The sequence below is a fragment of the Devosia sp. 1566 genome, from assembly GCF_004005995.1.
In the GTDB taxonomy this organism is placed as follows: Bacteria; Pseudomonadota; Alphaproteobacteria; order Rhizobiales; family Devosiaceae; genus Devosia.
Map to the genome: position 1 here is coordinate 3,737,016 of NZ_CP034767.1, position 57,671 is coordinate 3,794,686.

Below are 57,671 nucleotides of genomic sequence, written 5' to 3' on the forward strand. Positions count from 1 at the left end.
CGGATTTCTTCCCGACCGCTCAGAACTTTCGCCATTGCTGGGCTCCTTTCAACTGTGTGTGCACAATTGCCGGACGCCCCCTTGGTTCCCGCTCCTTTCGCAGGCAATTCCCAAGCGTCGTGCCGCCTGCTATGGGGAGCCATCCCCAGCGAGGTAAGCCATGACCCCAACCAATAACCGCCTGCTGCTTGGCAAGATCGGGGCCGCACACGGCATCAAGGGCGAGGTGCGCATCGCCACCTTTACCGCCGAACCCCAGTCCATTGCCCAGTATGGCGCCCTCGAAACCGATCGCCCCGGCCTCACCATCACCATCGAGGCCCTGCGCCTGCAGAACAATGTTGCCATCGCGCGCCTCAAGGGCATTGCCGACCGCAATGCCGCCGAGGCGCTCAATGGCGTGTCGCTGTTTATCGACCGGGCTCGCCTGCCCGAGCACGATGATGAGGACGAGTTCTACCACGCCGACCTGCTGGGCCTGGAAGCGCGGCTAGAAAATGGCACCGTGCTCGGCACCGTCGTGGCGCTGCCCAATTTTGGCGCCGGCGATCTGATCGAAATCCGCGATCCCGTTTCCGGCGACACTTTTCTTTACCCCTTCACCAAGGCCGTCGTGCCCGATGTCCGACTGGGCGACGGCTATCTGACCATCGTGGTTCCCCTCGATGCACCCGAGGGCGAGGAAGAGCCCGATTGAGCTTTTCCGCTGATATCATCACCCTGTTTCCGGACCTGTTTCCCGGACCCCTGGGTGCTTCGGTGCTGGGGCGGGGCCTGGGGGAAGGCTTGTGGTCGCTGCGCACGACGCAATTGCGCGATTTCGCCACCGACCGGCACCGCACCGTGGACGACACTCCGGCGGGGGGCGGCGCCGGCATGGTGCTCAAACCCGACATCGTGGCGCGCGCCATTGATGCCGTGGCGCCCTCTGGGGATCCGCGCCCGCGTATCCTGATGAGCCCGCGCGGCGCGCCGCTGACGCAAAAGCGGGCGCGCGAACTGGCGCTGGGCCCGGGCGCCGTGATCCTTTGCGGTCGCTTCGAGGGGATCGACCAACGCGTGATCGAGCATCGTCAGCTCGAGGAAATCTCCATCGGCGATTATGTTCTCGCGGGCGGGGAAGTTGCGGCCATGGTGCTGCTCGAAGCCGTGGTGCGCCTGATCCCAGGCGTGCTCGGCGGGGCGGACAGCCATGCCGAGGAAAGCTTTGAAAACGGGCTCCTCGAATATCCCCAATATACCCGCCCGCAGAGCTGGGAAGGATCCGAAATCCCATCCGTTCTGCTGTCGGGCGACCACAAGCGCATTCGCGAATGGCGGCACGCGCAAAGCCTGGAGCTGACCCGGGCGCGACGCCCGGACCTGCTGGATTGAACGGGGTGCCGGATGTGCCCGGGATGGCTGGACTTTGCGGCAAAAATCCCCTATAGCGCCGCCACGACTGGACGGTGGGCTATCGGACCCGCTGCCGACGACAACAAGAAGACCAAACTCTCCGTTGTAACCAAGACCGGGCATCGATCCGCAAGGCTCGAACAACTGCCCCAGTGAAAAGATCAGGACGGATCATGAATATCATCCAGCAGCTCAATGCTGAGCATGTTGAGCAGCTCGCCGCCAAGCGCACTCTTCCCGAATTCACCCATGGCGATACCGTCAAGGTGTGGGTCAAGATCCGCGAAGGCGAAAAAGAGCGTCTGCAGGCCTACGAAGGCGTGGTTATCGCCCTCAACGGTGGCGGCCTGACCGCCAGCTTCACCGTGCGCAAGATTTCCTATGGTGAAGGCGTGGAACGCGTGTTCCCGCTTTATTCGCCCAATATCGCTTCGGTTGAAGTGCTCAAGCGCGGCAAGGTGCGTCGCGCCAAGCTTTATTACCTGCGCGATCGTCGCGGCAAGTCGGCCCGTATTTTCGAATCGACCAACGCCCGCACCAAGAAGATCGAGGCTGAAGAGCGTACGGCGGCCCAGGCTGCTCGCGATGCGCGTGACGCCGAAAAGGTCGCCGCTGCCGAGGCTTTTGCCGCCGAGCAGGCTGCCAAGGACGCGGAAGCTGCAGCCGCTGCTGCTGCTGCCGAGCAGGAAGCCGCTGCTGCCGGGACCAAGAGCGAATAAGCTCACGACCTCCTCCCCATTTCTGCAAAGGCCCGGCCACCAGCCGGGCCTTTGTGTTGCCGGGTGCGCCTCCCATCCCCCGCCCCCTTGCCGCTTGGGCGGCGAACGGCTAGCAACAAACCCATGTACGATTTTGCCGCCGACATTGCCGATTGTGCGCTTGCCGTGGAAACCGCGCTGGATCGGGCGCTCGGTGCGACCCGCCTTTCGGGCCCCGGCCCGGCTCCCGAGCGCTTGATCGCTGCCATGCGCCACGGCAGCCTCGCCGGCGGCAAGCGGCTGCGGCCCCTGCTCGTGCGCCAGGCCTCGGCGGTGTTCAATGTGCCACCTGCCCAATCGCTGATGGCGGGCCTCGCGGTGGAACTGGTGCATTGCTATTCCCTGGTGCATGACGATCTTCCAGCCATGGATGACGATGATCTGCGCCGCGGCCGCCCCACCGTGCACAAGGCCTATGACGACGCCACCGCGATCCTTGCGGGAGATGCGCTCCTCACCCATGCTTTTGGGCTCCTTTCCAGCCCCGAATGCCATCCCGATCCTGCGGTGCGCATTGCCCTGGTTGGGGAGCTCGTTGCCGGGAGCGGCGCTGGGGGCATGGTTGGGGGGCAAATGCGCGACATTGCCGGCGAAGACGCCGATCTCTCGCCGGCCGAAATTGCCACCATGCAGGCGATGAAAACCGGCGCCCTGATCCGCGCCAGCGTGCGGATCGGAGCCCTGCTCGGCACGACCGATGGCCGCGCCCTTTCGGCCCTCACCGCTTATGCCGAAGCGGCCGGTCGCGCCTTCCAGCTCGCCGACGATATTCTCGATGTCACTGCCTCGCCCGAAACCATGGGCAAGGCCACCGGCAAGGATGCCGAGGCGGGCAAGCAGACCCTCGTGGCCTCGCTTGGCCTTGATGGGGCTCGCACGGCCCTGTCGCGCACCGTCAACGAGGCTTTGCTGGCCCTGCGTACCTTCGGCCCCAAGGCCGACGGCTTGCGCGCCACGGCCCGCTATTTCGCCAGCCGGGAGCATTAGCGGGTGCACGAACTGCTTGCCGTCTGCTGCGGAACGCCCCAGCCGATCCCGGGCAAGAAGGCCAAGACCGGCATCTTCAAGACCGCGGTGGAGGGCCCGGTTGCCATCGACACGCTTGGCCTTGCCGGCGATGCGGTGATGGACCGCAAGCACCATGGCGGCGTCGATCAGGCGGTGTACCTCTACTTCGCCGATGATTACCGCTGGTGGGCCGGCCAGTTGGGCAGCACGCCCCTGCCCGGTACCTTCGGCGAAAACCTGCTGCTCGAGGGCTTCGATGGGCGCGCCATCGCCGTTGGCGATCGCTTCGGCATCGGGGCGGTGGAGCTCGAAGTCACCTCCCACCGCACGCCCTGCCTGACCTTCAGCGCCCGCATGGGCGATCCGCGCTGGGCCAAGCGCTTTCACCGCGCCAACCGCCCCGGCGCTTATTGCCGCGTGCTGGCGACTGGCGAAGTCGCCGCGGGAATGGCGGTTACCTACACCCCCTTTGCCGGGACCCGCATCACCGTCGCCGAACTGATGGCGCTGGACGGGGTGCGCGATCCCGATCCATCCATCCTGCGCCGCGCGCTTGAAGCGCCCCTGCACCACAAGCTGCGCGACGATTTCGCCTCGCGGCTCGCCCGCCTGTTCTGAGGATTTTCATGACCCTGCAATCTGTCCGCGCCGACCTGGCGCTGCGTGCCCCCGACCTGCCCATCATCGAAACCGCGGAGGCGACCTCGACAGTCGATCTGGCGGCGGCGGTGCATGGCTGCGCGCCCGGACAGATCGCCAAGACGCTGTGCATCCGGGTCAAGGGGGAAGTGCTGCTACTCGTGACGCGTGGCGATGCGCGGCTCGACAACACCAAGGCCAAAACAGCGCTCGGCGGCCGCCCCCGCATGCTGGGAGCCGAGGAGGTGGAGCAGCTCACGAGCCACAAGGTGGGCGGCGTTTGCCCCTTCGGCCTGCCCCAGCCGCTGCCGATTTTCCTCGATCAATCGCTCAAGATCTATAACGCAGTCATCCCGGCCGGCGGGGACACCCATTCCTCGGTGCGCCTGAGCCTCGAGCGGCTGGCCGAACTCTGCGGCAACCAATGGGTGGATGCCTGCCTTGTCCCCGAGGCGGTCACGCCCTAGTCCAGCACCCCCAGCGCCTTGAGCACCAGCAGGGCCACGATCAAGGCACCGATATAGATCCAGCGCCGCTTGTTGCCATAAAGCAGCTGCAGGGCGCTGCGGCGCCCTTGCCGCTCCTCAGACTCTTCAGTCATTCCGCCGCCGTTTGCTGGCCGGCACCGAATTTGCGCTCGATATAATCGGCCACCATCACCTTGAACTGGTCGGCCACATCGGCCCCGCGCAGCGTCGCAACCTTCTGGCCATCGACGAAGACGGGCGCCGCAGGGGTTTCCCCGGTGCCGGGCAGGGAAATGCCGATATTGGCGTGCTTGGATTCACCCGGGCCATTGACGATGCAGCCCATCACCGCGACCGAAAGGGTTTCAACGCCGGGATAGCGCTCCTTCCACTCCGGCATGGAGGCGGACAGGTGATCCTGGATGTCCTTGGCCAGCGTTTGGAACGTGGTGGAGGTGGTGCGCCCGCAGCCCGGGCACGCAGCCACCACCGGCAGAAACTGGCGGAAGCCCATGGTCTGCAGCAGCTCCTGGGCTACCTTGACCTCGGTGGTGCGGTCCCCACCCGGCTCGGGGGTCAGCGAAATGCGGATCGTGTCGCCAATCCCCTGCTGCAGCAAAATGCCAAGCGCGGCCGAGGAGGCCACAATGCCCTTGGAGCCCATGCCCGCTTCGGTCAGCCCGAGATGGAGCGCATAATCGCAGCGCGCCGCCAGATCCTGGTAGACGGCGATCAGGTGCTGCACATCGCTGACCTTGGTGGAGAGGATGATCTTGTCGCGCCCGAGCCCAATTTCCTCGGCCCGGCGCGCCGACAGCAGGGCCGACTGGATGATCGCCTCGCGCTGCACGGCGGCGGCCGAGATGGGGGCCGCGGACACCGCGTTTTCGTCCATCAGCCGGGTGAGCAGCTCTTCATCGAGCGAGCCCCAATTGACCCCGATGCGCACCGGCTTGTTGTAGCGGATGGCGAGTTCGATCAGCGTCGAGAACTGCGTGTCGCGCTTGGCCTTGAAGCCCACATTCCCCGGATTGATGCGGTATTTCGCCAGCGCCTCGGCGCAGGCCGGGTGATCCGTCAGCAGCTTGTGGCCGATATAATGGAAGTCACCCACCAGCGGCACGTCATAGCCCATGAAGGCCAGCCGGTCGCGGATATGGGGTACGGCAGCCGCCGACTCGTCGCGGTCCACGGTGATCCGCACGATCTCCGAGCCCGCTCGCGCCAGCTGCATCACCTGCCGCACGGTCGCATCGATGTCGGCGGTATCGGTATTGGTCATGGATTGCACCACGACCGGTGCGCCCCCGCCGACCAGGACCCCGCCAACATTGACTCCAACCGATTGCCTGCGCAGTGCCGGGCCCGACATGAAACACCTCTTTGCTGAGCCACAAATAAGGCGAGCAGCCTACAAGCGCAATCCGACGCTTACGTGAACGGGGAGGTCTTGAACTAAAGCGAGCCAGGGCCATTTAAGAGCTATGATGAAAAACCTCTTCTCGCCCCTCAATTTGCTCGGTCGCTTCACCGTGGGCCGGTTCTTTATCTTCCGCAAGGAACTGCTGCTGCTTTGGCGCGGCTTCCGGCACGCGGAAACGCCGCTGGCGCTCAAATTCGCCATGCTGCTGGTGCCGCTGTACCTGATCAGTCCGGTCGACCTGATCCCCGACGTGCTGCCCTTCCTTGGCATCGTCGATGACATGGTCATCGTGCCCCTGCTGGTAAGCTGGATCGTCGGTATGCTGCCGCTCGAAGTGCGCGGCGAAAAGGCCCGGGCCGGTGCCCGCGCCGCTCGTCCTACTCAGGGCAATGTCATCGACGGCAAGGCCCGCCGGCTTTGACCCACTGGCCCGGTTCAAGCCGGGACAGCGGCAGAAGTAGCTCCATCGAGCCGCGGGATCGCTTCCGCGGCTACTCCATGCGCACCAGCAGGTCCTTGGCGTCGATCTGATCTCCCGGCTTGACCAGCACTTCGGCGACGACGCCATCGGCTTCGGCATGAATGGCGGTTTCCATCTTCATGGCTTCGATGGAACACAGCACATCCCCGGCAAACACCGTTTGCCCTTCCTTGGCCGCCAGGGTCGAGATCACCCCCGGCATGGGCGCACCGACCTGCTTGCTATCCCCCAGCGCCGCCTTGGCGCGCAGCTTGACCTCGCCGGCCTTGAGGCGATCGGGCACGGTGATGGTGCGCGGCTGACCATTGAGGTCAAAGAACACCCGCACTTCGCCCTTCTCGTTGGTTTCCGCGCGGCCGAGATAGTTGACCACCAGCGTCTTTCCCTTTTCGATGTCGACGAGCAGTTCCTGGCCCTCAACCAGCCCATAGAAGTACACCGGGGTGGGCAGCACTGCGGTGGGACCGTAGCGGTCCTGGGTCTTGGCGAAGTCGGCAAAGACTTTCGGATACATCAGCGCTGACGCCAGGCGATAATCATCGACCTCGTGCCCCACTTCCTCGGCAATGCGGGTCCGCTCGGCTTCCAAGTCCACCGGCGGCAAATAGGAGCCCGGCCGTTCGGTCAGCGGCTCGCGGCCCTTCAGCACCTTTTTCTGCAAGGCAGGCGGAAAGCCGCCGGGCGGCTGGCCGAGATCGCCGGCAAAGAACCCCACCACCGAATCGGGGAAGGCGATGTCGCGCCTGGGGTCTTCCACCTCGGCGCGCGTGAGGCCGGCCGAGACCATGGCAAGAGCCATGTCGCCCACGACCTTGGAGCTGGGCGTGACCTTGACGATATCGCCGAACATCTGGTTGACGTCGGCATAGGTCTGGGCGACCTCGTGCCAGCGGGTTTCGAGGCCAAGTGAGCGGGCCTGTTCCTTGAGATTGGTGAACTGCCCGCCCGGCATTTCATGCAGATAGACTTCCGAAGCCCCCGCGCGCAGATCGCTTTCAAAGGCACGATACTGCGTGCGCACGGCTTCCCAGTAAAACGAGATCTGCCGGATGGCCTTGGCGTCGAGCTCGCTGTCGCGCTCGCCGTCCGCCAGCGCTGCCGCGAGCGAGCCGAGTGTGGGCTGCGAGGTCGTGCCACTCAGGGCATCCATCGCCGCATCCACCGCATCAACGCCTGCTTCCACCGCCGCCAGCACCGTCGCGGCGGCTGCACCGGAGGTGTCGTGGGTGTGGAGGTGAATGGGCAGACCCACTTCGTCCTTCAGAGTTGCCACAAGCTTGCGCGCCGCGGCGGGCTTGAGCACGCCAGCCATGTCCTTGATGCCCAGAACATGGCTGCCGGCCGCTTCCAATTCCTTGGCCAGCGCCACATAGTATTTGAGGTCATATTTGGACCGGTCGGGGTCCAGCATGTCCCCGGTATAGCAGAGCACGCCTTCGCAGACCTTGTCGGCCTCGAGCACCGCGTCCATGGCGACGCGCATATTGTCGACCCAGTTGAGGCAATCAAAGACGCGGAACACATCCACGCCCCCCCTGGCGGCCTGCTGCACAAAGAAGCGCACCACATTGTCGGGGTAGTTGGTGTAGCCGACGCCATTGGAGCCGCGCAGCAGCATCTGCGTCAGGATATTGGGGGCGCCGTCGCGCACTTGCGCCAGCCGCTCCCAGGGATCTTCATTGAGGAAGCGCATGGCGACGTCAAATGTGGCGCCACCCCAGCATTCCAGCGAAAACAGGTTCGGCAAGCCATGGGCATAGGCCTGCGCCACTCGCGTGATGTCAAAGCTGCGCATCCGCGTGGCGAGCAGGCTTTGATGCGCATCGCGCATCGTGGTGTCGGTGAAGAGGACGCGTTTCTGCGCCTTCATCCACTCGGCCAGACCCTTTGGCCCTTGGCGCTCCAGCACCTGGCGGCTGCCTTCGGCTGCGGCGGGCGGGAACTGGGGCACCACGGGGGCGGCTGCCTCGGCCGGGGGGCGCGGGCGGTCGCGCACTTCGGGATGCCCGTTGATCGTCACATCGGCGATGTAGCTGAGCAGCTTGGTCGCCCGGTCCTTGCGGCGGGCAATGTCGAACAGCGCCGGCGTCGTGTCGATGAAGCGCGTCGTATAGCGGTTCTCGACGAAATCTGGGTGGGTGATGATGTTTTCGAGGAACGCCAGGTTAGTGGACACGCCCCGAATGCGGAACTCGCGCAAGGCGCGATGCATGCGGGCAATGGCTTCCTCGGGCGTCGGGGCCCAGCAGGTGACCTTCTCCAGCAGCGGGTCGTAATAGCGGGTGATCACCGCCCCCGCATAAGCCGTGCCGCCATCGAGGCGCACGCCAAAGCCGGTGGCGCCGCGATAAGCGGTAATGCGGCCATAATCGGGAATGAAGTTTTGCTCGGGATCTTCCGTCGTCACCCGGCACTGGATGGCATTGCCATGCAGCTTGATATCGGCCTGGAGCGGCACACCGGACTCCGGAGTGCCAATCACCGCGCCATCGAGCAGCTTGATTTGCGCCTTGACGATGTCGATCCCCGTCACTTCCTCAGTGACCGTATGCTCCACCTGGATGCGCGGATTGACCTCGATGAAATAAAATTCGTTCGTGTCGGCGTCCATCAGAAATTCGACCGTCCCCGCGCCGCGGTAACGGGCGGCATTACCGAGCCGCAGCGCTGCGTCGGTCAGCTTGGTGCGCACTTCTTCCGACAGGTATGGGGCGGGCGCGCGCTCCACCACTTTCTGGTTGCGCCGCTGCACCGAGCAATCGCGCTCGAAAAGGTGCACCAGATTGCCGTGATCATCCCCCACGAGTTGCACCTCGACATGGCGGGCCCGTTCGACGAGCTTTTCGAGATACATCTCGTCCTTGCCAAAGGCCGCCTTGGCTTCGCGCTTGCCTTCCGAGACCTCGGCCAGCAGCGTTGATTCATCCATGATCCGGCGCATGCCGCGCCCGCCCCCGCCCCAGCTGGCTTTCAGCATCAGCGGATAGCCGATCTCGGCCGCCATGGCCTTGACCGCATCGAGATCGTCGGGCAGCGCATCCGTGGCGGGCACCACCGGCACGCCGGCGGCGATCGCCATGTTGCGGGCGGCAACCTTGTTGCCGAGATCACGCATGGTTTGCGCCTTGGGGCCGATGAAAACGATCCCGGCCGCCTCGCAGGCATCGGCGAATTCCGGGCTTTCCGAGAGGAGCCCATAGCCGGGGTGGATGGCATCGGCGCCCGACAGGCGCGCCACCCGGATATATTCGTCGATCTGCAGATAGGCCTCGACGGGCCCCTTGCCCACCCCGATCAGATAGGCCTCGTCGGCCTTGAAGCGATGCAGCGCCAGTTTGTCTTCTTCGGCAAACACCGCAACGGTCTTGAGCCCGAGTTCATTGGCGGCCCGGAACACGCGAATGGCGATCTCGCTGCGATTGGCAACAAGGATTTTCTTGATTGGCATCGATTTAAATTCCCGGCCAGAGGGGATTGGGGCGCAACAACGCGGCTTGGAAATGCAAAGGGGCCCCGGTTGAACCGGGACCCAATGCGCAATCACTTGCTGTTCAGATGTCCGGCGAGGTGGGACATGTCATAGCCCGCTTCCCCGGCCTGGCGGATGATCTCGCCCGCATCCTGTTGACCGGCTTGGGACAGCGCCCACAGCGTCGTCGAACGCGTGCCCGAGCGGCAAAAGGCGAAAACGGGACCGGGGCTGGCGGCAATCGCGGCCTGGGTCTGTTCCACCATGTCGGGCGACACGCCTTCGCGCCCGAGGGGAATGGCGTGATAGACGAGGCCGGCAGCCTCGGCGGCGGCGGCGATGGCGGCGCCTTCCGGCTGGTCGGGCGATTCCCCATCCGGGCGGTTATTGATGATGGTGGTGAACCCCGCGGCCTTGAGCGCTGCTACATCTTCGGGATTGATCTGGCCCGATACGGTAATGCGATCGTTGATCCGCTTCAAATCCAAGGCTCTGCTCCTGCTAGCGCCCGACTAGGGGCATGGGCGGACTATATCCACCCCGGCAAGCCATGCAACCAAGACGGAAGGATAAGGGCCATGCACCGAGCTAGGGGGTAGCTGAGCCCAGCGCCACGACGCGGGCGGGCCAGCGCTAGGACTCCGTCGAGCCCAGCGCTAGGGCGCGGGCGGCGTGCCAACCCAATCGCGCCACAGCTCGCCTCGCTCGGCCACAAACCGATCGGCCACCGCTTCCACCGTGGCGCCGGGTTCGTTGATCTGGGCGAGGAGAGTGTTCATCTCCGACACCGGCATGCTGGCCCGACTGAAATAGGCGGCAATCTGGGGTGCTTCGGTGAACACCCATTCGGCCAGAGCTCCCACCACGACGTCAGGCACGAAGGCCGACGGCTTGGGTTCGGGGCACTGGAGTCGCGCCAGGCATTGCGCCGCCGCCTCGTCATAGGCGCCCATGTCGAGCCCGGCGAAGTCAAACTGCGCCAAAACGGCATTGGGCTGCCAATAATAGAATACGAAGGGCTCCTTGGCGCTCACCGCCGAGGCGATCAGGGTATCCATTTCGAACCGGTTGGCCGGCTCGACCACTTCGAGCAGGTCCTCGAGGCCCAGCGCCCGGATCAAATTGCGGTTGATCAGGGCACAGGCCCAGTCGGCTGGACAGGAGATAAACTTGACCGGACCATCGCCCCCCAAGGCAGGCAGCGCTTCGGCGAGGCCCGCCGCACTTTCCAGCTCAGGACGGCTCGCAGCCACGTAATCTGGGATGAACCAACCCTCGAATGCTTCCTCCCCATAGGTGTCGCCGGCGGCGCGCAGCTTTTGCGCCTCTAATCCGGTGTTCCACACTTCGGCGATGCGCGTGACCCACATCTCGGGCGCAATGGCCGGCTGCCCGGTTGAACCCATGGACGAGCCCACATTGGCCATGTCGCCGGGCAGCACCTGAGTTTGGCAGCCAAAGGCGTCGCGCAACACCCGCGCATGGATTTCGGCCAGCAGCGCCGCCGAAGGCCAGCTCATGCGGGCAATGGTCATGGGCTGGCTGCCGCAGGTTGATGGCGCTGGTGCCTGGGCGGATGCGGTCCCGCCTGGGGTCTCAAGCGTTGTGACCTGCGCCAATGCGGGATCGGTGCCCAACACCACCGTCGCTGCCAGGAGCGCACTCGTCCACCACTGTTTCATGCTGCTCTTTCTCCTGCGGCGCCCGCTTTTCTATGCGCAAGGGCCGCGCGTTAAGCAACACTTCGCAGGGGCTTGCCGCTTCACCAATTGCGGATGACTCGGGGCGGGCAGATGTGCAACAGTCGCGCCCGAGGGGCATGCTTTGTGCCCCCGATTGTCGTTGTTCCACCACAAAAAGCCGCCACCAAGGCTGCTGGGCGGCGCAACCCAAGCAGAGGGATCACAATGCAGAATTTCAAGAAGACCCTGACCCTGGCCGTGGCCGCTTCGACGCTCCTCGTTGCAGCGCCCGCCATTGCTCAGGAAACCGGCGCCAAGATCGGTTTCGTCGGCGGGTTCACGGGACCCATCGAAAGCCTGACCCCGCCAATTTTTGCCGGCGCCGAACTCGTGGTCAAGCAGGTCAACGAACAAGGCGGCATCCTGGACGGTGAACTGTCCCTCGTTTCGGCGGACGGCGCTTGCGACGCCACGGCTGCTGCCGGCGCGGCCGACCGCCTGATCAACACGGAAAACGTCGTTGGTGTCGTGGGCGCGTTGTGCACCGGCGAAACCATCGGCGCCTTCAATGGCTCGGGCCTGTCGGGCAATGTCGTGTTTATCTCGCCCGCGTCTTCCGCGCCGGCGCTGACCACGCTCGAGGACAACGACCTCGTGTTCCGCACCACCCCGTCGGACGCCATGCAGGGCGTCAAGATGGCCGACCTGCTGATCAGCAAGGGCATCAACGACATCGCCATCACCTATGTGAACAACGACTACGGCAAGGGCCTGGCCGACGCGCTTGCAGCCGCCTATACCGCCGCCGGCGGCACCGTTGCCGCCAACCTCGCCCATGAAGAAGGCAAGGCCGATTACCGCGCCGAGCTGGGCAATCTCGTCGCCTCGCAGAACCTGGTCGTGTTGGCCTATGCCAATGCCTCGGGCAACACCATCCTGCGCCAGGCCGTGGAATCGGGCAACTTCACCCTCTTCGTGGGCGGCGACGGCATGGTTGGCGACGACCTGCTGACCGGCATAGATGCCGGCTCGGTCGAGGGCATGATCGCCACCCGCGCCGGTGCTCCGGCTGGCGAAGCCACCACGACCTATGTGGACCTGGCGACCGCGGCGGGCCTCGAAGCCAACGCCACCTATGCTCCCCAGGCCTATGATGCCGCCTTCCTTTTGGCGCTCGCCATCGAAAAGAACGGCTCCACCGACCGCGAAGGCCTTGTTGGCGCGCTGCGCGAGGTGGCCTCGGCTCCCGGCGAGAAGATCCTCCCCGGCGAATGGGAAAAGGCCAAGGCGCTGATCGCTGAAGGCAAGGACATCGATTACGAGGGCGCCGGCGGCGCGCTCGACTTTGATGAAGCTGGCGACGTGGACGGCATCATCGTGGAACTGGCCGTGGAAAACGGCGCTTTCGTTGAAAAGGGCGAGATCGAGTAAGCTCGCTTTCACCAATCCTCAAGGAGGCCCGGGATCGCATCCCGGGCCTTTTTTGTTGGGGTGAGCAGGCGACGCGCCGCCGATCCCCGCTCCTGAAGCTTTGTTCGGGAACTTGCCCGCGGGCCGCGGTTTCCTGTTGGCGAGACTGGCGCGCCCTTGCCGCCCGACCACGGAGCCCCATCATGCAGATCAGCAGTGAAGCCGATATTCCCAGCCAAACCGGCAAGGTCGCCCTTGTCACCGGCGCCACGGGCGGTCTGGGGCTCGAAACCGCACGCATGCTGGCCGGTGCCGGCGCGACGGTGATCATCGCGGGCCGCAACGGCGAAAAAGGCGCCGCGGCCATCCGCACCATCGCCGCCACCTCACCCCGCGGCAAACTCGATTTCGAGCAGCTGGACCTGGCGGACCTTGCCAGCGTTGCCGCCTGCGCGGCACGGGTGCTAGCCCAATATGCCCGGCTCGATATTCTCATCAACAATGCCGGGGTGATGATGCCGCCCGAGCGGCAGACCACGGTGGACGGATTCGAACTGCAGTTCGGCACCAATCACCTCGGCCATTTCGCGCTGACCGGTCACCTGCTGCCGCTGTTGCTGAAAACCGATGGTGCGCGGGTGGTGGCAGTGTCCAGCAATGCCGCCCGGCACGCCAAGATGAACTTCGATGACCTGCAAAGCGACCAGAACTACCAGCCCATGGCTGCTTACGGGCAATCCAAGTTGGCCAACCTCCTGTGGGCGCGCCATCTGCAAAAGCTGAGCGATAGCGAGAGCTGGAACTTGCACGTTACGGTGGCCCATCCTGGCTTTGCCAATACCGGCCTCTTCGCCAATGTCACCGGCAAGCGCGGCATCGGCCGGGTCACGGGCCTTTTTACTGGCATCTTGAGCCAATCGGCAGCCGCCGGTGCGCTCCCCAGCGTGGCCGCCGCGGTGGAAGACGATCTACCGCGCTTGGCCTTTGTGGGCCCGGCGGGGCTGGGCGGCTGGCGCGGCAAGCCTGCGCTGGTGCAATGGCCCAAGCTTGCTGAAGACGAAGACGCGGCCGAGCGCCTATGGGCTGAATCGCAGAATGCCACCAATGTGGTCTATGGCTCGGGCACGCTCTAGGCGCCAGCGCCGCTAGCTGTTGAGCAGCAACAGCAGCAGCCCAACGACCAGCACCGCCATGCCCAGGAGGTCGCGCCGCTCGGGCACGGCCCGGCTGGTGACCCAGGCAAAAGCCTGCGCAAACAGGATCTCGACCAGCGCCAGGGTGCGCACATTGGCGGCGCTCGTGAGCGCAAAGCCGATAAACCAGAATTGGGAAGCGGCGGCACCGGCAAAACCGGCCGGCAGCGACTGGCGCCAGGCACCCGCGACCTTGCGCAGGGTAGCGCGATCCAACAGCAGCATCCAGCCCACCAGCAGCGCCGATTGCAGCCCTAGGCCCAGCACCAGCACGACGCTCGAGCGCAGCACCGGCGAGCCTGATGGCAGCTCGAGGATCGCGGCGCGGAACCCTACGGCGGAAAGCGCAAAGAACGCAGCGGCCAAAATCCCGGTCAGCACCGATTTGGGTCCCGCCGCTTGCGCCCCACCCAGCCGCGACAACAGCAGCACGCCGAGGGTCGCAACGACAATCCCAAGTAGTGCTAGGGGCGGCAGCACTTCGCCCAAGAGCAGCAGGCCCGCCAGCGCCACCAGCACTGGCTCGGTCTTGATGATGGCGGTGGTAACGGCAAAGGAGCGACTTTTCATCGTCCACAGCATCAGCGCCGTGGCCAGAATCTGCGACAGCCCCGCGCCCAGGGCAAACAGCACGGCCCAGCCGCCGATGGTCGGCAGCGGCTCGCCTGTCCCCAGCGCCACGAGCAGCAGGAACAGGATGGCAAAGGGCAGGCCATAAAGGAAGCGCACATAGGTGGCTCCCATCGTGCCCAGCGTGCCGGTCAGGCCCCGCTGCACGCCATTGCGCACGGTCTGCAGGGCCGCAGCCGTCAGCGTCGCTGCAATCCAGAACACGCCGCTTCTCCCCTCGTCGCCGCCCGCCTAGGCGTCGCGGCGCACGGTTTCGGGGATCAGGCCCTTGGGCGCAAAGCGCAGGGCAACGGTGATCACGAGGCCAAGCACGAAGACGCGCATCTGCGCTGAACGCGACTCGATATCGGGAATGGCGCCCCAGCCGACCGAGCTCGACCAATAGCTGACAATGTCGAACACGGCGCGCGCCAGGGGTTCGCTCACCACCCAGATCAGCCAGATCAGCACGGCGCCAAACAGCGCCCCCCAGTTGTTGCCGGCGCCACCCACGATCACCATCACCCAGATGAGGAAGGTGTGGTTGATGGGCTGGTAGGAGGAGGGATCAAAGATCTGCACGAAGGAAACGAGCATGGCCCCGCCAATGCCCATCAGCACCGAGCCCAGGATGAAGATCTCGAGCTGCCGCCCGGTGACATCCTTGCCCATGGAGGCGGCGGCAATATAGTTGTCGCGGATGGCGCGCATCATCCGGCCCCAGGGCCCGGCATAGGCGCGCGACACCAGCCACATGACGACTGCGAGCACAAGGATCGCCAGCAGCAGGAAGCCGCCGCGCGCCAGCAGCAGCGCCGACGTGCCGTCCCAGCCCTCAGCCTGGTAATATTGCGGCAGCGGCACCGGCCATGGAATGGGCGAGACGGTCAGGGTGCCGCGCGTCAGCCAGTCCATGTTCTTGATCAGCGCGCGGATGATCTCGGAAATGCCGATGGTGGCGATGGCCAGGTAATCCGAGCGCAGGCCAAGGCAGATTTTGCCGATGACAAAGGCCACGCCCGCCGCCAGCACGCCACCAAAGGCCCAGCCGAGCACGGGATGGAGCCCCAGCCCGCCGACAAAGCCATTGCCGGTCGCCTCGATATAGGCGGCGGCCGGATCGATCTGGCTGCGGTAAACGCAATAGGCCACAAACCAGGCCAGAACGATCAGCACCGTCTTGGCGCGACCGCGCACGCCCAGATGATGGGACTGCTGCGCCCCGATCACCAGCAGCGCGCCCGCGGCAAAGGCGAGGAGCGCGCGCCCCAGCAGCATCGGCCCTTCGGAGGCCCAGAACGCCGGGTCATGGGGATAGGAGATAAAGGTGACGGCCGCGCCCCCCAGCATCAAAAAGCCCATGATGCCGAAGTTAAAGAGCCCGCCATAGCCCCACTGGATATTGAGCCCCAGCGCGATCAGCGCATAGGCGGCCGCTTCCACGAGGCGGCTCGAGGTAAAGGGCGCACCCAGCACCCAGCCGACCAGCAGGATGAGGACAAAGAGCCCGCCAAACAGCGCAGCCGAACGCGCGATCATGAGGAAGCTCCCTTGAAGATACCGGTGGGGCGCACCAGCAGCGTCACCACGAGGATCACGAAGGCCACGGTCAGCTTGTATTCGGTTGGCACCAGCGCCAGCGTGGCGGGCAGCTGCAGCCACTCGGGCAGAATGGCATTGAGCGGGCGCAGCACCATGGTCCAGTTGAAAACGGCGAGCGTTTCGGCAAAGCCGATCAGGAGGCCCCCGGCAATGGCGCCATAAGCCTGGCCCAGCCCGCCAACAATGGCGGCGGCAAAGATGGGCAGGATGATGTTGAAGGCGAGGTCGGGCTTCAGCGTCACATCGAGCGCCAGCATGGTGCCGGCCATGGTCGCCAGCGCCCCCGCAATCACCCAGGTCACCCGCACAACGAGCGCGGTGTTGATGCCCGAGACCTGCGCGAGATCAGCATTGTCGGCCATGGCGCGCATCGCCTTGCCGAGGCGCGAGCGGGTGAGGAACAGGTGCAGCGCAATCACTGAAATGGCAGTGACGACAATCATCAGCGCCTGCGGCTCGGTGATCACCAGCGGCCGCGTCGAGCCCAAACCCGACATGTCGATGCGGAACACTTCCTTGGTTTCGGTTTCGAAAAAGGAATAGGAGCCGGCGCCGAAAAACAGCCGGATCAGGCCCTGCACCATCAGCGTCACACCGATGGAAGCGATCAGCAGCGTCACCGGCCGGGCCCCGCGCTTGCGCAACGGCGCATAGAACCCCTTGTCGATCCCCAGCGCGAAGAGCGCCCCCAGCACCATGGCGATGGGCAGCACCACAAAGCCGGTGGGGATGGGCGTGACGATCCCCCAGGCGGCAAAGGCCCCCGCGAGCAAAAAGGCGATAAAGGCCCCCGAGGTCATCAGCTCGGAATGGGCGAAATGGGCAAAGCGCAAAATGCCAAAGATCAGCGTGATGCCGATCGCCCCCAGCGCATAGATCGAGCCCAGCACCGCGCCGGCGATCACCACCTGGTTGATAAAGAAAACAAGTTCGGTCATGCGGGCTGCCAGCACTCGATGAAGGGGTGGATGGTGGAGCGATGATCGGCGAAGGAGAGGTCCATCTCAGCCCCCAAGGAAGCTCTTGGCGACTTCGGGATCGGCGATGAGTTCGGGGCCGGTGCCGCTGAATCGGTTCTGCCCGCCCGCCAACACAAAGCCTCTGGTGGCAAAGGCCAGCGCCTGGCGCGCATTCTGCTCCACCATCAGGATGCCAACGCCTTCCTTGTTGACGCGCACGATGGTCTCGAAAATCTCGATCACATAGCGCGGCGACAATCCCGCTGAGGGCTCATCGAGCATCAAGAGCTTGGGCTGGCTCATCAGCGCCCGGCCCATGGCCACCATCTGGCGCTGCCCGCCCGAAAGTTCGCCCGTCGGCTGGCGCCGCTTTTCGGCCAGCACCGGGAACATCCCGTAAACCCAGTCCATGGTGGAGCGGAAATCATCGCGCCGGGTAAACGCCCCCATTTCGAGATTTTCCTCGACACTCATCGAGGTAAAGACGTTCTTTTCCTGGGGCACGAAGCTGAGCCCCTTGGGCACGAGCTTGTCGGGCAGGGAATTGGCGATATTCTCGCCGCCAAACTCGATGCTGCCGCCCGTGACCTTCAACAGGCCAAAAATGGCCTTGAGGGTCGTCGATTTGCCCGCCCCGTTGGGCCCGACAATGACGCCGATATCATGGGGCTCGATGCTCAGATCCACCCCGTTGAGGATCGGTGCGCCGCCATAGCCGCCCACCACATGCTTGAGTTCGATCAATGCCATAGCCGGCTCTCCCCGCGGGCTTGCAGCCGGGTATTCACACGCAAAAGCTCCATTCAAACCGCCTCCACCGGCGTGCCGAAATAGGCTTCCACAATCGCGGGATTAGCCCGGATCTGCGCCATCGGGCCTTCGGCGATCTTTTCGCCCTGCGCCATCACGATCACCGGATCGCACAGCCGCCCGATCAGATCCATGTCGTGCTCGATCACAAAGAAAGTGTAGTCGAGCTCGCGGTTCATCCGCTCGATATTGGCGGCCAGATCATTGAGCAGCGTCTTGTTGACGCCCGCCGCCACTTCGTCGAGCAACACCACTTCGGCATCCACCATCATGGTGCGCCCGAGCTCGAGCAGCTTTTTCTGTCCACCCGAAAGATTGCCCGCCAGCTCGTTGCGCACATGCCCAAGCTTGAGGAAGTCGATCACATCGAGCGCCTTTTGGCGCACCTCCTGCTCGCGCGAGCGCACAAGGCCGGGCCGGAACCAGCTGTTAAAGAGGCTCTCCCCCGGCTGGTCGCCCGGCACCATCATCAGGTTCTCGAGCGCCGTCATCTGCCCAAATTCATGGGCGATCTGGAAGGTGCGCAACATGCCGGTGCGAAACAGCTGGTGCGGCTTGAGGCCCGTCACATCTTTGCCATCAAAGATCACCGAACCACTATCGGGGACAATATTGCCCGCCACGATATTGAACAGGGTCGACTTGCCCGCGCCATTGGGCCCGATCAGGCCCGTGATGGAGCCTCGCTCCACCTGGAGCGAGCAGTTTCTCACGGCCTGAAGACCGCCAAAGCTTTTGGAGACGTTACGAACGTCAATCACTGCGTCAACGGACACGCGGTTCTGACCCTTGATCACTGGATAGCCAATTGCCCCGCGAACCGGGGCCATTTGGCCGCATCTGCGCACAAGCTTGGAGACCGGTCAACCACGCCGGGGGGCGCTAAAGCGCCGCCAGAACCGCGTCTGCGGTAGATTTATTGGGCGCAAAGGGAACATCGTAAAGCGTCGCCAACCGCGTCAGCGCCTTCACGTCAACGTCATGCGGCTGGGCCGAGAGCGGATCGATGAAAAAGATCAGCACATCGAGCTGGCCTTCGGCAATCATCGCGCCCAGTTGCTGATCGCCACCCAAGGGCCCGCTTTTGAGCAGCGTCACCGGCAAGCCGGTTTCCCGCATCACCCTTCCGCCCGTCGTGCCCGTACCCCAGAGCTCGTGCTGGCTGAGCTTGGCGCGGTGGGCATTGGCCCAGGCGGCCATCTCGTCCTTTTTGTCGTCATGGGCCACCAAACCGATCCGCGCCATCGCCTTTGCCTCCAATTGCCGGCCCACAGAGCATGATGCCGCCCTGCCAGCAAGCGCACGCGCTTCCGCACCCCGACGGGTCACCGCTGTTTCAAACTGCTCCTGCCGATGCTAGGGGAGATCAACACTCTTTGGACCCGAACCCATGACCGCTTCCATCACCCTCACCGGCATTGCTCGTGACCTGCAGGCGCGAGCCGAAACCGGCAAGCCCATTCGTGTCGGGGTGATCGGTTCGGGCGAAATGGGGACCGATCTCGTCACGCAAATGTCGCTGATGCAGGGCATCGAGATGGCGGCCATCGCCACCCGCCGCCCCCATACCGCGCTTGCCGCCATGCAGATTGCCTATGGCGACGACAGCAAGGGGCGCACCGCCGACAGTCCCGCCCAGGCCACCGCCGCCATCGAAGCGGGCAAGATCGCCATCACCTCGGCCGAAACCCTCGTCACCACGCCCAATATCGATGTGGTGATCGACGCCACCGGCAAGCCGGGCGTGGCCGCCGATTATGACCTCTTGGCCATGGAGCATGGCAAGCATCTGGTGATGATGAATGTGGAAGCCGATGTCACCATTGGCCCCTATCTCAAGGCGCAGGCCGACCGGCTCGGCGTCGTTTATTCGGTTGGCGCGGGAGACGAGCCGTCCTCCTGCATGGAGCTGATCGAATTCGTTTCCGCGCTCGGCCTGCCCATCGTCGCCGCCGGCAAGGGCAAGAACAACCCCCTCCGCCACGATGCCATCCCCGACGAATACCGGGAAGAAGCGGAGCGCCGCAACATGAACCCCCGCATGCTCGTCGAGTTTGTCGATGGCTCCAAGACCATGGTGGAAATGTGCGCCATCGCCAATGCCACGGGCCTTGTGCCCGATGTGCCGGGCATGCACGGCCCCAAGGCCGATCGCGACGACATGGCCAAGGTGCTGATCCCGCGCGAAGACGGGGGGATCCTCAACAAGATGGGCGTTGTTGATTTCACCGTCGGCAAGGGCGTGGCGCCAGGGGTCTTCGTGATCGTCAAGGCCGAGCATCCCCGCATCATCGAGCGCATGGATGACCTCCATATCGGCCACGGGCCTTATTACAGCTTCTTCCGGCCCTATCACCTGACAAGCCTTGAAGTGCCGCTGACCTGCGCGCGCATCATGCTGCATGGCAAGCCCGACATGGTGCCCCTGCCCCAGCCCGTGGCCGAGGTTTGCGCCGTGGCGAAGCGCGACCTCGCCGTGGGCGAAACCTTCGATGCCATCGGGGAAACCTGCTACCGCTCCTTTACCATGACCATCACCGATAGCCGCGCCAAAGGGGCCGTGCCGGTGGGGCTGCTCGAAGGCGGCAAGGTGACTGCGCCGGTCAAGAAGGGCGAGCTGCTGACCTCAGCCAACAGCCAGCCCGACACCTCCACCCGCCTGTTCGCACTGCGCCGCGAGCAGGACCGGATGCTGGGCCTCGTTTAAGGCCGCAGCACCACCTTGCCCTTGCGCCCGGGCTCCCCGCTGGCCTTGACCGCCGCGGCGATCTCCTCAAGCGGATAAACCCCATCTACCGGCAGGGTGAGCTTGCCATTGGCGGCATCGGCGACCAGCTCGCCGATCATCCGCGCGATCTCGGTCGCCGGCGTCTTGGGCTTGGCCGCCCAAAAACCCTTGACCGTCATCTGCCGGAACAGCAGCAGCGCCGGAGTAATGCGTAGCGGCCGGCCGGTCATGGCGCCAAAATTGGTGATGGTGCCGCCATCGGCCATCACTTCGGCCAGCTGGGCCGGCCCATCGCCACCCAGCGAATCGATGCCGTGCAGCGCCTTGCCATCCCCGATCAACGCCTTGGCTTGCTCCTGCCAGCCTTCGCTCGCGGTTGAAACCGCGTGCTCGATGCCCAGCGCCTTGAGCTCGGCCACCGCTTCGTCGCGCCTGACCAGGCTGATGACTCCGATCCCTTGCTCCGCCCCGAACCGCGCCACGAGCTTGCCCACCGCACCATTGGCGGCATTCTGCACCAGCCAATCGCCCCGCTGCAGCCCCAGCTCAAAAAGGATCATCTTTGCCGAAAGCGGCATGGAAACGAGCTGGCAGGCCGTTTCGTCGTCCACGCTATCAGGGACCGGCACGAGCCGGGCCGCGTCCCCGAGATAGAACTCGGCCCAGGTCGCCTGCCCGCCCCCGGTGACCCGCTGCCCCACCTCTAGATTGGTGACGCCCTCCCCCAAGGCATCCACAACCCCAAGCGCCTCCGTGCCGCCTGTCGCGGGCAGTTCCGGCTTGAAGCCATAGCTCCCGGCTGCGGTCATCAGGTCGTGATTGTGGATGGGCGACAGCACCATGCGCAACCGCACCTGCCCGGGGCCCGGCTCGGGCTTGGGGCGATCGCCCAGTTGGAGCACCTGCTCGGGCACGCCAAAGCTTTCGTAGATGATGCTGCGCATGATGTTTCTCCTGCATCTGGGGGGTGATCGAGACCACGTCTCCCCATCAGAACGGCGCAAGGCTTGCCCAGGGTTCCCGAGCGGAGTAAATCCTGACCGAACTATTCAGGAATGACTGCGATGTCCGACACTGCCCCCACCAGCGATCCCCGCGCCCCAATTCGTGTTCGCCACGAGACCCGGATGCGCCTGCTCGATGTGGTTGGGGTTACCGACATCACCCCGCGCATGCGCCGGATTTCGCTGCGCGGGGACCTGACCGGCTTTGCTTCGCTTGGCCATGCCGATCACATCAAGGCGTTCTTTTTCCCTGAGGGGGTCGAGCCCTATACCGCTCCGATCGGCGAGCGGGGTGCTGAGTTCCTCCCGGGCAAGCGCCCCGAAATGCGCGACTATACCCCACGCTATTTCGACGTCGCAGCAGGCACGCTGCAGCTCGACTTCGTACTCCATGGTGACGGCCCCGCCTCGAGCTGGGCCGCCAAGGTGAAGCTGGGTGACAAACTCGTGATCGGCGGGCCGCGCGGCTCGCTGGTCGTACCCGACACCTTTGACTGGTACTTGCTGGTGGGCGATGAAACCGCCCTGCCCGCCCTTGGCCGCCGCATCGAAGAACTCCCTGCCGGCACCAGGGTGATCGCCGTGATTGAAGTGGCCGACGCCGCCGAAGAGCAGCGCTTCACCACCCAGGCGGACCTGACCCTTCACTACGTGCATCGCAACGGCCAGCCCGCCGGCACGACGAGCCTGCTGCTCGATGCCGTGGCGGCGCTCGAATTCCCAGCCGGCGAGGCTTACGCCTATATCGCGGGCGAAACCAGCATGAGCAAAGCCGTCCGCGCGCACCTCACCGACGAGCGTGGCTGGAACCCCGAATACATCAAGGCCGCCGGCTATTGGCTCCTCGGCACCGCGGACGCCAAGGAGCCCCACTGAGCCGCTGCCGGGCCACGCAATCCTCTTGCCCTTCGTGCCGATCTTGGTGCATATCAACCCGGTCGGAACGGGGCTGTAGCTCAGTTGGGAGAGCGCGTCGTTCGCAATGACGAGGTCAGCGGTTCGATCCCGCTCAGCTCCACCATTTTCCGGCGACCCCTGAAAGTCCTGCTATTTCAAGAGTTTAGCGGGTACGCAAAATCAGTCGCGTACCCCAATACGTACCCCATTTGCGTACCCCATAGAATAAGCACGAAATTCCTTCGGCAAAGTACAAGGGCCGCGCTGTGCGAACGCACTGGTGCCCGGAAGGATTTCGGAGTCGGATTAACACGGGACAGTTTATCCTTTTCCGGCTGAAATGCCGGTCGCGGTCTCAGATCACCTGCTTGCATGCGGACGGCTCCGCTGCGCTTCTTTTTGTAGACCTACCCGGTCAGCAATGGCGCGACCGTCAGTTTGGCTTCGTTCGGCGTTCGCCGCCTGCAGTTTCATAGCCGAAAAAACAAGCCCCCGAGCGCGCTTCCCTCGACAAGCAGATGCGCCCGCAGTCTAGGCCGCCCTAACTGATGCTCCAGCGGGAAGCGACATGGGTACGTCCCGCCGTGACCAACTTGATCAAAGAGGCGGCCGTTCTTGCGGCGATTGCAACCCTGGTAATGCCAATGTCCAGGTTGCCCACCACTCTGGCGGCTTCAAGAAATCGGGCGTGCGTCGAACGATAGCGTTGACCGACGCTGATGGTGGTCCGCGTGTAGACACTCGATCCCGGGTGCAGGACGATTGAACCGTCCCGCACTGTGGCGAGGGCGGCGATCTTGCCGTCCGCGTACCGCAGTCTTGATCCGACCTCGAAGCGGCGGTAACTGGCGGGATCCCGGGCGAGGTCGATCAACAGGGCGGGGCCGACCACTTCATCGGCAGGCCCCGGAACTGAGGTGGGTGCCATCGGCCACTCTTTCGCGTCCGCCGACAACGGGCGGAAATGCGCGTCGCCGTCCAATACCCTCTCACCCAAAAAGACCAGATCGAGGATAGTGTGAATGATCCCAGTCAGCTCCGCGCGCCGTGCAAGGTCAAACCGCAAGTGACTTTGGTGATCGAACGTGGTGCTCGACAGCACGTTGCCCTCGGCGATCCAAGCGTGCGCGAAGGTCGTCTCAAGGAATTTCCGCTCCTCCACAGTCCACTCGCCGTCGGCACTGAACGCGGCAACTATCCGTGCTGGAAGGACGACGGGCGCTGCTCGATGACGACGAAGGCGGTCGATGACCTTTCCTTCCCCGATGCGGGCGACATTTCCGCTGGGGTCCTCAACCCGGTATATCCCATGCAGTGACAACCATGGCGCGAGCCTCGGATCTTCGATTGCACAGGCCGGGGCAATCAATACCGCTGCTGCGCGATCCGCAGACACGAGTGTAATTCCATGTGCCGGAATGCGGTACGGCACGTGCAGGAATACACCTTCTGCATCGACGAGATGGGTCGCGGTCAGTCCCAGTTGATCGACAACCACAATGAGCTCCTGTCTCCGTTGATGATCCCGGCCGACGGGCGACATCGTTGGCGATGGAACATGGATAGTTGGCTTTGGCCGGGGCAAACACGGGAAGGTTTGTCCTCTTTCGCCTGGAATGCCGGGCGGCCGCAATAGTCGCTCCCCAGCGGAGTTCTCGAACCTTCCGACCTCCCGCCCACCTCTTGCGGTCGTGGCGCACAAGTGTGCATGCCGCGGTGAACAAACGAGTGCAGACAGAAAGTCATGCAGCACGCGGCAGTCCTTGCGCTCTTGCCGCAATCCTTGCGGCAAGACGGATTCACCCGGCTGGGCACACGATGGTCTTCATCCTAATCCAGCGGGGCGAACCGAAACGAGGCGGAGCGATCACATGGCGGAGCACGAAGACGACACGGCCGCAGCGCTTAACGTCCTGCTCGAAGACACGCCGGAATTCACCGATCCGCGCCTGGCGATCTGCCTGGCCTGCCTAAAGAGAACTATTCCGGCATCCGTCTTCAACAAGCTGCTCGCGGGCAGCTTCAACATCCTTCTCATCGAAGTGCCCGGGGCTGATTGGGTCAATTGGGTCGCCGCCGCCGCTCGAGAGGTTCTCCGAGGCTCCCCCCTTTTCATCCGAACGGCTTCTCGCGCCGGCAAGAAGCCCAGCGCAGAGTTCGAACGGCTCGTCGAGGTCGTCACGAAACAGGGTGGCGTTATAGCCATCGTCGAGAGTGGCGACCTGCCTGAAGAAGCCAGCAAGGTTGCCGATTACCGATATAAGCTCAGATTGCCAGACCGGTCTGCACTGCGAGAAGTTGCCAGGCGCACGCTGGTCGGCGACCACACAAGGATCAAGGCGGGGCTCGATCGATTTTGTGAGTTGAGCCTGCTTGGGGCCTGCTTCCCTCCCGGCGGTACAGTGAGCGCGACGGTGGCCCGGCTGCAGCGTTTAACAGGGTCATCTCAAAATACAGCAGCCGAGATGCCGCCACTGGCTTCACTCCAAGGCCTAGACGCGGCTAAGGAATGGGGGATCGACCTCAAAGCCGACCTTACGGCATATCGGTCAGGTGACATTCCCTTCTCTGCCATCGAAGCTGGTGCCGTCCTCGCCGGCCCACCGGGAACCGGAAAGACCATGGTAGCAGGTATCATTGCTAGGGAATGCGGTCTCCACTTCGTGCAGACCTCCATCGGTACCCTGTTTGCTACATCCGACGGTCACCTGGACGGCGTGATCAAAAAGTTTCGCAGCATCTTCGACGAGGCTAGGCAACTAGCTCCCTCCCTTCTGTTCATCGACGAATTAGATGCGCTGCCGTCCCGGGAGACACTCGACGCGAAGAACAAAGATTGGTGGACCCCGGTCATCACCGACTTCTTGGTCCAGTTGGACTCTTCGTTGAACGACCGGGACGGGGTTGTCGTTTTGGGCGCCACCAACCGGTATCAGGACCTCGATCCCGCCTTGGTCAGACCTGGCCGGTTATCCCGTATGCTGCAGATCGACCCGCCGTCGCCGCAAGCCTTGGCAGGCATCCTGCGGCACTTTCTCGGCGGCGATCTTGGGGATGATGATCTGCTGTCCCTGGCTATGCTGACGAAAGGGGCGACGGGAGCCGCCGCAGCAGAATGGGTGAGCAGCGCCAGAAGGACGGCCAGAAATGCCGGGCGCGCTCTCCGGCATGAAGACCTGTGGAATGCCGCAATCGGGCGCGACTACCGGACATCAACCGAGTTGTGGCGCATTGCGATCCACGAGGCCGGACATTGTATATCGGGGCACGTTTTGGGTCGAATTCCGACTTTTGTCACCATTCGCCAAGTTGGCAGCGCGGCTGGGCATACTCGCTTTGATGAAGTAACCGGCTTCACGCGGCGCGATTTCGAACGGGCAGCGATCGTCATGCTGGGGGGCCAGGCTGCCGAACGCGTGATCCTCGGCGGGGAGGTCACGATGGGCGCCGGTGGGAATCGTGGCTCCGATCTGCACGTGGCAACCGAAGTGGTCGCCCAGGGATATGCCAGTTTCGGGTGGGGAGACGCTTTGGTCTGGCGCACCGAACCGAAGAACGCCGTTTCGCTTCTGTCTAAAGACAGCCGCTTGTTGGAGGCAGTCGCAGCTGATCTGGGGCGCTATGCGAAAGTCGCCGAGAACCTCATCCAGCAGCACGCGGATACCTGCCGCGATCTAGCGACCATTCTCATGGCCAAATTGTCGCTATCCGCTGAGGAACTCGAGACCTTCCTCCGCACGATACCCCCGTCCGCAAGCTCTGACGGCTGACAAATATTCCGCCGGCGGACGAATTGCTCGGCCAACGACGAACTTGGACCTGCCTTTCAATTCTCCCGGACAGATCAGGAGTTTATGAAGTCCTTAAGCAATCTGGCGGTTTCCTGTTTACGTCGATTGCGGGCCTTCGCAGTCGCGAAGCGGAAAGGCTGCCGTTGGCGCGGCACCTTCCGATGGAAGAGAACTTTGGAGATCAAAAATGGAATTCATCCTCGTCTACACCCACACTCCTCCCCCGAGACCGCTGCGCTCGTCCGGATTGATGGGCATGTCCTTGCCATAGGGAGCATGAGGCGGAGCGGCCGCCTTGGCGTAACGGCTCTCGTCTCTACGGCAGGACCAGCCCAACACATCCGGCACCGCCACGCTCGTCTCGCGTGGCCCGCCGCGGCAAAGCGTACGACAATGCTGCGCCGCGAACACGTGTCTGTTGTCCGGGAGTATGCTTTCATGAATAGCGACTACGAACTGAGCTCCGACGTGATTTGGGGCGCCGAGGCCATTGGCCAGTTCTTGGGAATGACCCGCCGGCAGGTCTATCATGCCTGCTACCAGGAACATCTGCCCATATTCAGGGTCGGGAGTACTTTGGCGTGCCGAAGGTCCACGCTGTTGGCCTTCATTACTGAGCGGGAAGAAAAGAACGCCTCGTATAGGCGGGGCCTTATGAAGGTCTGAGGAGCCAAAATTGGTGCGGACGAGCGCTTTATCGCCCGTCCGCATCAATTTTCCTTGCCCCCACCTAATCCTTGACGGCGTCGCTCGTGACTGAAGTAATCCTTGGAGCCCACCCCCTGGGTGATCTCCACTCGGGGCGGGTTAGGCCGCTCCGCAACGCCAATTGCTGGGCGGCCGACCAACAATTGTGCGGCAGCCAATCAAGGATAAAGACGTTTGCTCGTTCACACTTCAGTTGGCTGCGTCCTGTACCAGTCCAAGATCTCAGATCCTGTCATGAGCGCAACACCTTCATGGCCCAAAATGTAGTCGTAGAGCATCTCCAGATACTTGATGCGATGCGGTGCTCCAGTGAGATAGGGATGGATGGAGATGGCCATGACCCGCGGCTGATCGGCGCCCTCTAGGTAGAGGCGGTCGAACTGGTCCACACCACGGTGGTAAATCTCGTCCGAGCGGTGGCCCTGCACCGCCGTCATCACCACGTCATTGATCTCGACCGTGTAAGGCACAGACACAATCGATCCAGCCTGCGTGCGCAGTGTGACTGGCTGGTCATCCAGGCACCAGTCGCATACATACTCGATGCCCTCTGCCGCGAGATGGTCAAGCGTCTCAAGCGTTTCCGTTAGACCCGGGCTTTCCCAGCCACGTGGAGCAGAACCCGTCAGTTGCTTGATTGCCGTGATGGTGTCTCGGATCGCAGCTTGCTGGTCCTCGACGCGGTGCATGGGCTTCTGCACGAAGCCGTGGCCGATAAAGTCCCAGCCCGCCTCGTGCGCGGCACGGCACGCGGCCTCGTAGACAGTACAGGCAGAGCCATTCACGGCAAAACTCGCGCGCAGCCCGCGTTTGGTCAGCACATCGAGAAAGCGCCAGAAGCCTACCCGCATGCCATATTCGTGCCAGGCCCAGTTCGGAATGTCCGGCAGCAGCGGTTGACCCATTGGGGGTGGCAGTACGGCGCGAGGCATGGCACCCGCCGGAGACCAGTTCTCAACATTGACGATCGTCCAGACCGCCACACGCTCGCCCTTTGGCAGACGCAACTTTGGACGCTGGCTGATCGGGACATAATCCAACCGCCCCCGGATCACGGAGGGGTCGATAGGCTGTTCGCTCAAAGTGTTTTCCTTTACCGATAAAGCCGGAATCTTTCGGCGATCTTCATGGGTTCGCCGCCCTGGCCGATAAGGGCGGCAAGCAGCAGGCGTGCCTTGGGCGGCGACAGGGTGCCGCCAGCAACGAGGCCGTGCCCAAGAAGGTCGCGCTCCGATCCTGGAAAGCCATAAGTCTGCTGAAAGATCGCCCCGCCCGGCACCCGGGAAGCCAGCACGACGGGCATCCTTCCGGCGGCTTGCGCCAGCGCGGGCACGGCAGCGCCCGGCACATGACCCGCCCCCATGGCCTCGACGACAATGCCGGCGTAACCAAGATCGGAGGCTGCTCGCACCAAGTCTCCATCATCACCCAGCGCCAGTTTGACGATTGCAACACGCGCGAGTTGAGGGATGCCGTTCAAATGCGGTAATCGCGCGGGACGGAAGGCAATGTGAACTTCACCTTCCGCTACCAGGCCGACCGCCGCAGCTGAAGGGCTGATGAATGCGGACGGCAGGGCTTTATGGCCCTTTTCAACAAAGCGAGCAGCGTGGATCTCATCATTAAGCACCACAAGCGCTCCCAAACCCCGCGCCGCTTCTGATGCTGCTACAAGGACCGCAGCAAGCAGGTTGGCTGGCCCGTCGGCACCCGGAGCATCCGCCCCGCGCATCGCGCCGGTCACAACGACTGGCGCCTGGCCCTCATGGGCAAGGTCAAGCAGGAACGCCGTCTCGTCGATTGTGTCGGTGCCCTGGGCAATAACGACGCCAATGGCGCCCGCTGCCAGAGCTGCTTCTGCCCGCCTCACGACTTCGAGGAGGTTGTCGAAGGTCAGCGATGCCCCGGGCACCAGAAAGGGCGTCTCGACCGAAACCTCCGCCACCCGGTCAAGGCCCGGCACCGCGCGGATCAGATCGGCCCCTTCGAGGGCGGGAACTATCCCCCCCTCCGGGCGGGGCATCATCGTAATGGTGCCACCCAGCACGATGACATGGACGCGCGGCTTGAATGTAATCGGCATCATTTGTTTTCTTCAGAGCGCCAGAAGATCAGCTTCTTGTCCAGCCATTCCAGCAGGAAGTAGCCGCCTGCACCAATTGCCGCGAGCACCACGACCACCGCAAAGACGCGGTCGATGCGCAGCTGGTTGTTGTAGAGATCGACGAGGTAGCCAAGACCTTCGGAGGCGCCTACGAACTCACCCACGATTGCGCCGATCACGGCGAAGGTAAGCGCCGCCTTTACGCCCGCGAAGATCATCGGCAGGGCATGAGGCAGCGACACCTTAAGAAAGCTTTGCATGGGGGTCGCACGTATAGAGCGCATCAAGCGCATCGCGTCGGACGGTACGCTTTCCAGTCCCACCATCGTGTTGATCAACACCGGAAAGAAAGCAATCACCACCGCCATCACTACCTTGGAGGTCTCCCCGAAACCGAACCAGGCAATGAACAAAGGAGCAAAGACGATCTTCGGAATAGCTTGGAAGCCAACCACAAACGGGTAGGCTACCCGTTTCACCGTCGGCCAGATTGCCAGCGCCACGCCGATCGCGAACCCGATCGCCGTACCCAGAACGAAGCCGATCAGGATCTCACGCAACGTCACAATGAAGTGGCCAAGGAAAAAGTCGGTCAGCATCAAGGAGTAAAGGGCCGCGGCGACGCTGGAAAAGGGCGGGAGGATAATGGCCGAGACGAGCCCGAGCCGAGGCAACATTTCCCAAAGGCCGATCAACAGCAGCAAGACACCCCAAGTGATCAAAGTGAACCTGAGGTCACCTTGGACAGGTTTGACATTCAGGCGGACAGAACCGGCTTCAGTGAGTGCCACGCTTGCCTCCAAGAATATGACGGACTTCAAAAAGAATCTCGGTGAAGCGTGGGAGCTGCATGGTCTCGATCTCGCGCGGGCGCGGCAGATCCACCGGTACGATGCCGGATACCTTACCGGGGCGAGGCGTCATGACGACCACGCGGTCGGACATGAACACGGCCTCGGTAATATTGTGCGTGACAAACAGCACCGTGATGCCAGCCTGCCGGGTGATGCGCATCAGTTCCAAATTCATGGCCTCACGGGTGAACTCGTCCAGTGCCCCGAACGGCTCATCCATCAACAAAACACTTGGCTCATAGGTCAGCACCCGAGCTAAAGCGACGCGTTGCTGCATGCCCCCGGACAATTGGCGCGGATAAGCCTTTACGAACCCACCAAGACCGACAGCCTCGAGAACCGCGTGCGCCTTCTCACGCAACGCACCATCCTTGCGACCAAACACTTCGCCAGGCATCAGTACGTTTTGCTCCACCGTACGCCACGGCAGCAGCACGGGCGTCTGGAACATGAACCCGACCTCCCGCGACGGCTCTCGAACCTCGACGCCATCCACCAGAGCTTGGCCGCTGGTCGCCGGCAGCAGGCCGGCGACCATGTTCAGCAAGGTCGACTTGCCGCAGCCGCTGGGACCCACAAAGGAGATGAACTCACCGCGTTCGATCGCAAGGTCCACGCCCTGTAAAGCGACGAACTCGTTACCCGATATGGCGAAGCTCTTTGCCAGGGACCGCGTTTCGATCAACGGATGGCTAGATGCGGGAGACGGCATGCCGGCTCCCCTTGTGCTCATCATGTCCAAGCTCACTTGCCAGCCACCGCGGCCCTGTCGAACTCGTTGGCGCTTTCCAGCAAGGAAGAATCCAGCACCAGCTCAAGATCCACATCGGCTGCCAGTCCGCCTTCCTCCTCGGTACCCTGGCGCAGGAAGTCATGATAAGCTTGGAAGCCGGGGAGATAGTGCGATCCGAGCGGCTGGTCTATGAGCGATTCCGGCGGGGTCTTAAGAGTACGCGCGGCCGTCCAGTTCTCGGCGGCCAGCGCTTCGAGCTCGAACTCCTCAGGCCGGATTTGCTTGGCCATATCGAAGGCTCGTTCATCATTTGCCGCAGCGTAGGCTACGCCTTTGGCCACCGCACGCAGGAACCCCGCGAGCTTTTCCGGCTCGGCTTCGAGGAAGTCAGCGGTGACCACGATTCCATTGGCAGGAAAATCCTGTGCTTCCTGGGGCAGGATGGTAACCATGTCGATGCCTGCCGAGCGGATTGCGGCCAGATCGAACAGGCTCGAGGAATAGGCATCCACCTGCCCGCTTTGCAGCGCATCGACCGTCAGGGCAGAACCGTCACCTACCGGAACCAGGCGCACGTCACTGCCTTCTCCAAGACCGGCTTCGGTCAAAACCGCACGGACCAGCGGCACTTCACCCCCCGAAAGGTCTGAAACGCCGACCCGCTTACCGGCCAGGTCACTCAGTTGCGTAATGCCAGACTCTGCCGTTGCCGCCAGAGTGAAGATGTTGGCGTATTGGTAAGAGTAGATCCAGCGCAGCTCGTGCCCCTGAGCGACGGCGTTGAGAAACGCGCTTGGCGCCGGCAAGCCAGCCTCCGCATTGCCGGCAAGCACTTGTTGGATCGCAGAACTCGACCCGCCGGCATCCTCGAACTCGACCTCGAGTCCCTCTTCGGCAAAAAAGCCGAGTTCATCGGCAATATAGAAGGGGTGGTATTGGTTGACGCTTTCTACCGGGAACATGAACCGGAATGTTTCCAAGTCCTGAGCGCTTGTGGCTCCAGTAGTAAGGATCGTCAGAAGGCTGATGCCTGCGGCTAGGCGCCGTACGTGCAGTTTGGTCACTCGAACCTCTCGGAAACAGTTTCACATACCAGCTGCACCCAGGCTGCCGTCCCACCTCGGCAGTCGAGATCATGCTTGCCTGAATATGCCTAATATATTAGATCATGGATATCAAGCGTGGGTTTACGAACCTTCGCTCAAAATTGAGTCAGGTGACGGCGATTGATTAATTTTACAGCGGACGAGCAGAAGTTGTTGGCGGCAGTGAGCCGCAAGGATACCGTCCTTCAACTCATTCGCGCAGCCATTGTGGATGGACGGCTCCCGGCCGGCACACGTCTGGACCAAAACGAACTAGCAGCCCAACTTGGCGTGAGCCGCATGCCGGTACGCGAGGCGCTGAAACAGCTCGAAACCGAACGCCTCGTTGTGGTCTATCCCTACCGTGGCGTTGAGGTTTCTCGGCTGGAGCCCAAGGAAATCTTCGAGATGTTCGAGATCCGCATTGCACTGGAGCGGCTTGCAGTCAGCCGTGCCGCCACCGTGATGACCCCTTCGCATTTCTCACGGCTTCGGGCGGTGCTCTCAGAAATGGACCAACATCTAGTACCCGTAGCCGACGGAGATCCTTGGATGGACCTTAACCAGTCCTTCCACGGCATCATGAACGATGCCACGGGCTGGCCGCACCTCGTGGAAACCATCAATCAGTATCGCTCCAACGTTGAGCGTTACGTGCGCTACTACTTCGCACTGCGGGGTCGCGAACAATCCCAGAAGGAACACTGGGACCTGCTGGCCGCCTGCGAGCGCCGCGATATCGTGGCGGCGCAACTGACTATTGAGCAGCACTTACGCAACACCGCGACTACCTTGGTCGAGGCGGTGGAGGCGGATGGCGGCGACCACAAGAGACAGCCTGCCTAATCAGATTATCTACATTCGGGACAGCAGCGTGACCAATTCCATTCGGGCTCTACGCATTGACGTGCACGCCCATTACTACTCTGACCGCTTCATCGATCTTATCGAGTCCAGGGGTTGCGATTGCGGCGCCTGCGTGCGCAGAGATGCTCGAGGGCCGATCATTGATGCCGGCCCGCTGCACGCTGGGCCGCTGGCGTCGCGCTTCATCGACCTGGACCAGCGCATTGCCGACATGGACGCACAAGGCGTTGACGTACAGGCGCTGTCGCTCACCCAGCCCATGGTGTACTGGGCCGAGGAAAATCTCGCACGCGAACTGTCCGCGACCTTCAACGATGACTTGGTCGCCGCTCACGAGCGCTTCCCAGACCGCCTGGTCGGGCTCGCCATGCTGCCGATGCACCACCCCAAATCGGCCTTGGATGAACTAGCGCGCGTCAAGGCGGCGCCTGGAATCCGGGGCATCTATATGGGCACAGCCATTGGCGACATGGACCTGTCGCACGAAAGTCTGCTGCCCGTGTTTGAGGCAATCGAGGAGGCCGGGTTGCCCGTGCTGCTGCACCCACTCAAGGTGCTGGGCATGACGGATCGGCTCAAACCCTATTTTCTGGCCAATTTGCTCGGCAATCCCTTCGACACCGCTGTCGCGGCAGCCCATCTTATATTTGGGGGCGTGCTGGACCGTTTCCCCAAGCTGGATGTCGTGCTGCCCCATGCCGGTGGCGCTTTGCCCTTCCTAGTGGGGCGGCTACAGCATGGCTGGAGCGTTCGCCCCGAGCTGAAGCACATGGAGCGTGGCCCAGAGGAATATCTTGCCCGCTTCTATTTCGATACGATCGCCCATTCGCAGTCGAGCCTCCAATACCTGATAGCACAGGTGGGGGCAGATCGGGTGATGCTGGGAAGTGATTACTGCTTTGACATGGGATTGGAGCGTCCTATCGAGGTAGTTGAGGCTCAAGAACAGCTTAGCGACACCCTTCGCGATCAGATTCTCGGCGGTACGGCAAGATCGTTGCTTAAACTCTAGAGGGACGGGCGCCCGCGGGCGGAGAACCCCTAATCCTTGCTGAGCCAACCCAACAATGACCATGGTCGGTGATGACTGGTAGTTCCGGAAGGGGGCCGGCAACAGCCTGTCGCTTTGGTTGCCGCGTCACGGAAAGCGGCCATTGGGTGCGCGGACGTGCCAATGGCTTATTTGGGGCCGAGTGCGGACTGTCCGGTTTTGGCTGCAACCTGCGATAAGCTGTCATTCTGCAGCCGACCCCTATTCGAGCGTCCGATGCCAAGGGCGAACTATCAATAGCTGCCATAACTACTTCTCGTCTCGACTTGGTTGCCTGGTACGCGACCATACAATGTGACAATCAAGCCGTCCGTTCGTCGAAAAATGGGCGCGCAGCGGTACGTTGAACCGTGCACCCGGCGCACGCGGAAGCAGCACACAACCAGTATGTTTCGCTCTTCGTACAACGATCTGCAGAACGCTGTTGTCGGAAAATCCGACATGAGCTATATATCTGTTGGATTTTTAGACATGAGGTCATCGATGGCTGTGTCGACCATCGCAATAGAAGACGTTATCCGCGATGAGATACGGAGCGCGCAAGCTGATCGACCAACCCCAAAGGCAGGGTGGGAGCCCCAAGTCGACTCCCTGGTCATGATATCGATCGCTCTCCGCATCGAAGAGGAATTCAACGTCAAGCTACCTGAGGCGGCAATGCCGCCAGGTGGCTTCGACGATGAGGATACATGCGTCGCTGTCTTTACCCAGCGCGTTGTGGAGTTGCTGGAAGAGCAGCAAGCGCAAGAGCAGCCGGAAGGAGAGCAAGTGTCATGACCGCTGAACGGATCGGCTTCGCCGTTGCCGAAGATGAGAGCCTAGTTCTCGGCGCCAAGCTGCGCGAGGCGAGGGAATATGTCGGGCTTAAGCAGGACCAGGTCGCACAACACATGGAGTTGCCCCGTACGGCGGTGTCGGAAATCGAAAATGGACGCCGTGGCGTCAGCGCCATCGAGTTGAAGAAGCTTGCCCGCCTCTATCAGCGTCCAGTGACTTGGTTCACCGGCGAAGAAACAGAACCGGCAGTTCCCGCGGATGTTGCGTTCCTAGCGCGTACTGCAAGCGATCTATCGGACAACGATCGTCAGGAACTCCAGAGATTTGCAGAGTTCCTGCGTTCCAGGTCGAAGGTTTCTGGTGATGGTCGGTCGTAGCGAGCGCGAATCCATTCTCCGCGGCATCCGCGGCGCCAAGCGGCTCCAGCGTGATCTCCGGCTCGACATTGGCGCGTCTCGCGCACAGCGCGTCGATGTCTTTGGGTGCATTGCACGAATGGGCGCGATGCTGATGTTCCAGCCGCTCGAGCCGCTCCTCGGGGCGTTCATTCGCGAAGATGGCGCTGCGGGGATAATCCTGAGTACGCGGCGCCCGCTCGGTATGCAGCGGTTTACTGCGGCTCACGAGCTCGGCCACCTGTTTCTCGGCCATGATCCGCATGCTGATGACGAGCGCATTCTGCGTCGTGCGCCCTGGGCCAATGACGCTGCGAGAGTGCCGGCTATCCCTCCCGAGGAGCGGGAAGCGGATGCATTCGCCTCGTATTTCCTGCTCCCTCCCTATCTCATCAAGGAACAGATGGAGCTCCGCGGCTGGGAGCCCCGGGACTTTGAGCAGCCCGAAACCATCTACCAGGCGTCTCTCCGGTTCGGCACGAGCTACCGCGCCACGGTCTTCGCGCTCGAACGGGAACACGTCATCGGTCGCAGCCTGGGCCAACAGCTCCGAAACGCACAGCCCCGCGACCTGAAACGACAGCTCCTGGGCGACTTCACGTTGAAAAACGCGCAGCGCGTCGACGTGTGGCACCTGACGGAGCGAGACCAAGGCGCCGTGATCGAAGCGAGCCGCGACGACCTCTTCCTGCTTCGACTGAAAGAGGACAGCGGAAGCGGTTACGTCTGGACATTCGACGAATTGCACGACGCCGGCTTTGTCATTCTTAGAGACGGACGGGAACCCGTTCCCTCGGGCCAGATCGGCACGCCCACCGTGCGCCGCGTTCTCGCCCATGCGGAGCGGCCTCTGGCTGGAATGCTGACCTTGCGCGAGGTGAGGTCGTGGGCGCCTGATGATGATCCGCAGCTCCTGACACTCTACTGCAAGACCGCAACGAGTGACGAGGCTGGTTTATTCGAGCCGCAGCGTGAGGAGCTTTTGGCTACCTCATGACGCTTGATGTGCTACAAGACCTGCGGCCGGTTCTTGGACCTGTGCGCGATCAGGGCCGCCGCCCGACATGCTTGTCGTTTGCCGCCTCGGCAGCCCACGAGAAGGCGCGCGGTGACGTGGATCCACTGTGCGTAGAGTGGTTATTCTACCATGCCGCACAGCGGGCCGGCACCGGGCCTGGCGAGGGCACCACTTTGCCGGACACCCGTCAAGCCTTGCAAGACATCGGCCAACCCCTCGAGGCGTCCTGGCCCTATGATGGTCGGCCCTATTCGGGCGCTGCATGGCGCCCTCCGGCCGTGGTGTCCCCGCTTTTTCGGTGCGGCTCGGACGGCTGCGGAACAAACCTCACGCAAATTCGGCAAGCGCTCGATGGCGGCAAGCCTGTGGTCCTTGCTCTTTTTGTTTCGGCCGCCTTCACCGCTGCGACAACTTGGCTCCGAACGGGCAACGAGATCGTCCTCCCCGATGACAGCGAGCCGATAGACCCACAACGCGGGCACGCTGTGGTCGCCGTCGGTTATGGGCGCATCGGCAGCGAGGACCTCATCCTGGTGCGCAATTCGTGGGGTCCCGCGTGGGGCGCCAGTGGGCATGCCTGGGTACGAGAAACGTATCTGACTCGCCGTATGTTCGGCGGTTTCAGCATCAGCGAAGGAGATGGCGATGTTCTACAATCCGATGCCGGCGGCATCCACGCCCGCGCGCGCGTGGGTTGAAGCTGCGGCCCGCCTCCGGGCCCAGCCAAACCTCACCTTGGGCGGCCTTATGCTTCACATCGAGCAACCCCTTGGCATCGATGCCGACGACGAGGCTGTAATCATGACGATAGACAGCTTTCTTAGGCAGCAAGGTGCACACCCCATCTCGACCGTGGCCAACACAATCTTTCCTACCGCGCTAGACCGGGGCGACGGCATTGATGCGCTGCGCGAGCGCTATATGCAGGTCTATAAGCGCCGTATGTGCACTCCAGGCGAGTGGGGTCGTTACTTCGAGCGCATGGTCAATTGGCAAGACCGCAAGGGAGGTCGTATCGACCAGCTCGCCGAGAACATCCGGATGTTAAAAGACGCCCGCGAGGGACGCTTCTATGAGAACCGTTATGAGATCATCATATCGGACCCGGCGAGAGATTTGCGCAAAGCGCTCAATCGGCAATGCTTGAGCATGATCGAGTTGAAGCCAGAGCGGAACGGCTCACTTCACATGATTGCACTGTATCGGAACCACTATTATATCCAGAAGACCTTAGGAAACTTATTGGGCTTGGGTCGCCTTTTGGAATTTATCGCCCGTGAAAGCGGCTTTGAGGTCGGCACCTTGACCGTGAACTCCACATCTGCCCGCCTCGATACTGAAGGCTGGGGCAAAGCCGACGTCGTCTCTTTGGTCGATGAGTGTGCAGCGCGGCTCGTCAGGGCGGCGGCTTAAAGGGCAGCTGGGTTCGCTCTCAGCCGCACCACAGTATACGCGCGGATCGTTGATAGTGGGTGCCACTAGGCGAAGAGCGGGAGGGTCTCGTGCTTGTTCGCGAGCCCCAAGCCGTAGTGTGTGCTCACACCCTCCATGAATTCGGCTTGTCCACCGTAACTGGGATGCCTAACCTTCTCTGCAGTGACGCCCAGATCCTCAAGCGCCAGCTGAGCATCGCGGCCGATCGCGAGGACGCGTTGCGGTGATAGAAGGTGGATGAGCCCAACCATCACGTGCCTACTGGCTAGTCGTTCGCTGCGCGTGTGGCAGCGATTGGACATAGGTTCTCCGGGGGCATGCGGATGGAGCGGAAACACGTTCCAAAGAAAGACGGGCTGCCTGATAGCAATCAACATCTGCCAAATCACGGTCGCAGTGCGCTCGGCAACCTCGGGGCCATTGGTAGAACGCATTAGAGGGGGTGTGCCCAACAGGTCGGCGTGAGCGGTTAGATGTGCTTCATCGGTCAGGGCCAAACCGGTCCGGCGTCCGCCGCGGTAACCGAGATCGCGGGCCACCCAGATAGATTCAACACCTCGGTCGATCGCTGCGTCCAGAACCATCACGAGATTATGACGCCGAATCTGAGCGGCGTCGGGACGGTCGAAGTCCGAGCACAGGTCCGAGTATGGATTGAAGGCGTCTTCGAACTTCAGGGCGGCGACGAGCTCTACGAACTCTGCAGCGTTCTGTGGGTTGTTAGTCATGGCAGCTCTTCAAAATCGACCGTCCGCTTGGTGAGGTCAATGATAACCGCGCCATTGCGATGCTTCTTTAGTTCCCGAAACACCCGGAACCCTTCGAGGATCGCTCGCTCCCATTGCCAGAGCGGGCGCATCTCGACTTCGTAGCCCCGTACCAGCTCATGGACAGCCTTGAGCATGCCGTAGTCGAGAGACGTAGCGTTCCGAAACTCGGCCTGCCGTAGACCATGATTGAAGATCCACGTCGAGATGCCTTCTTCGATGATGATGGCCCGCGCGCCATCCTCGTTCTCATCGACCTCCGGCCGGCTCTTGCGTTTCAGGCGCAGCAGCGCCCGCATTGTCGGCGACCAGCCAAGGATGCCGGCAAAGGCCAGGTGAAAGACGTCGTGGTACCGGTAGTCGTCCTTTTCGTGGCGGTTGTCAGTTAACGGGCTGCCGAGATTGACGCCATTCCATCGCTGAACGACAAATGTCCGACCATTCACCGTTCTCTCGATAAACTCGACCCGCATCTGCCGTGGCAATTGTTCATATTCGGGGAAGCCTTCGTCAAACAGAGGGCCCCAATGCTGCTGGTCCGGCCAGCGACCGAGGGTCTTGGCCACATTATTGCGGGCCGCTTGTTCAAGGCTCACATGAGCGTCGTCGGCGGCCATGAGCAACGCGCGGAAAATCTCAACCAGATCGGCCGACAGCCGATCGCGGTTCTCCTTGATCTGCCCTTCGCTCCAATCGGCCAGGAGCACGCCAACCTTGCCTGCCAAAGCGAGCAAACGGTGTTCTACCTCCTCGCCCGCCAGGACTTCCGCGAAGGGCACTTCGGACTGCTGCAGGTCCTCGAATGTTGAGGCGCCTGATCGCCCATTGTAGTCCCAATCCTCGAGTTTTGCGGGAACGCTTCGAGCGATCTGGCTTAGCGGCAGCTCCGCGCGAAGCGCGGCGTTCGCGAAGTACCAGAGAGCGTCGCCCAGTTCTTCGATGACCTCGTCGTGATAGGCCGCGAAGGCATCCTTGTCGCGCTGCTTTTTCTTGAGAGCACTAAGAAGGCTTCCTACCTCCCCGAACAAGCCGAGGAGCACAAAGCCCAGGCCGTCGACGCCCGACTTGTCGTTGCGGTCGGTGCGGGTGGTAAAGGTCTGGAACTCATCGAGCCCGATGGGCCGGTCGCTGTCACCGAAGAGCGAGCCTTGGTTTCTGAACAGCGCACGACCGTCTGCAGCCATATTGATTCCCCCTCCAAGAATCTTGCCGCAGCCCAACCATTGACGCAAGTGAATCGGGGGGTGAATTCTCCAACATGGGAAGTGGCTAAGCATAGTCTGCGACCGCGATTGGCTGCACGAGGAGATTTGATGGATTCGACTTCAGCGACGTTCCTGCACGTTACGGATGCTCACATCGCTTATGCGGGGACGGTATTGGAGCGGGATGACCGCAAGAACCCGGTCGTCGGTCTTCCGACACAAACAAGGGAGGCTGCTCTTCGGCAGGTCTTCGAGCGCCTAGCAGAGCGTTTGAAGCAAGGAGATCGCACACTCGATGGAGTGATCTTCTCGGGGGACGCACAGGACCGCGGAAGGCAGGGCGGCCATGAACTGCTGCTCGATCTGCTGCTCAACTATTTCGGCCCCTTCGGCATAACGGAAGAGCGCATCGTCGCTACCCCAGGCAATCATGATGTCGATCGCGCCTATGATCCGGGAGTGGCAGAGCGTTACAAGGATTTCTGTGCAACTTGGCGCGATCGTGGATGTGTCGTGCCCTGGATCGATGGTGTCGATGAGGCCGGTCCCCCCGCACGCCATTCGCTTGTCGATGCCGACGGCCGCTGGGCGATTTTCCCGATCAACTCGAGCAACTGGTGCCATGCCGCTGCAGTTCTTCCTGAACCACTCGCAACCGTGTGGTCGCAGTTGCCTTACCTCGCCGCCGGGGGGAACAAGCAGATCGAGACCGACCTGCAAAAACAACTCGACGCGCTTGCCCGCTACGACATGGCGAGGATCTCGGAACCGCAGCTGGAGCAGGTGAGAAAGCTCGTTGAGGCAACGCCAGGGCCGGAGCATGGGCAGCAGCTCCGTATCGCGGTGCTACACCACCATTTGCGGGCGCCGAGTCTTAGAGAGGAGATCAAGGCGTTTGCAGACATCTCCAATCTTGAGCAGGTCAGAGGGTTTCTTCGGGACCGCGCCTTCGACGTCGTCGTTCACGGCCACAAGCATGAACATGCAGCCCAATTCGATCACATGTACGATCATGGCGGCGACAATGCCCGACGGGTATTGGTCGTTTCTGGCGCCACCTTCGAGGCCGACCGCGAAAGCGACGCCGTGCGTCTGCTGACTTTCGAAGGATTGCCCTATACCCCGTCAATTCGCATAGAGCCAATTCCGCTGCAGCGCGGCGGAGTCGATGTACCGGCCAAGCCGGCCATCACGAAGCGCCTCTGGGCGTCGGAAACCCTCACCGACGGACCAACAACCGTTCAAGGCACCGACATCGACGAAGTCTATGAGCGCGTGGTGGAGGTGGCGCGTCTGGAGGCCGAGGGCAATACGCTGGTCGTTCATCTCGATCTGCCATCCCATGAGACGGATAGCTTGCCTTTGCCCAGCAGCTATCCGATGGCTGAGCCGCTCGAGCCTGGCGCTCGCCAAGAATGGCTACGCGAACTCGTCGGCTGGTGGCAACTCAGCCGGTCCAAACTGGAACAGCGTATGCCCTTTGTCCACGGCACCCGGCTACGCCGCTATGGCGGCAAGATCGATCAGATCGAGCGCATCAAGAAACTTCTCAGGCAAAAGGCCAGCACGCGCGCGCTCGCGGTACTAGTGGATCCGTTTCGCGACTTTACAGCCGACGGAAGCGGCGAAGAGTTTGCCTCGTTCAGTCTCGTCGAGTTCAAGCGGAGAAATCTTGGAAACGGGCGGAGCTCGGTGGAGGTAATCGCGTTCTACAGAGCACAAGAGTTTGCGCGATGGTGGCCTATAAACGTCGCTGAGCTGAGATCGCTGCAGGTCGAGGTATGCCGCCATCTCAATTTCGATGCAGGCAGAATCACTACTATTGCTGCCGATGCCCGAACGCATTCCCGTAGTCCCACACAGGTTGCTATGCCCATCGTGGATCGTTGGCTCGACCAGGCGCCCGAGCGTTTGCATGCCCTTGCCAATGCGCTCGTTCAGAGGGGCGCTCGAAACGACAAAGAGCGCGCAGCGCTTGAGGGATGGGGTCGCTGCCTTTCTGAGCTTGAGGATGTGGCAAAGAACTATAATCCGGATGGCGTGCCTGTCGCCGTAGAGGGTCTTGAGGTTCTGGCTTCGTACGTGCAGACTAGCGTCGAGGGTGACCCCGCTCTCACTAAACTGGTGCGCGAACTGACCAGACTCGCCGAGGACAATCGGGGTTTCGAGCACGGTGTACGGGATCGATCAGCCTTCGACACCTGGTCCAAGCGAACGCTGATATCCATCACGGACCTTCGCGAAATCACGGCTCAGCGCATCTCGTCAAGCACCGAGTAGGCGAGTTGCGGAGGCCGTATGATTTCGAACGGCAGCTTTCGGGTTGCGACCGTATAAAGGCAAAATAACCTGATGGGGCGCGTAACCGAACACATTCTTATGGCGACTTAGACGCTAAGTCTCGTCTAACCCAGTCTGCAGCCGCTAGCAGATTGAAGGCTTGTTGTTTATTGTCGTGTAATAATCGTGGAGTTGGTCGTTTCAGCCGGAGTAAAAATTGCGTCGCGCATATATCGGATTCTCAACGCCAATTGGCTATGACTACAAACATCTAGTCAGAAAAGCTAAGAGCGACAAGGCAGACTCTCCCAACCCAGTCCTTGTCGGCTCGATGGGCCTGTTCTTGTTGTTTGATGAGATTTGGTTTCCCTGCGCCAGCGTCTGCCCCGACAACATGCGCGACTTGCCGTACGTCCGCTACTTGGAGGACCTGAGTCCAAGCATTCCGCTCTTCCCTAACGAGATTTTGGACCGCTGGCCTCCTCCGAACGATGGCGTGTCAATCTTTGATGTGCATCCTGGAGGCTATGGGGAACTTACGGGACTTTACTATGGTCGAGCTGAGGGCGTTGATAACCATACTCACGGCTTGTCCTGTTTCGGAGCGGACTTCCACGGAAATCCGACACCTAGCAACTTGATATTAGACCTGTATCTAGTTGACACCTTCCATGAATTGGAACTGACGCTAGTTCTCAATGAGGCAACTGCTAGTTATGCTTTTCCGAGTGGCTTGGACTATCTTCGTGGAAGAGATGTAGGGAAGGCATTGATGCTCGCTGAGCGAGCTTTGCAGATTGTCAGCATTTACGACATCACAGGGATCAATGGTCCCTACCACCCCTTGGTACAGGAGCTTCGTGAGCACCAATACCTTTCAGCTTTCCGGAAGTGGGCAAACTGCGAGGCTACTCGCCTGGACAATCGAACCGTCGAAGATATCGTTGAAGAGCTAGATGCGACCGTCGCGGAGTTCGCTGATCGCGCGCTCCGAAAGGCGGTTGGGGATGGGGGACTCAAACATGTCACCCTGGACGTGGCAAAAGGAATAGCCTTGGATTTGGTGCCCGGAGCGCACACCGTGTCAAATAGCCTCTCGGTAATTCGCTCGCGCACAACTGGACAAGCCCGAAAACTCAACGCGTTCATTGCCAAAACGCGGGGCCAACTTTGGAGCCAGTACTACAGCGCCCGGCGAGCACAACAAACGTCCAAGTAGTAGGCGGGAAAGCCTCTGCCTAGCACAAGCGTCCCAATATTGCAGATTATCGGACCGCCTTAGCATCGGAAGCAAGAATGGCAGAACTTCGCATCTACGCCATGCCTACTTACCTCTACAGGTACCGCCCTTTACGAGACAATCTACAACGGGAGGTTCAGTCGATTGATGAGAATTATGTGTATTGCCCGACGTTTAGTTCGATGAACGACCCGATGGAGGGTAGTCATCGACTGTCACTGCGTATGCTGAGCAGTGCGACCAGCGGTAACGCACAGCAAGCGGTACTCGAGGCGCAACAGCGGTTGGGGGTAGCTTCATTCTCGGAAGTCTTCGATCATGAGCCAATGTGGGCACATTATGCGGGGCAATTCACCGGCATGTGCGTACAGTATCATACAAGGCGACTGTTACAGGGTTTGCTGTCGGATGTAGATCTCGCTCGCATGATGTACTCGGAACGGGAGCCAACCATTCTTGAGGATCGACGTACATCAGACGACCGGGCAAAGATGACGCTCTCTAACAAGACGGCGAGATGGGCAAGCGAGCGGGAGTGGCGCATCTTCCGACCGGAAGTCGGTCGAGCTTCCTACAGCGAGAAGAAGACTGTCACCAAAATATATCTGGGTGCACGGGTATCGCCGGCCGACGAGGAACTTGTGCGTGATCTCGGCAGGCGGCATAGCATCCAAGTCACAATCATGAAGATCGACGCCTACGCCATGGAGTTCTCCAGTACTCGTCGTCTTTCGCAAAAAGCAAGAGCGGCGCTCAATCGCGCGGCGGGCACCGCCGGAAAACAATAAAGCCGACTTTCGCTGCGATCGCGAAACGATTTGGCGTTTGTTCCACAACTAGATCGACCAGACTTATCTTCGTTTTTCTTGGCGAGACGAACGTCTGCTTTCGGGCAGCGCTGGAAGCTGCTCGAACGACCGCAGTGGGGCGCTTCGCCGACGACTAGATGAATGCCGGCGAAGCCGCTTGGTCAAATTTCAGTGGCCTCGGACGACGACAGAGCGTCGTCAACGTCTACGCTCAAGTATCGAACCCAAAGTACTTCAGTGACGCAGATATCTGCGGCGGCGGACAGCTCTCCATAGGTGAGTGGCTTCGATACGCAGAAACCCGGTCGCAGATCTATTCAAGCGTGACGGGACGTTCAAACCACGCCTGGTGATGACATCACAGCGACTGGACTGTCCGTCGTCAGATCATTTGGCTCAGGTTCGGTCTAGGATTAGCGGAGTGTCTTACTCGTCATTGGGTTGATGTTAAGCGGCGAGTTTGCGGTGCTGCAAGCGCCGATGCTGGATGGTCTGGCGTTTGATCCTTTCACGCTGTTTGATGATGGCTGCGGCCCTGCCGAAGTAGGCGTCGGCCGGGGTCACGTTGGCGAGGCTCTCGTGGTAGCGCCGGTGATTATAGTGCTCGATGAAGGCGCCGATTTGGGCCTCCAGATCGCCGGGCAGGAAGTAGTTCTCGAGCAGGATGCGGTTCTTCATGGTGCTGGTGCCAGCGCTCGATCTTGCCCTGGGTCTGGGGATGCATTGGAGCACCCCGGACATGGCTCATGGCATTGGCTTGGATATAATCCGCAAGTTCTCCAGCGATGTAGCACGGGCCATTGTCGCTGAGCAGCCGGGGCTTGTGCTGCACATGGACCCGATCGCTGCCTGAGGCAGCGAGGGCCATGTCCAGCGTGTCTGTGACGTCCTGGGCTCGCATGGTGCTACACAGCTTCCAGGCGATGATGTAGCGCGAGTAATCATCGAGCACGGTGGACAGGTACATCCAGCCCCAGCCGATGATCTTGAAGTAGGTGAAGTCGGTCTGCCACATTTCGTTGGGCCGCACCGTCTTGGTGTGGAATGCATCGGCGGCCTTGATCACCACATAGGCCGGGCTGGTGATCAGGTCGTGGGCCTTGAGAAGCCTGTAAACGCTGGCTTCTGAGACGAAGTAGCGCTTCTGGTCAGTGAACTGCACAGCCAGCTCGCGCGGTGATAGCTCGGACTCTTCCAGCGCCATCTCGATAATCTGGTCATGGATGGCCGTCGGGATCCGGTTCCACACCCGGCTGGGCGCAGATGGTCGATCTTCCAGTGCCTCAGGGCCGCCACCGAGGTAGCGGTCATACCAGCGATAAAAGGTCCGGCGCGGGATGCCCAGCCGGTCCAGAGTGCGCGTTGCCGGCAGGTGCGACTGCTCGACCAGATTGATGATCTCGAGCTTTTCGGATGCGGGATATCTCATTCTTGGTCGTCCCCATCCGCGATCATACTTTTTTTGAGCAGACGGTTTTCTAGCGTCAGGTCGGCCACGCATTCCTTGAGCGCACCGGCCTCGCGGCGCAGATCCTTGACCTCGTCGCTGGTCGCAGCACGGGAAGTATCGCCCGCCAGGCGACGCTTGCCGGCTTCCATGAACTCCTTCGACCAGGTGTAAAACAGGCTTTGCGCTATGCCTTCCTTGCGGCACAGCTCGGCTATGCTGTCTTCTCCACGCAGGCCCTCGAGAACGATCCGGATTTTGTCTTCGGCTGAAAAGTGCCGGCGCGTCGCCAGGCGAATGTCCTTCACCACCTGCTCGGCAGGCTTCTTGGTGTTCGAGGATTTGGCAGTCATCTTGGTTCCTTCGTCATCCGACGAGACCAAAACACTCCTTAAAGCTCAACCCTAAATCTGGGACATATGTGCTGACGGCAGACAGACTGGACCACGTACCGGCAATCACAGACACCGGCACTCTTCGACTTCGAACCCCAGCGAGCAGACATCGTCCTGCGCGCTCAGTAGCCCGAGGGAAGACCCAGGTTACTGAGCATCCGGGAGATCATGCAACTGACTGGTTGCGGACTCGCGCACGAGCAGGTCCCAGCGGAAGAGCGCAACCGACGCCGGTGTGGCTGGCGCTGGGAAGACGTCTCGCGCCTTTGTTCCTGATGCCGAGAGCGTAAGCAGAGTCGTCAGCAGGGGGTTGGGCGGCGGATCGCCAGCTTTAGCTCTTGGCAGCCCCAGTTGTCTGAGATCCGAAAGGTCGAGTGGACGCTGGTGCGCAACTGCATCGGCACTGATGACCATAAGCATCTCAGGGCCGTAGACCGACCTGAAGCCTCCATCCGTGAGGGGGCATTCCGAACAGAACATCGGATCCGGTTCCCACATCGTCACTCTCGCGTCCGGGGGGTTAAGACGCCTGTAGAAGACCTTGATCCCAAAGTTTGCATCCACGTAGATGACGTTGACATCCTTTGCGACGGTCAGGCCTGTGGCCACCACCCTGACTTGAAGCCTGTCGCACTGCTTGAGGGTTGAGCGAACCGCCAGCGGCACTGGATCTAGGTAACGCGCCTCCGCGCACTCCTGCTGTGGCTTGTATGAGTTTCCTGCACCGGCAATTGCTTCAGCCGTCCAAAGACTCGCGGGGTCCGATGGGCGCAAAATTATGTCGAGTGCCAACTGCGGACCGCCTCCACCCTGCTGTTCATAGAGAGCATTGGCAATCTTGATGAGATTCTGGGCTTTTGCCGCGCGATGCAGAATACCCGCGAGCTCCAGTGCATCTTCCCTATCGTCTCCGGAAGGGCGCCATCCGATATTGGACGGTTGCTCCGTGTCTCTCCGAAAGCCTTCGCTCCCGGCGAACCAGATCCTTCCGTTTGACAGGCCAACCATTAGGTCGGGGGAGCCAGAATCAAGTCCAATGGGCGTACTCAGGTTGCTTGAAGCAAACGTCGCCGCAGCGGTGAGCACGGCGGTCAGGGCTTCAGGTGAGCTCCCATCGAGAGGGATAGGTGCCGACAGTCGCAGGACGGTATCTAGCGACGGGGCAACGATGCGCGCGTACCGCGAACGTGCAGTGAAGCCGGCTGCGTCGCCGATGAGCACTGCACAGGTATCATCGCCGGTGACACATGTGGCCGAGACCGGCTCGAAGGTCGATGTGACCGCATCGGCCACCCGCACGCGGACGTGTCCGAGAGACTGGTCGTTGAATGCACCTGGGTCATCGAAGACGGCGAGGATTGACCCCGGCGCGAGCCCTTGCACCAGGCCGGCGGACAGGACTCCATCGACGATCGGAAACTGCCGCACGCCCCCCGGTAGCTCCGCTTCATCAACCAGACCGGCGGTTTCGATGTAGGGTGTCTGGATCGTCCCGTCGCCCACGATGCCGGAATCGGCCATGTCCATCAGCACGCCCTCATAGAGCTGCTGATAGCTGACGCCGGCGCTCCCGTGCTTCAGCCTGTCGACGAGCTTGGTTGTGAATATGCCGTGCCAGACGGGTGCCCCGTCGGGGCCGGGTCCGAAATTGTACTCCCAGGCCCGTTCGTAAGCCTGTGCCGCATAAAAGGCGACGAGGTACCCAGCATCCTCCCCAAGCTCCGATGTGCTGGTCGTCTCCGTCATGCTCACCCTGGCTGGTTCACCCGCAGGGGGCACGTCCTTGCCGCGAAGCCGCGGGTCCGGAGCGCGCGCTCCGGATGCCGAAAAGCAGCTGTCCATGATGAGCCACACATCAACACCACGGCTTCGGATGGCGTCCAGAAAGGTCCCGATGTCGTCATCGAGCAGCGCATTCGCTATCCCCCCACGGTTGTTGTAGTGAGCATCGATGGGGAGAAATGTTTCGTCGAAACCGTCGCCCTCGTCAGCGTTCTCGTCGGAGACGCGAGTGCCGTGTCCGCTCATGTAGATCATGACGGAGTCGCCCGGCTTGATCGCGGTCAGGGTCACTTCGAACACGTTCTCGATATTCTCGAGTGATGGCCGTCGGGCACCATCGATAGGAGCGTCCGTCAGAACCTGAACGTTCGAATACTGGAGGTGAGGGAGGACGGAGAGCATCAGTTCGACGTCGTTCCCCGGACCGTTCAGGTCATCCATCGCTTCGTAGTCGGCCACGCCGATGAGGACGGCGTACCGCTCCGCAAGGGCAGGAGAGGTTAGAGCGGCAAGGACTATCGCCAGAAGAACCCTGAAGATCATCATCGAGAGCACCTCTCTTGCAGATAAATGCAACTTTACTCGAGCGCCTGATATCTTGAACAGAGGTAGAATCCTGCGCCCAGCACTGAATAGTTTTGGCGATGGACCTTGCCCGTTCGCTCTGTCGGGGCGTATCGTATTGACGATCAATGGGGCGGAAGATGCGGGTCCGGTTCTTCGTACTATTGGCGATGTTTTGTGGCGCGGCCCAGCTCGTTTCGCCGGCCGCTGCACAATCGGTGACTGAGCAGTTGGTTGGACCGGCCGACGTGCTCGCGGAGCTTCCCGAGCATGAACTCGTCGTGGTTCAGCAGGCTCTTGCCGCCGCCGGCTTTGATGTCGGATCGGTCGACGGGATACTTGGTCCCAAGACGAGGGCTGCGGTACGGAGCTATCAGAGCAGCAAGGGCATCCAGGCAACCGGCTTGCTCTCCATCGGCGAGGCGTTCTCGCTGGTGCAGGCCTGGGGGGGACCCGATGGAGTCCGGGCCATCGAGATGGGGACATTCGGAGACAGGCTTGTAGAGGCATATTTTTCGGGAGAGCCATTTGACGATCAGGAGACAATCCTTGACGTCTTGCGTAACAACGACGTGTGGCACTACCTCCTTAAAAGCGTTGGTGACGGTTCCCGCGCCCGGGCAACGGTTCTGGCCACGTCCGAGCGCTATCTGGAATTTTCCGACCTTCTCGACCTCGATTCCGAAGCCGCCCAGGATGTCCTATCGGCACTGGTCTGGACGTATCAGCAGCTGGACGAGAAGGCCCAGGCGCGCTGGGAGGCGCTTACCGGGGGACAGTTCGACCTCCTTCATGGGGCGATCGCGGAGGCGAACGGGGATCCAGACGCGAGAGGCTGGTATGAGCGTGCGGCGGCCAGTTCGTTCGCGCGACAGCGCATTACCGAGATCGACAGCGGAGACTCCTCAGGTCTCGAGCAGCCTGACTGCGCCGTAATGTCACCGGCTCCCAAACACGCTGACGTCGACCTGCTTGCACAGAGCGGCGAGGTGTTTCGTGCGGGTGAGCCCGTTAAGCTCGTTTGGATGGTTCCCAATCTTGAGCAGGCATGCGTTGCCCCGTCCTATCTGGTTGTCGCTATGCCGAGTGCCGTCAGGTTTGAAGGAGGGGGATTCTACGTCCTCGCCCCACATGAACCTGCGCCTTTCGGAATCTCGTTCGCGAACGAGAGCATGCGAGTAGTTGTGCCGCTCCACCTTATGAGGTCTGCGGTCAGCGAAGCGACCTTGCGGATTTTCCAGCTCGGCACTTTCGACGTTCGCTGGACCGTCGTAGAGGCCGGAGAGATAGAGGCGGCGTTCGCAAGTGACAACACCTCGATTGTGGTGACTCATGGTAGCCCGAGCGTCGTCATCCAAGATCCCTTCCCCGCTGAAACGCCGATAGACTCGAGGGTGTCCCCGGATGGGGAATTCGAGCTGAGGCAGTTTCGGCGGCATTACGACATCATTTCGCGTTCCAGCGGTTCGCTGGTTTATACAGGGGACGGCTACGATGCGCGGTTTTCCCCGACAGGGCGCTTCGTTCATTCTTTTCGTAACGATGACAGTCAGTTTCAGGTGGTCGACGTTTCGGCAGCCGAACTGGTGTTCGAACTCAATCGTGGGGTCGGCGCGAGCCGCGGAGAATACGTCCAGGCGGTGGGTTGGTCCGCTGGCGATAGTTTCTTGGTTCTGGGCTTCGAAGCGGCGGGCGGAATTGGCTTCCTGCAGACGTTCCTGAATAGGCCGCTGCTCTACAGCTCCGAGGGGTGCGGCGCGTGTGACTCGTGGAGCTCGTCGACTGTAGTTCTGGACCTCGAGAATTCTCTCGTGTCGATGACAGGCTGGGCTGGCGGATGGACGCCCCACAGCCTCGCGTTCGACCTGGACTTGTCCTCCTCGTCGAGAGACTTGTCGCTCGTCCTGCGCCACCTCGTCGACCCAAAGTCGCTGCCCGTCTTCGGTGACGTTGAGAATTGGAACATGAGCGGGCGCCCGCGGTACACCTACAACGCTTTCACCGACCCCAATCCGCGCCCAATGCGGTCTTCGCGGGGGAGCGACCAGGCGGCTCTCGCCGACGAGCTCGAGCCGGAGGCAGACCTCCTTGTCGCGGACGTCCCCGAGGGGCTGCTTCGCGGCGTCTTTGAAATGGATCTGTCGGACGGGGTCAACAGAAGCAGTCGGTTGGAGAAACGCCTTGCAGATTTTGGGATCACAGTGTTGCCGGCCGGCGAAGTCGAGGTCGACGTGGTGGACTTCGAACCGTCCGCATACACTCTCTCAACCGCGGCGCCCGCGGTTCGCGCCGGCCTCATCGATGCGTCTGAGGGCGAAGCGCTAAATGCAGCAGCGGAGGCTTGGCACAGCACCACCAAAATGTGTCTTGTGATGCGCGCCTCAAGCGCGACAGTGTGGAGTTGGAGGGCGGGCGACGAATTCTATCAAGTCGTTCAGTACATTTGCTATGAGAGCACGGGCTACATCGCCAATGGGCGAGCCGCTCTGCTCTACTTGCGAGACGATGCGTTTCATGCATTTGCGCTCGGGGACACCGACGGTGACAGCGACTTCGTAGACCCCGACGAAGGTCTTGATTCCGCCGTTGACGACAACCCTGAGGCGGTCGTTGAAAAGATTCGTCCACTGGCCACCAACGAACGGCTACGGATCTTCCGCCCCTGCGACGACCTGCTCGCCTTCGTCAGTCTCAACAGGCGGCTGGTGTTGTTCGATGCCGTCGAAAGAGCGGTTCGGTTCGATGTGCCAGTCGTTGGGGCCGACCTAGTCTCAGAAGTTCGCTGCCTCGACGGGCGCAACCAGCTTCTCCAGGTCAACAGCGACGGTCAGCTCTTCGTGCGCGATATCGCCGACGGCCAGCTCGTCGTCCGCGGCTACTACGTCGACGACGAGCTTGCCTGGTACGACGACAGTCTCGCGTTTGACTCGACCTTCGAGGGTGCCCGGTACGTCAATCTGAAATTTCCCGGCGACAACAACCTCTATCGCCTCGATCAGTTTGCGCGCGAGCTGCGACGCCCCGGCTTGCTCGATGGCCTATCGGGGGGCGAGACGGTGGGCACCGCACTAAGCGTGACGGCTCCGCCGGTCGTCAGCGTCGGTGCCCTGGCAAGCTCCGCGGAGGTGGCCACACTGACCGTCGAGGGAAACTCCGGCGCCGAGACGGTCGAGGTCTTCCGGGACGGAATGCCAGTGCTTTCACGGGCGCTTGGAGCCGACCCGCGCGCCGCGTTCGAAGTTCCTCTGCTCCCGGAGACTCGGTGGATCACCGTGCGCGCGCAGGCCGCGAATGGGCTCTACAGTGCCGCCGTCTCAACGCCTGTTGCCGGGAGCGACGCGGCGAAGGCAGGCCGGCTTTTCTACGTTGGACTCGGCACCGACACCTACTCGGATCAGAGGCTGGAAGACCTCGACTTTGCAGTTTCGGACGCTTCGAGCCTGCAGCTTACGCTTGAGACTGCGGGTTCGACCTACTACCGCACCATAACGGGCAAGACGTTCGTTAATGTCGAAAGCTTCTCCGAGCCTCTACAGCGGGAGTTTGACATCATCGCGCACGCCGCAACTGCGGAGGACACGCTTGTTCTCTATGTCTCCGGCCATGGAGTGCTCGGTTCAAATGGTGAGCTGCGCCTGGCGTCGGGCGCGACCGACCTCGACGACATCGAGGAGACGAGCCTCAGTGTGTCCGACCTCGCCACGATGCTCGATGGCATTCCCTCACGCGTCTTCATTTTCCTCGACGTATGCCACGCCGGTGCAATCGAGGGCGTAACCAACGACAACGCCGTCGAGCAGCTTCTGCAGGGCACGGTGAAACCGGTTGTCATCATGTCGGCATCGAAGGGCCGTCAGTTCAGCAGGGAAGGGGTGGCCTTCGGCGGTGGTGCCTTCACCTCGGCACTGAAAGCCATCCTGACGGATCTCAGCGGAACCGACTTTAGCGGCAACGGCACCCTCGAGCTCAGCGAGATCTACCCGCTTCTTAAGTCACAGGTCATCCGCCAGACAGCTGGCCAACAAACGCCATGGATCGCGCGATCGGACATGCCGGGGGAGATCCCCGTCTTCTGATCGCTCAACAGCCGACGACATCAAATCGGATCAAAGGAGGAAGGCATGCGTAGATACTTTTTCGCACTGCTGGCCAGCACGCTGCTGGGCACCGCCTCGTTCGCCCAAGATACTGAGCAGGTGCTTTACGACGCCAGCGCCTATCCTCAGCATGAGGTTCTATTCGACATGTTCGGAACCGTCGAGAAAATCACCTATTCCGAAGTTGCCGACGACGCGATCGTTGACGGCGACGCGAGCCTGGGTCTGCACAGCACAGTTCAGCAGCAGAACGCGCTGATGATCTTGAAGCTGCTCGAAGGTGTCGACAGCGATGCGATCACCGACACTGCGCTCCGAACGACGATAGACAACCTCAAGACGGCACTCGAGGAAGAACCGGGAGATAGGGCAGCGATTGCGCCCAACACTAGGGCGTGGCCGACCAACACGATCGCGTACCAATTCGATGCCAGCATCACCAGTGCCGACCTGAAGAACACCTTCGAAGTAGCCGTTGCCGAGTGGAATGCCGTCGCTGCGGTGAAGTTTGTCCCGCGAGATAGGCAGGGCGTCTACCTGCGTGTCCGCGATGCTGACGGCGACGATTGGAAGTGCTCCGCCCAGGTCGGCTACAAGCCCGATTATGGCGGTCACATGAACCTCAACCCGCCATGCACGCTGGGCACGATCCTCCACGAGATGCTCCACGTCGCCGGTATCATGCACGAACACCAGCGCAGCGACCGCGACCTCTACCTGAAAATGATCCCCGGCGCGACCGAGGGAAACAATTTTGGAATCCGGAGTATTGGCTGGTCAACGCCGTACGACATGTGTTCGATCATGCTGTATGCACCGAACGTGCTCGTCGCAGGCCTCTCCCCGCCGATTTACCAGATGACGGAGGCAGGGGAGGACCAGCTGCGGGATTGCCGGCCGGCACTCCGGTCCAGTTGCCGCGCTGGAACTCCGGGACAGCGATGCCAACTGAGCGCCAACGACGTGCTTGCGCTCAAGCACCTGTACGAGTGAGATAGCGTTCATAGCGACACGAAATGTGGTGCGGCGCGGAGATGGTCACTCAGCACAAGTGTCGTTTCCGAAGCCCCCCCAATTCGAGGGAGCGGGTTGTTAGGTCTTGGTGTCATCCGAAGTCCGAACGAAAATCGCACGGTCGCTCTGGCTCGGTGTCACTGCTTGTCGCGTTCCTTACTCCATTGGTTGGCTGACAAACGTAGAGCATTGCGGTCCTGAACGATATATGCCGAGGGGTGTGTTATGTCGTTGCCGCCCGGCCCGTGACGAGTGGCTAAAAAGACAATCAGCATGCCCATTGTTTGACAAAGTACATTATCGCGCCGTCGGAGCGTAAAATTGGGGGGCAAGGAGGATACCAGATCTTCCGGTACTAGAAACGAGTCGGTTGAGACCGTGCCCTGTCAATCTCCCCCTTCTGACGCGAAGCAGTCGTAAGCGTTTTCAAAGCCGCCAGTCTCCTTCCCACCCCGATTGAGCCGTTGGGGACGCCGAACCAAAACGGCGGCTTTTAGGAACTCGCGTGAGCCTGTTTAACGGCCGAAATGGGGCGCTAATCCGACCAGAATCTATCCAGGAACAGGACCGCTCGTTGCGCCTGATCGGGGTTTTGGCTGCCCTCGAAATTTCTCGGACGGCGGCCGCGCGCTTCCGGAGCAGACCGGAAATCTCACGCAGCCCAAAAAGTCGCCGAAGCGCCCCGACCGCGGCACCAGCCAGCCATCATTGCAGCCCGGGGCAGGACAGTCTTGAAACACGGCCCCGCATTTGCATTTTACCTCAGGTGAGCCTGATAAGCGGCGTGGCAGACCCGTGCCGCAAACGGAGCAGGCAGGCAAAAAGTTGTCGCAAAGTCCTTCGTGTTCGCAGCGATACCAAACACGACCGTCCTTGCCGCGGACGTCCATCAAGCGTCCGCCGCATTCCCCGCATTCGTGTACTGGTGGATCGAGTTGTCCTGCTTGAGCAAGGATGTGCCTTTGACCTTCTTTGATCTCATTTGCGAAGGACGATGGTCGAGCTTTTGACGCCATAATTGTCAGGCTCTGACGCGCCCTCGTCATCGCGACGTACATCACTCGCCTTTCTTCGGCGTTCTCGAACACCTCCTGTTCCGGCGAAACCAGTGTCAGCAGCGGATCGTCCACAATCTCGGAGGGAAAACCCATCCGTCCGCTATCGGCGTTCAGAAGGACGACATGGTCCGCCTCAAGGCCTTTGGATCCGTGGATGGTTTTGAAGCTTATGCGCAGGCCGGGAAAGCGACGCCTCAACGGGGGCATTTCTGGCTCAACAAAACGATAGCGGGCCAGAAGCAGCACTGATGCGGGCTCTCCGCCCGCCTTTGTCGAGATGCCGGCCAAGATCTCCACGAGCTTTTCTTGCTTGTCGTTCGGGGAGGTGGACACGATGCCGATTGCGGGCTCGGTTGCAGTACCCGCGGGAACGATGCGTTTAGGCAGTTGTGCAGGATTGCGCAGGATGAAGTCCTTCGCCGCATAGGCAATTTGGTCGATCGACCGAAAAGTGCGGCCAAGATCTACAATCCGGTGAACAGCGATCTCTTCATCGAAACGCCCGCCGAACTCCTCACCGAAATGGCGCATGAGATGAATATCGGAGCCCGCGAACCTGAAGATGGACTGCCAGTCGTCCCCTACGGCGAAGATCCGTGTGCCCGGATTTTGCGCTTTGAGCGCCTTCACCAGGCGCGCGCGACCCTGAGATATGTCTTGGAACTCGTCGACTAAGATGCGGCTAAACTGACTAATATAGCGACCGGTCTCTACGTATTGGGCAGCACGCAGGACCATGTCTTCGAAGTCGATCCGGCCGCTCAGCCGTGCCTGATACTCGACTAAGACCGGCTCAAAAACTGCGAGGAACGCATGCGCTCGTTCGCCTATTTTCAAGCTACGTGCTTTGGTGCTGCAGTCTAGCAGGCTGTACCCGCCGCCCTTGAATTTGCGGAGGAACGTGCCGAGTAATTGCGAAAAGCTGTCCATCTGGTGGTGCATCTCCACGATGCGGTCAAACACAGAGTTAGCAGAGAGGGGTCTAAGGACCACGTGCGGCGCCAGCTTGGCCGCTAACGCGGACAGCAAGCGCCCTTCCTGTCGCTCATAGCTATAAGTCTCGATCAACGTCGTGCCATGCTCAGCATGGACCTTCCGCTTCCACTCCATCCCGGCAAGATATGCCTCGCGTTTAACGAAAGGCGCGGTGACAAGCCGCTCAGTGCCGTCGTTATTGCGCTCTCGCCGAACACCGAAGTGCTCGATGTAGATCCCGCTCTCGGTCAAGCGGAAGTCGGGGCAGTAATTCCGCTTGCCGGTGTCGGCGATGGCATGTTCGTAATCCGGCTCGTACTCGTACCCAATGCCATTCTCATACAGCCAGTTGGCGATCTGCAGCTCTTCATGACTTTTAACCTTCTCACCCTGCAAAGTGCGGAGGTCCTGCTTCTCCAAATGACAGTAGAACTCATGCTTGGTCTTGAAGTCCCACTCCGATTTTGCCTCGACCAAGAAGTGCGCGAACCATCGAATGATCGCCCGAGAAACCTCGGAATTTTCACCAACGAGGTCGTTGATGATCTGTTTGATCAGTTGCGAGAACGCAAAGTCGTCGGTCGCATGTGGCGCAAGTGCAGGCTTAGAGCCCTCGACCTGACCGATAATGCCGTAGGCCAGTCCGTGGAAGGTTCGGGCCAAGATGGGTACACCGGAACGCTTTTTCACGCGTTCCGACATTTCATCTGCAGCATTCTTAGCGAACGCGAGGAGCAGGATGTCCTCTGGGCGGCAGATCCCCGCCTTCACAAGATAAGCTGCCTTGGCGGTAATGACACTGGTCTTCCCAGAACCGGCGCCGGCGAGCACCAACGTCGCATCTTCGTCCACCACCACGGAAAGCCTCTGTTCGGGGCTTAGCGGCTTGCTCTCGACGGTATCGAAGAAGTCCTTGTACCGCTCGAGCTCGGCGGAGACGAACGCCTCCGTGGCAGAGGTCCGCATCGGACCGGGGGCCTCCGCGAACTGTCTGAGCGGCGCAATGCGTGCCGTCGCGTCAGCACCTATGGCCCTCGGCTGAAGCTTGGAAAGCAGCGAGGCATCTAAGGCCCGAACGTCAGTAAGCAAAGCCGTGGCCGCACAGGCGGCGGGGTAACGCGAAGGACGACGCATCATCTCGTCGACCTGCTCCCACAAACGGTCAACCAGGGGCCCCTGTCGTTCCAGAGCGGATAGATTGAACTCCACCCAGCTGCTTTCGAGCTGGTCGGCGAACCTTCGGGCGTCGCGGAAAGACGCGCCGCGAAGAGAGAGACTTGCTGGTCCGGCGATGGGAATGATGAGCGTTGTGCCGAGCAGTCCCTTTCGAACCATCGGCGCGGCGGAAACTTCGTCAAGTGGCACTGACGACACGCTTCGATTTCGGACCAAGTGCAGGAGATTTCCGTCGACGGCTATCGAGCGGAAGGTCAAGCCGAATGGGTTGACCAGAAAACCCCAGAGTGGGCGCTCAAACAGCTCAGACAATGTCACGGACCCAATAATCGAGGCGACACCTCAGAGGCTTGTCGACCCCGACATCATGCGCCTGGGAACGAAAGGTCAAGTTCGAAGATAGTGAGAAACTGGCGTACTCCACCACGGATCTCGTTTTCATTGGCTGGTTGCCGCTGGTGTCGCGCGCCACGTTTGAGGGTCGAGTCGCAATGCGGATTCTAAAGGTGCCTTGACGGTGAATATTTTGGGTGTTTGCGCGAACAGATGGACTCGATAGAGCTGCCAATGGGTGGAGCGCTCCTGCGCCACGGCCAGTTCATTTCGCGTGATAAAGAATGGTGTCTGGGCCGCACCGTTCGTGGTCTTCACCTCGATAAGGCGCTCTTGCCCAGTATGGTCAAATGACAGGATGTCGAAACCGGCACCATCACCATCCTCCATCGCCACCCATCGAATTTTGTTGGCGAGGTCCTTCCGATCCTCAGCAATCAACCGCAGACGTTCGACACCAACAACGAATTCCTCGCCTGCCCTACCAAGCTGGCGGTTGCGGAAATCGCGCTCCACTGGATCGAACTTGCTCACCAGCCGCTCGAGTGCCGGTCGATACGCACGCGAAGCACTCACCGGCATTTCAGTGAAGACATGCTCGGGCGGTGCTCCTGGGATGGGGGGCCCTGTAGGTTGCTGCTCTACCATTTCGCGATTGCCCGTCAGATAACGGTCGGTCGCAGAGAAAAGTGCCTCTTGATAGTTGGGTGCCGGCTTGTAACCCCAAATCCAAAGGAAGCCCTAACTCCTGCAGCACGGCAGATATGTTCCGATGCTTGAACTCAACCGATGCTGCCGAGCGGCCGGTGAGCTGCATTAGGGTCGCTCGATGATGGGCCTTCACATATGGTCGTTGCGCAAGTTCGTGACCCAGCATAGCGAAATAGTCGGCAATGATGGCGTCGAGTTCGTTATCGCTCCACTCCTCGCCCTGTTTGGTCTGTTCGGCCATAGTCCCCCCCACAACCAGGATGCCTGAATTCGGTGCGGACGAGAAGCTATTGCATAGGGGGTGGACCCAAATCCATGACGGTGATCTTGAGGGCGACGCGGTTCCGGAACGACCACTTTTAAGAACGAATAAACGCATCCCACACGGCTGAGATGGGGCGTATTCCTGCGGGGATAGCGGTCAGACGGAGGTCTGATCCGAACGGCAGCCTTTAGCATCTTAATCT

At 61.4% G+C, this 57,671-nt stretch carries 49 protein-coding genes, 1 tRNA gene and 1 pseudogene (1 of these 51 only partly in view); 26 read left to right on the plus strand and 25 right to left on the minus strand.

Features of this window, described 5'->3' with window-relative positions; genetic code table 11:
- Positions 1–35, minus strand: the 5' portion of a protein-coding gene (locus ELX51_RS17810; RefSeq protein ID WP_127754757.1) for a hypothetical protein. 358 nt of this gene lie to the left of the window's left edge; only the first 35 of its 393 coding nucleotides appear in the window; its start codon is at positions 33–35; its stop codon lies beyond the left edge, outside the window.
- Positions 36–160: 125 nt separating this feature from the next.
- Here ELX51_RS17810 and rimM point away from each other — a divergent pair, with 125 nt between their 5' ends.
- From rimM to ELX51_RS17840, 6 genes are all read left to right on the plus strand, one after another.
- Positions 161–697, plus strand: coding sequence for a ribosome maturation factor RimM (gene rimM, locus ELX51_RS17815; protein ID WP_127754758.1), 537 nt, complete (start codon positions 161–163; stop codon positions 695–697).
- Positions 694–1,374 carry a tRNA (guanosine(37)-N1)-methyltransferase TrmD gene (trmD, locus tag ELX51_RS17820; protein WP_127754759.1) on the plus strand — a complete coding sequence of 227 codons (681 nt, stop codon included), beginning with the start codon at positions 694–696 and terminating at the stop codon, positions 1,372–1,374. Before rimM ends, trmD begins: the two co-directional genes overlap by 4 nt.
- A gap of 194 nt (positions 1,375–1,568) precedes the next feature.
- On the plus strand, positions 1,569–2,114 hold the full coding sequence (gene rplS, locus ELX51_RS17825) for a 50S ribosomal protein L19 (protein ID WP_127754760.1): 546 nt from the start codon (positions 1,569–1,571) through the stop codon (positions 2,112–2,114).
- 123 nt (positions 2,115–2,237) lie between these two features.
- Positions 2,238–3,140, plus strand: coding sequence for a polyprenyl synthetase family protein (locus ELX51_RS17830; protein WP_127754761.1), 903 nt, complete (start codon positions 2,238–2,240; stop codon positions 3,138–3,140).
- A gap of 3 nt (positions 3,141–3,143) precedes the next feature.
- Positions 3,144–3,779 (plus strand): MOSC domain-containing protein, encoded by a 636-nt coding sequence (locus tag ELX51_RS17835; protein ID WP_127754762.1) that lies wholly within the window; start codon positions 3,144–3,146, stop codon positions 3,777–3,779.
- 8 nt (positions 3,780–3,787) lie between these two features.
- A complete protein-coding gene (locus ELX51_RS17840) occupies positions 3,788–4,267 on the plus strand; it encodes a YbaK/EbsC family protein (protein ID WP_127754763.1) in 480 nt (159 codons plus the stop codon).
- On the opposite strand, the gene ELX51_RS20105 is transcribed toward ELX51_RS17840, so the two are convergent.
- The gene (locus tag ELX51_RS20105) at positions 4,264–4,401 is read right to left on the minus strand and encodes a hypothetical protein (RefSeq protein WP_164854910.1); all 138 of its coding nucleotides are present in this window, start codon (positions 4,399–4,401) and stop codon (positions 4,264–4,266) included. The two genes, ELX51_RS17840 and ELX51_RS20105, sit on opposite strands and share 4 nt — an antisense overlap.
- Complete coding sequence (ispG, locus tag ELX51_RS17845; protein WP_127754764.1) at positions 4,398–5,639, minus strand: flavodoxin-dependent (E)-4-hydroxy-3-methylbut-2-enyl-diphosphate synthase; 1,242 nt, start codon at positions 5,637–5,639, stop codon at positions 4,398–4,400. Before ispG ends, ELX51_RS20105 begins: the two co-directional genes overlap by 4 nt.
- A gap of 115 nt (positions 5,640–5,754) precedes the next feature.
- Here ispG and ELX51_RS20185 point away from each other — a divergent pair, with 115 nt between their 5' ends.
- Positions 5,755–6,111, plus strand: coding sequence for a YkvA family protein (locus ELX51_RS20185; RefSeq protein WP_206524657.1), 357 nt, complete (start codon positions 5,755–5,757; stop codon positions 6,109–6,111).
- Between the two features lie 70 nt (positions 6,112–6,181).
- On the opposite strand, the gene pyc is transcribed toward ELX51_RS20185, so the two are convergent.
- From pyc to ELX51_RS17865, 3 genes are all read right to left on the minus strand, one after another.
- On the minus strand, positions 6,182–9,619 hold the full coding sequence (gene pyc / locus ELX51_RS17855) for a pyruvate carboxylase (RefSeq protein ID WP_127754765.1): 3,438 nt from the start codon (positions 9,617–9,619) through the stop codon (positions 6,182–6,184).
- Positions 9,620–9,711: 92 nt separating this feature from the next.
- Positions 9,712–10,128, minus strand: a complete 417-nt coding sequence (locus ELX51_RS17860) for a TIGR01244 family sulfur transferase (RefSeq protein WP_127754766.1) — start codon at positions 10,126–10,128, stop codon at positions 9,712–9,714.
- Between the two features lie 168 nt (positions 10,129–10,296).
- On the minus strand, positions 10,297–11,322 hold the full coding sequence (locus ELX51_RS17865; protein ID WP_127754767.1) for a glycine betaine ABC transporter substrate-binding protein: 1,026 nt from the start codon (positions 11,320–11,322) through the stop codon (positions 10,297–10,299).
- Between the two features lie 225 nt (positions 11,323–11,547).
- Here ELX51_RS17865 and ELX51_RS17870 point away from each other — a divergent pair, with 225 nt between their 5' ends.
- On the plus strand, positions 11,548–12,753 hold the full coding sequence (locus ELX51_RS17870; protein ID WP_127754768.1) for an ABC transporter substrate-binding protein: 1,206 nt from the start codon (positions 11,548–11,550) through the stop codon (positions 12,751–12,753).
- A 182-nt stretch (positions 12,754–12,935) separates the two neighbouring features.
- Positions 12,936–13,865 (plus strand): oxidoreductase, encoded by a 930-nt coding sequence (locus ELX51_RS17875; RefSeq protein WP_127754769.1) that lies wholly within the window; start codon positions 12,936–12,938, stop codon positions 13,863–13,865.
- A 12-nt stretch (positions 13,866–13,877) separates the two neighbouring features.
- On the opposite strand, the gene ELX51_RS17880 is transcribed toward ELX51_RS17875, so the two are convergent.
- The 6 genes from ELX51_RS17880 to ELX51_RS17905 form a co-directional block, all read right to left on the minus strand.
- Positions 13,878–14,759, minus strand: coding sequence for an EamA family transporter (locus tag ELX51_RS17880; protein ID WP_127754770.1), 882 nt, complete (start codon positions 14,757–14,759; stop codon positions 13,878–13,880).
- Between the two features lie 27 nt (positions 14,760–14,786).
- Positions 14,787–16,073 carry a branched-chain amino acid ABC transporter permease gene (locus ELX51_RS17885; RefSeq protein ID WP_127754771.1) on the minus strand — a complete coding sequence of 429 codons (1,287 nt, stop codon included), beginning with the start codon at positions 16,071–16,073 and terminating at the stop codon, positions 14,787–14,789.
- Positions 16,070–17,074 carry a branched-chain amino acid ABC transporter permease gene (locus tag ELX51_RS17890; RefSeq protein WP_127754772.1) on the minus strand — a complete coding sequence of 335 codons (1,005 nt, stop codon included), beginning with the start codon at positions 17,072–17,074 and terminating at the stop codon, positions 16,070–16,072. Before ELX51_RS17890 ends, ELX51_RS17885 begins: the two co-directional genes overlap by 4 nt.
- 66 nt (positions 17,075–17,140) lie before the next feature.
- Complete coding sequence (locus ELX51_RS17895; RefSeq protein WP_127754773.1) at positions 17,141–17,845, minus strand: ABC transporter ATP-binding protein; 705 nt, start codon at positions 17,843–17,845, stop codon at positions 17,141–17,143.
- Positions 17,846–17,898: 53 nt separating this feature from the next.
- Positions 17,899–18,666, minus strand: coding sequence for an ABC transporter ATP-binding protein (locus ELX51_RS17900; protein WP_211200312.1), 768 nt, complete (start codon positions 18,664–18,666; stop codon positions 17,899–17,901).
- A gap of 121 nt (positions 18,667–18,787) precedes the next feature.
- Positions 18,788–19,150 (minus strand): methylglyoxal synthase, encoded by a 363-nt coding sequence (locus ELX51_RS17905; RefSeq protein WP_127754775.1) that lies wholly within the window; start codon positions 19,148–19,150, stop codon positions 18,788–18,790.
- Between the two features lie 145 nt (positions 19,151–19,295).
- Here ELX51_RS17905 and ELX51_RS17910 point away from each other — a divergent pair, with 145 nt between their 5' ends.
- Positions 19,296–20,612, plus strand: coding sequence for an NAD(P)H-dependent oxidoreductase (locus ELX51_RS17910; protein ID WP_127754776.1), 1,317 nt, complete (start codon positions 19,296–19,298; stop codon positions 20,610–20,612).
- Here ELX51_RS17910 and ELX51_RS17915 read toward each other — a convergent pair.
- On the minus strand, positions 20,609–21,577 hold the full coding sequence (locus tag ELX51_RS17915) for a zinc-binding dehydrogenase (RefSeq protein ID WP_127754777.1): 969 nt from the start codon (positions 21,575–21,577) through the stop codon (positions 20,609–20,611). The two genes, ELX51_RS17910 and ELX51_RS17915, sit on opposite strands and share 4 nt — an antisense overlap.
- Before the next feature lie 120 nt (positions 21,578–21,697).
- On the opposite strand from ELX51_RS17915, the gene ELX51_RS17920 reads away from it, so the two are divergent.
- Together ELX51_RS17920 and ELX51_RS17925 are read left to right on the plus strand one after the other, a co-directional pair.
- Entirely contained in the window at positions 21,698–22,513 is an 816-nt protein-coding gene (locus ELX51_RS17920) for a siderophore-interacting protein (protein ID WP_206524658.1), read from the plus strand.
- A gap of 69 nt (positions 22,514–22,582) precedes the next feature.
- Positions 22,583–22,658 (plus strand) — tRNA-Ala (locus tag ELX51_RS17925).
- 417 nt (positions 22,659–23,075) lie between these two features.
- On the opposite strand, the gene ELX51_RS17930 is transcribed toward ELX51_RS17925, so the two are convergent.
- On the minus strand, positions 23,076–24,032 hold the full coding sequence (locus ELX51_RS17930; protein ID WP_127754779.1) for a hypothetical protein: 957 nt from the start codon (positions 24,030–24,032) through the stop codon (positions 23,076–23,078).
- 373 nt (positions 24,033–24,405) lie between these two features.
- Between ELX51_RS17930 and ELX51_RS17935 the strand changes: the two genes are divergently transcribed.
- The gene (locus ELX51_RS17935) at positions 24,406–26,304 is read left to right on the plus strand and encodes an AAA family ATPase (protein WP_164854911.1); all 1,899 of its coding nucleotides are present in this window, start codon (positions 24,406–24,408) and stop codon (positions 26,302–26,304) included.
- Positions 26,305–27,215: 911 nt separating this feature from the next.
- On the opposite strand, the gene ELX51_RS17945 is transcribed toward ELX51_RS17935, so the two are convergent.
- Genes ELX51_RS17945 through ELX51_RS17965 form a run of 5 tightly spaced genes read right to left on the minus strand, consistent with a single transcriptional unit; the run spans position 27,216 to position 31,686 of the window.
- Complete coding sequence (locus ELX51_RS17945) at positions 27,216–28,115, minus strand: polysaccharide deacetylase family protein (RefSeq protein WP_248305177.1); 900 nt, start codon at positions 28,113–28,115, stop codon at positions 27,216–27,218.
- Positions 28,116–28,126: 11 nt separating this feature from the next.
- A complete protein-coding gene (locus tag ELX51_RS17950; RefSeq protein WP_248305178.1) occupies positions 28,127–29,119 on the minus strand; it encodes an asparaginase in 993 nt (330 codons plus the stop codon).
- A complete protein-coding gene (locus ELX51_RS17955) occupies positions 29,116–29,928 on the minus strand; it encodes an ABC transporter permease (RefSeq protein ID WP_127754782.1) in 813 nt (270 codons plus the stop codon). The genes ELX51_RS17950 and ELX51_RS17955 overlap by 4 nt, the downstream gene beginning before the upstream one ends.
- Positions 29,915–30,703 (minus strand): ABC transporter ATP-binding protein, encoded by a 789-nt coding sequence (locus ELX51_RS17960; protein WP_127754783.1) that lies wholly within the window; start codon positions 30,701–30,703, stop codon positions 29,915–29,917. The genes ELX51_RS17955 and ELX51_RS17960 overlap by 14 nt, the downstream gene beginning before the upstream one ends.
- A 32-nt stretch (positions 30,704–30,735) precedes the next feature.
- Entirely contained in the window at positions 30,736–31,686 is a 951-nt protein-coding gene (locus ELX51_RS17965) for an ABC transporter substrate-binding protein (protein WP_127754784.1), read from the minus strand.
- Positions 31,687–31,950: 264 nt separating this feature from the next.
- Between ELX51_RS17965 and ELX51_RS17970 the strand changes: the two genes are divergently transcribed.
- From ELX51_RS17970 to ELX51_RS18000, 7 genes are all read left to right on the plus strand, one after another.
- Complete coding sequence (locus tag ELX51_RS17970; RefSeq protein ID WP_127754785.1) at positions 31,951–32,655, plus strand: GntR family transcriptional regulator; 705 nt, start codon at positions 31,951–31,953, stop codon at positions 32,653–32,655.
- Positions 32,624–33,688 (plus strand): amidohydrolase family protein, encoded by a 1,065-nt coding sequence (locus ELX51_RS17975; protein WP_127754786.1) that lies wholly within the window; start codon positions 32,624–32,626, stop codon positions 33,686–33,688. Before ELX51_RS17970 ends, ELX51_RS17975 begins: the two co-directional genes overlap by 32 nt.
- 480 nt (positions 33,689–34,168) lie before the next feature.
- Positions 34,169–34,504 (plus strand): hypothetical protein, encoded by a 336-nt coding sequence (locus tag ELX51_RS17980; RefSeq protein WP_127754787.1) that lies wholly within the window; start codon positions 34,169–34,171, stop codon positions 34,502–34,504.
- Positions 34,501–34,881 carry a helix-turn-helix transcriptional regulator gene (locus ELX51_RS17985; RefSeq protein ID WP_127754788.1) on the plus strand — a complete coding sequence of 127 codons (381 nt, stop codon included), beginning with the start codon at positions 34,501–34,503 and terminating at the stop codon, positions 34,879–34,881. Before ELX51_RS17980 ends, ELX51_RS17985 begins: the two co-directional genes overlap by 4 nt.
- A complete protein-coding gene (locus ELX51_RS17990) occupies positions 34,868–35,896 on the plus strand; it encodes an ImmA/IrrE family metallo-endopeptidase (protein ID WP_127754789.1) in 1,029 nt (342 codons plus the stop codon). Before ELX51_RS17985 ends, ELX51_RS17990 begins: the two co-directional genes overlap by 14 nt.
- A complete protein-coding gene (locus ELX51_RS17995; protein ID WP_127754790.1) occupies positions 35,893–36,615 on the plus strand; it encodes a C1 family peptidase in 723 nt (240 codons plus the stop codon). The genes ELX51_RS17990 and ELX51_RS17995 overlap by 4 nt, the downstream gene beginning before the upstream one ends.
- Positions 36,563–37,330 carry a hypothetical protein gene (locus ELX51_RS18000; protein WP_127754791.1) on the plus strand — a complete coding sequence of 256 codons (768 nt, stop codon included), beginning with the start codon at positions 36,563–36,565 and terminating at the stop codon, positions 37,328–37,330. The genes ELX51_RS17995 and ELX51_RS18000 overlap by 53 nt, the downstream gene beginning before the upstream one ends.
- Positions 37,331–37,395: 65 nt before the next feature.
- Here the strand turns inward: ELX51_RS18000 and ELX51_RS18005 are convergent, their stop codons facing one another.
- Complete coding sequence (locus ELX51_RS18005; protein WP_127754792.1) at positions 37,396–38,079, minus strand: uracil-DNA glycosylase; 684 nt, start codon at positions 38,077–38,079, stop codon at positions 37,396–37,398.
- On the minus strand, positions 38,076–39,338 hold the full coding sequence (locus tag ELX51_RS18010) for a nucleoside triphosphate pyrophosphohydrolase family protein (protein ID WP_164854913.1): 1,263 nt from the start codon (positions 39,336–39,338) through the stop codon (positions 38,076–38,078). Before ELX51_RS18010 ends, ELX51_RS18005 begins: the two co-directional genes overlap by 4 nt.
- 93 nt (positions 39,339–39,431) lie before the next feature.
- Here ELX51_RS18010 and ELX51_RS18015 point away from each other — a divergent pair, with 93 nt between their 5' ends.
- The 3 genes from ELX51_RS18015 to ELX51_RS18025 all read left to right on the plus strand — a co-directional run bounded on the left by ELX51_RS18015 (position 39,432) and on the right by ELX51_RS18025 (position 43,631).
- Positions 39,432–41,603 (plus strand): metallophosphoesterase, encoded by a 2,172-nt coding sequence (locus ELX51_RS18015; RefSeq protein WP_127754794.1) that lies wholly within the window; start codon positions 39,432–39,434, stop codon positions 41,601–41,603.
- A gap of 217 nt (positions 41,604–41,820) precedes the next feature.
- Positions 41,821–42,822: a hypothetical protein gene (locus tag ELX51_RS18020; protein ID WP_127754795.1), complete on the plus strand. Its 1,002-nt coding sequence runs from the start codon at positions 41,821–41,823 to the stop codon at positions 42,820–42,822.
- Between the two features lie 77 nt (positions 42,823–42,899).
- Complete coding sequence (locus ELX51_RS18025; RefSeq protein ID WP_127754796.1) at positions 42,900–43,631, plus strand: DUF2971 domain-containing protein; 732 nt, start codon at positions 42,900–42,902, stop codon at positions 43,629–43,631.
- A 468-nt stretch (positions 43,632–44,099) separates the two neighbouring features.
- On the opposite strand, the pseudogene ELX51_RS18030 reads toward ELX51_RS18025, so the two are convergent.
- Both ELX51_RS18030 and ELX51_RS18035 read right to left on the minus strand, forming a co-directional pair.
- Positions 44,100–45,452 (minus strand): annotated as a pseudogene (locus tag ELX51_RS18030) (IS3 family transposase).
- Between the two features lie 189 nt (positions 45,453–45,641).
- Positions 45,642–47,822 (minus strand): caspase family protein, encoded by a 2,181-nt coding sequence (locus ELX51_RS18035; protein ID WP_127754797.1) that lies wholly within the window; start codon positions 47,820–47,822, stop codon positions 45,642–45,644.
- Positions 47,823–47,980: 158 nt separating this feature from the next.
- Here ELX51_RS18035 and ELX51_RS18040 point away from each other — a divergent pair, with 158 nt between their 5' ends.
- Both ELX51_RS18040 and ELX51_RS18045 read left to right on the plus strand, forming a co-directional pair.
- On the plus strand, positions 47,981–51,916 hold the full coding sequence (locus ELX51_RS18040) for a peptidoglycan-binding protein (RefSeq protein ID WP_206524659.1): 3,936 nt from the start codon (positions 47,981–47,983) through the stop codon (positions 51,914–51,916).
- Between the two features lie 45 nt (positions 51,917–51,961).
- Entirely contained in the window at positions 51,962–52,930 is a 969-nt protein-coding gene (locus ELX51_RS18045) for a M12 family metallopeptidase (protein WP_127754799.1), read from the plus strand.
- Between the two features lie 572 nt (positions 52,931–53,502).
- On the opposite strand, the gene ELX51_RS18050 is transcribed toward ELX51_RS18045, so the two are convergent.
- Positions 53,503–56,472: a UvrD-helicase domain-containing protein gene (locus tag ELX51_RS18050; RefSeq protein WP_206524660.1), complete on the minus strand. Its 2,970-nt coding sequence runs from the start codon at positions 56,470–56,472 to the stop codon at positions 53,503–53,505.
- Positions 56,473–56,598: 126 nt separating this feature from the next.
- Positions 56,599–57,027, minus strand: coding sequence for a DUF3883 domain-containing protein (locus ELX51_RS20190; protein ID WP_206524661.1), 429 nt, complete (start codon positions 57,025–57,027; stop codon positions 56,599–56,601).
- A gap of 295 nt (positions 57,028–57,322) precedes the next feature.
- On the opposite strand from ELX51_RS20190, the gene ELX51_RS20195 reads away from it, so the two are divergent.
- Entirely contained in the window at positions 57,323–57,472 is a 150-nt protein-coding gene (locus ELX51_RS20195; protein ID WP_206524662.1) for a hypothetical protein, read from the plus strand.
- Positions 57,473–57,671 lie beyond the last annotated feature (199 nt).

Bases quoted from the DNA above. Each gene is read 5' to 3' on its own strand.
- ELX51_RS17910 (WP_127754776.1), top strand. From the start codon at position 19,296: ATGACCGCTTCCATCACCCTCACCGGCATTGCTCGTGACCTGCAGGCG.
- ELX51_RS17965 (WP_127754784.1), bottom strand. From the start codon at position 31,686: ATGTTCCCGGTAGAAAGCGTCAACCAATACCACCCCTTCTATATTGCC.
- ELX51_RS17885 (WP_127754771.1), bottom strand. From the start codon at position 16,073: ATGATCGCGCGTTCGGCTGCGCTGTTTGGCGGGCTCTTTGTCCTCATC.
- ELX51_RS20195 (WP_206524662.1), top strand. From the start codon at position 57,323: ATGATGGGCCTTCACATATGGTCGTTGCGCAAGTTCGTGACCCAGCAT.
- ELX51_RS17960 (WP_127754783.1), bottom strand. From the start codon at position 30,703: ATGCCGTCTCCCGCATCTAGCCATCCGTTGATCGAAACGCGGTCCCTG.
- ELX51_RS20185 (WP_206524657.1), top strand. From the start codon at position 5,755: ATGAAAAACCTCTTCTCGCCCCTCAATTTGCTCGGTCGCTTCACCGTG.
- ELX51_RS17950 (WP_248305178.1), bottom strand. From the start codon at position 29,119: ATGATGCCGATTACATTCAAGCCGCGCGTCCATGTCATCGTGCTGGGT.
- ELX51_RS17920 (WP_206524658.1), top strand. From the start codon at position 21,698: ATGTCCGACACTGCCCCCACCAGCGATCCCCGCGCCCCAATTCGTGTT.
- ELX51_RS17865 (WP_127754767.1), bottom strand. From the start codon at position 11,322: ATGAAACAGTGGTGGACGAGTGCGCTCCTGGCAGCGACGGTGGTGTTG.
- ELX51_RS17990 (WP_127754789.1), top strand. From the start codon at position 34,868: ATGGTCGGTCGTAGCGAGCGCGAATCCATTCTCCGCGGCATCCGCGGC.
- ELX51_RS18045 (WP_127754799.1), top strand. From the start codon at position 51,962: ATGCGTAGATACTTTTTCGCACTGCTGGCCAGCACGCTGCTGGGCACC.
- ELX51_RS18005 (WP_127754792.1), bottom strand. From the start codon at position 38,079: ATGACTAACAACCCACAGAACGCTGCAGAGTTCGTAGAGCTCGTCGCC.
- pyc (WP_127754765.1), bottom strand. From the start codon at position 9,619: ATGCCAATCAAGAAAATCCTTGTTGCCAATCGCAGCGAGATCGCCATT.
- ELX51_RS17840 (WP_127754763.1), top strand. From the start codon at position 3,788: ATGACCCTGCAATCTGTCCGCGCCGACCTGGCGCTGCGTGCCCCCGAC.
- ELX51_RS17895 (WP_127754773.1), bottom strand. From the start codon at position 17,845: ATGGCATTGATCGAACTCAAGCATGTGGTGGGCGGCTATGGCGGCGCA.
- ELX51_RS17830 (WP_127754761.1), top strand. From the start codon at position 2,238: ATGTACGATTTTGCCGCCGACATTGCCGATTGTGCGCTTGCCGTGGAA.
- ELX51_RS17980 (WP_127754787.1), top strand. From the start codon at position 34,169: ATGAGCTATATATCTGTTGGATTTTTAGACATGAGGTCATCGATGGCT.
- ELX51_RS17975 (WP_127754786.1), top strand. From the start codon at position 32,624: ATGGCGGCGACCACAAGAGACAGCCTGCCTAATCAGATTATCTACATT.
- ELX51_RS18015 (WP_127754794.1), top strand. From the start codon at position 39,432: ATGGATTCGACTTCAGCGACGTTCCTGCACGTTACGGATGCTCACATC.
- ELX51_RS20105 (WP_164854910.1), bottom strand. From the start codon at position 4,401: ATGACTGAAGAGTCTGAGGAGCGGCAAGGGCGCCGCAGCGCCCTGCAG.
- ELX51_RS17935 (WP_164854911.1), top strand. From the start codon at position 24,406: ATGGCGGAGCACGAAGACGACACGGCCGCAGCGCTTAACGTCCTGCTC.
- ELX51_RS17905 (WP_127754775.1), bottom strand. From the start codon at position 19,150: ATGGCGCGGATCGGTTTGGTGGCCCATGACGACAAAAAGGACGAGATG.
- ELX51_RS18040 (WP_206524659.1), top strand. From the start codon at position 47,981: ATGCGGGTCCGGTTCTTCGTACTATTGGCGATGTTTTGTGGCGCGGCC.
- rplS (WP_127754760.1), top strand. From the start codon at position 1,569: ATGAATATCATCCAGCAGCTCAATGCTGAGCATGTTGAGCAGCTCGCC.
- ELX51_RS18035 (WP_127754797.1), bottom strand. From the start codon at position 47,822: ATGATGATCTTCAGGGTTCTTCTGGCGATAGTCCTTGCCGCTCTAACC.
- ELX51_RS18025 (WP_127754796.1), top strand. From the start codon at position 42,900: ATGGCAGAACTTCGCATCTACGCCATGCCTACTTACCTCTACAGGTAC.
- rimM (WP_127754758.1), top strand. From the start codon at position 161: ATGACCCCAACCAATAACCGCCTGCTGCTTGGCAAGATCGGGGCCGCA.
- ELX51_RS17915 (WP_127754777.1), bottom strand. From the start codon at position 21,577: ATGCGCAGCATCATCTACGAAAGCTTTGGCGTGCCCGAGCAGGTGCTC.
- ELX51_RS17890 (WP_127754772.1), bottom strand. From the start codon at position 17,074: ATGACCGAACTTGTTTTCTTTATCAACCAGGTGGTGATCGCCGGCGCG.
- ELX51_RS18000 (WP_127754791.1), top strand. From the start codon at position 36,563: ATGTTCTACAATCCGATGCCGGCGGCATCCACGCCCGCGCGCGCGTGG.
- ELX51_RS17870 (WP_127754768.1), top strand. From the start codon at position 11,548: ATGCAGAATTTCAAGAAGACCCTGACCCTGGCCGTGGCCGCTTCGACG.
- ELX51_RS17875 (WP_127754769.1), top strand. From the start codon at position 12,936: ATGCAGATCAGCAGTGAAGCCGATATTCCCAGCCAAACCGGCAAGGTC.
- ELX51_RS17985 (WP_127754788.1), top strand. From the start codon at position 34,501: ATGACCGCTGAACGGATCGGCTTCGCCGTTGCCGAAGATGAGAGCCTA.
- ELX51_RS17995 (WP_127754790.1), top strand. From the start codon at position 35,893: ATGACGCTTGATGTGCTACAAGACCTGCGGCCGGTTCTTGGACCTGTG.
- ispG (WP_127754764.1), bottom strand. From the start codon at position 5,639: ATGTCGGGCCCGGCACTGCGCAGGCAATCGGTTGGAGTCAATGTTGGC.